General features: G+C 44.2%; 47 protein-coding genes. 24 read left to right on the top strand and 23 right to left on the bottom strand.

Features of this window, described 5'->3' with window-relative positions:
• Window positions 1-36 precede the first annotated feature (36 nt).
• From ilvB to ilvD, 3 genes are all read right to left on the bottom strand, one after another.
• Complete coding sequence (ilvB, locus tag RB622_RS18650; RefSeq protein WP_308048114.1) at window positions 37-1,797, bottom strand: biosynthetic-type acetolactate synthase large subunit; 1,761 nt, start codon at window positions 1,795-1,797, stop codon at window positions 37-39.
• A gap of 14 nt (window positions 1,798-1,811) precedes the next feature.
• Complete coding sequence (locus tag RB622_RS18645; RefSeq protein ID WP_308048113.1) at window positions 1,812-2,276, bottom strand: DUF6036 family nucleotidyltransferase; 465 nt, start codon at window positions 2,274-2,276, stop codon at window positions 1,812-1,814.
• 221 nt (window positions 2,277-2,497) lie between these two features.
• Window positions 2,498-4,183 (bottom strand): dihydroxy-acid dehydratase, encoded by a 1,686-nt coding sequence (gene ilvD / locus RB622_RS18640; RefSeq protein ID WP_308048112.1) that lies wholly within the window; start codon window positions 4,181-4,183, stop codon window positions 2,498-2,500.
• A 338-nt stretch (window positions 4,184-4,521) separates the two neighbouring features.
• Between ilvD and murQ the strand changes: the two genes are divergently transcribed.
• The gene (gene murQ, locus RB622_RS18635) at window positions 4,522-5,325 is read left to right on the top strand and encodes an N-acetylmuramic acid 6-phosphate etherase (protein WP_308048111.1); all 804 of its coding nucleotides are present in this window, start codon (window positions 4,522-4,524) and stop codon (window positions 5,323-5,325) included.
• Between the two features lie 38 nt (window positions 5,326-5,363).
• Here the strand turns inward: murQ and RB622_RS18630 are convergent, their stop codons facing one another.
• From RB622_RS18630 to RB622_RS18620, 3 genes are all read right to left on the bottom strand, one after another.
• A complete protein-coding gene (locus RB622_RS18630) occupies window positions 5,364-6,377 on the bottom strand; it encodes a zinc-binding dehydrogenase (RefSeq protein WP_308048110.1) in 1,014 nt (337 codons plus the stop codon).
• A 116-nt stretch (window positions 6,378-6,493) separates the two neighbouring features.
• Entirely contained in the window at window positions 6,494-7,282 is a 789-nt protein-coding gene (locus tag RB622_RS18625; protein WP_308048109.1) for an NIPSNAP family protein, read from the bottom strand.
• A 126-nt stretch (window positions 7,283-7,408) separates the two neighbouring features.
• Window positions 7,409-8,437, bottom strand: coding sequence for a type IX secretion system membrane protein PorP/SprF (locus tag RB622_RS18620; RefSeq protein WP_308048108.1), 1,029 nt, complete (start codon window positions 8,435-8,437; stop codon window positions 7,409-7,411).
• A gap of 275 nt (window positions 8,438-8,712) precedes the next feature.
• Here RB622_RS18620 and RB622_RS18615 point away from each other — a divergent pair, with 275 nt between their 5' ends.
• The 3 genes from RB622_RS18615 (at window position 8,713) to RB622_RS18605 (ending at window position 13,208) form a co-directional block, all read left to right on the top strand.
• On the top strand, window positions 8,713-11,529 hold the full coding sequence (locus RB622_RS18615) for a PKD domain-containing protein (RefSeq protein WP_308048107.1): 2,817 nt from the start codon (window positions 8,713-8,715) through the stop codon (window positions 11,527-11,529).
• Window positions 11,530-11,621: 92 nt separating this feature from the next.
• The gene (gene ruvB / locus RB622_RS18610; RefSeq protein WP_308048134.1) at window positions 11,622-12,647 is read left to right on the top strand and encodes a Holliday junction branch migration DNA helicase RuvB; all 1,026 of its coding nucleotides are present in this window, start codon (window positions 11,622-11,624) and stop codon (window positions 12,645-12,647) included.
• Window positions 12,648-12,785: 138 nt separating this feature from the next.
• Window positions 12,786-13,208, top strand: coding sequence for a (deoxy)nucleoside triphosphate pyrophosphohydrolase (locus tag RB622_RS18605; protein WP_308048106.1), 423 nt, complete (start codon window positions 12,786-12,788; stop codon window positions 13,206-13,208).
• Here the strand turns inward: RB622_RS18605 and RB622_RS18600 are convergent.
• Window positions 13,194-14,555 carry a dihydroorotase gene (locus RB622_RS18600; protein ID WP_308048105.1) on the bottom strand — a complete coding sequence of 454 codons (1,362 nt, stop codon included), beginning with the start codon at window positions 14,553-14,555 and terminating at the stop codon, window positions 13,194-13,196. The two genes, RB622_RS18605 and RB622_RS18600, sit on opposite strands and share 15 nt — an antisense overlap.
• 134 nt (window positions 14,556-14,689) lie before the next feature.
• Between RB622_RS18600 and RB622_RS18595 the strand changes: the two genes are divergently transcribed.
• The gene (locus tag RB622_RS18595; RefSeq protein WP_308048104.1) at window positions 14,690-15,382 is read left to right on the top strand and encodes a ComF family protein; all 693 of its coding nucleotides are present in this window, start codon (window positions 14,690-14,692) and stop codon (window positions 15,380-15,382) included.
• A gap of 80 nt (window positions 15,383-15,462) precedes the next feature.
• On the opposite strand, the gene gldJ is transcribed toward RB622_RS18595, so the two are convergent.
• Both gldJ and mfd read right to left on the bottom strand, forming a co-directional pair.
• Window positions 15,463-16,722 carry a gliding motility lipoprotein GldJ gene (gldJ, locus tag RB622_RS18590; protein ID WP_308048103.1) on the bottom strand — a complete coding sequence of 420 codons (1,260 nt, stop codon included), beginning with the start codon at window positions 16,720-16,722 and terminating at the stop codon, window positions 15,463-15,465.
• 99 nt (window positions 16,723-16,821) lie between these two features.
• Complete coding sequence (gene mfd, locus RB622_RS18585; RefSeq protein WP_308048102.1) at window positions 16,822-20,172, bottom strand: transcription-repair coupling factor; 3,351 nt, start codon at window positions 20,170-20,172, stop codon at window positions 16,822-16,824.
• A 194-nt stretch (window positions 20,173-20,366) separates the two neighbouring features.
• Between mfd and pnuC the strand changes: the two genes are divergently transcribed.
• On the top strand, window positions 20,367-20,987 hold the full coding sequence (gene pnuC, locus RB622_RS18580) for a nicotinamide riboside transporter PnuC (RefSeq protein ID WP_308048101.1): 621 nt from the start codon (window positions 20,367-20,369) through the stop codon (window positions 20,985-20,987).
• Here pnuC and RB622_RS18575 read toward each other — a convergent pair whose 3' ends face one another.
• The 3 genes from RB622_RS18575 to RB622_RS18565 form a co-directional block, all read right to left on the bottom strand.
• A complete protein-coding gene (locus RB622_RS18575) occupies window positions 20,988-21,428 on the bottom strand; it encodes a barstar family protein (protein WP_308048100.1) in 441 nt (146 codons plus the stop codon).
• Between the two features lie 72 nt (window positions 21,429-21,500).
• Complete coding sequence (locus RB622_RS18570) at window positions 21,501-21,977, bottom strand: ribonuclease domain-containing protein (protein WP_308048099.1); 477 nt, start codon at window positions 21,975-21,977, stop codon at window positions 21,501-21,503.
• Window positions 21,978-22,076: 99 nt separating this feature from the next.
• Complete coding sequence (locus tag RB622_RS18565) at window positions 22,077-22,373, bottom strand: muconolactone Delta-isomerase family protein (protein WP_254561500.1); 297 nt, start codon at window positions 22,371-22,373, stop codon at window positions 22,077-22,079.
• 345 nt (window positions 22,374-22,718) lie between these two features.
• Here RB622_RS18565 and RB622_RS18560 point away from each other — a divergent pair, with 345 nt between their 5' ends.
• The 7 genes from RB622_RS18560 to RB622_RS18530 all read left to right on the top strand — a co-directional run bounded on the left by RB622_RS18560 (window position 22,719) and on the right by RB622_RS18530 (window position 30,155).
• Window positions 22,719-23,282, top strand: a complete 564-nt coding sequence (locus RB622_RS18560; RefSeq protein ID WP_308048098.1) for an RNA polymerase sigma factor — start codon at window positions 22,719-22,721, stop codon at window positions 23,280-23,282.
• Window positions 23,257-24,801, top strand: coding sequence for a hypothetical protein (locus RB622_RS18555; RefSeq protein ID WP_308048097.1), 1,545 nt, complete (start codon window positions 23,257-23,259; stop codon window positions 24,799-24,801). Before RB622_RS18560 ends, RB622_RS18555 begins: the two co-directional genes overlap by 26 nt.
• Window positions 24,802-24,914: 113 nt before the next feature.
• Entirely contained in the window at window positions 24,915-26,150 is a 1,236-nt protein-coding gene (locus tag RB622_RS18550; RefSeq protein ID WP_308048096.1) for a serpin family protein, read from the top strand.
• A 219-nt stretch (window positions 26,151-26,369) separates the two neighbouring features.
• Window positions 26,370-27,614 (top strand): hypothetical protein, encoded by a 1,245-nt coding sequence (locus RB622_RS18545; RefSeq protein WP_308048095.1) that lies wholly within the window; start codon window positions 26,370-26,372, stop codon window positions 27,612-27,614.
• Window positions 27,615-27,733: 119 nt separating this feature from the next.
• The gene (locus tag RB622_RS18540) at window positions 27,734-29,038 is read left to right on the top strand and encodes a hypothetical protein (protein WP_308048094.1); all 1,305 of its coding nucleotides are present in this window, start codon (window positions 27,734-27,736) and stop codon (window positions 29,036-29,038) included.
• A 68-nt stretch (window positions 29,039-29,106) separates the two neighbouring features.
• The gene (locus RB622_RS18535; protein WP_308048093.1) at window positions 29,107-29,685 is read left to right on the top strand and encodes a hypothetical protein; all 579 of its coding nucleotides are present in this window, start codon (window positions 29,107-29,109) and stop codon (window positions 29,683-29,685) included.
• A gap of 11 nt (window positions 29,686-29,696) precedes the next feature.
• Window positions 29,697-30,155: a hypothetical protein gene (locus RB622_RS18530; RefSeq protein WP_308048092.1), complete on the top strand. Its 459-nt coding sequence runs from the start codon at window positions 29,697-29,699 to the stop codon at window positions 30,153-30,155.
• Here RB622_RS18530 and RB622_RS18525 read toward each other — a convergent pair.
• A complete protein-coding gene (locus tag RB622_RS18525) occupies window positions 30,142-31,263 on the bottom strand; it encodes a glycosyltransferase family protein (RefSeq protein WP_308048091.1) in 1,122 nt (373 codons plus the stop codon). The two genes, RB622_RS18530 and RB622_RS18525, sit on opposite strands and share 14 nt — an antisense overlap.
• Before the next feature lie 9 nt (window positions 31,264-31,272).
• Window positions 31,273-32,145, bottom strand: a complete 873-nt coding sequence (locus tag RB622_RS18520; RefSeq protein ID WP_308048090.1) for a UDP-2,3-diacylglucosamine diphosphatase — start codon at window positions 32,143-32,145, stop codon at window positions 31,273-31,275.
• Window positions 32,146-32,322: 177 nt separating this feature from the next.
• On the opposite strand from RB622_RS18520, the gene RB622_RS18515 reads away from it, so the two are divergent.
• From RB622_RS18515 to RB622_RS18495, 5 genes are all read left to right on the top strand, one after another.
• Window positions 32,323-33,765 carry a TonB family protein gene (locus RB622_RS18515; protein ID WP_308048089.1) on the top strand — a complete coding sequence of 481 codons (1,443 nt, stop codon included), beginning with the start codon at window positions 32,323-32,325 and terminating at the stop codon, window positions 33,763-33,765.
• Window positions 33,766-33,881: 116 nt separating this feature from the next.
• A complete protein-coding gene (locus RB622_RS18510; RefSeq protein ID WP_308048088.1) occupies window positions 33,882-35,270 on the top strand; it encodes an energy transducer TonB in 1,389 nt (462 codons plus the stop codon).
• A gap of 129 nt (window positions 35,271-35,399) precedes the next feature.
• On the top strand, window positions 35,400-36,263 hold the full coding sequence (locus RB622_RS18505; protein ID WP_308048087.1) for an SPFH domain-containing protein: 864 nt from the start codon (window positions 35,400-35,402) through the stop codon (window positions 36,261-36,263).
• A 1-nt stretch (window position 36,264) separates the two neighbouring features.
• Window positions 36,265-36,450, top strand: coding sequence for an Arc family DNA-binding protein (locus RB622_RS18500; protein WP_308048086.1), 186 nt, complete (start codon window positions 36,265-36,267; stop codon window positions 36,448-36,450).
• Between the two features lie 155 nt (window positions 36,451-36,605).
• Window positions 36,606-38,789 (top strand): DPP IV N-terminal domain-containing protein, encoded by a 2,184-nt coding sequence (locus RB622_RS18495; RefSeq protein WP_308048085.1) that lies wholly within the window; start codon window positions 36,606-36,608, stop codon window positions 38,787-38,789.
• A 100-nt stretch (window positions 38,790-38,889) separates the two neighbouring features.
• Here the strand turns inward: RB622_RS18495 and RB622_RS18490 are convergent, their stop codons facing one another.
• The 5 genes from RB622_RS18490 to RB622_RS18470 form a co-directional block, all read right to left on the bottom strand.
• Complete coding sequence (locus RB622_RS18490) at window positions 38,890-40,416, bottom strand: M20/M25/M40 family metallo-hydrolase (protein ID WP_308048084.1); 1,527 nt, start codon at window positions 40,414-40,416, stop codon at window positions 38,890-38,892.
• 48 nt (window positions 40,417-40,464) lie between these two features.
• On the bottom strand, window positions 40,465-41,316 hold the full coding sequence (dinD, locus tag RB622_RS18485; RefSeq protein WP_308048083.1) for a DNA damage-inducible protein D: 852 nt from the start codon (window positions 41,314-41,316) through the stop codon (window positions 40,465-40,467).
• Between the two features lie 214 nt (window positions 41,317-41,530).
• Entirely contained in the window at window positions 41,531-44,821 is a 3,291-nt protein-coding gene (locus tag RB622_RS18480; RefSeq protein ID WP_308048082.1) for a PDZ domain-containing protein, read from the bottom strand.
• Between the two features lie 91 nt (window positions 44,822-44,912).
• Window positions 44,913-45,893 (bottom strand): porphobilinogen synthase, encoded by a 981-nt coding sequence (gene hemB, locus RB622_RS18475; RefSeq protein WP_308048081.1) that lies wholly within the window; start codon window positions 45,891-45,893, stop codon window positions 44,913-44,915.
• A 145-nt stretch (window positions 45,894-46,038) separates the two neighbouring features.
• Window positions 46,039-46,725, bottom strand: coding sequence for a response regulator transcription factor (locus RB622_RS18470; protein ID WP_308048080.1), 687 nt, complete (start codon window positions 46,723-46,725; stop codon window positions 46,039-46,041).
• A gap of 169 nt (window positions 46,726-46,894) precedes the next feature.
• Between RB622_RS18470 and RB622_RS18465 the strand changes: the two genes are divergently transcribed.
• The 4 genes from RB622_RS18465 (at window position 46,895) to RB622_RS18450 (ending at window position 50,426) form a co-directional block, all read left to right on the top strand.
• Window positions 46,895-47,908 carry an alpha/beta hydrolase gene (locus RB622_RS18465; RefSeq protein ID WP_308048079.1) on the top strand — a complete coding sequence of 338 codons (1,014 nt, stop codon included), beginning with the start codon at window positions 46,895-46,897 and terminating at the stop codon, window positions 47,906-47,908.
• Window positions 47,909-48,026: 118 nt separating this feature from the next.
• Complete coding sequence (locus RB622_RS18460) at window positions 48,027-48,851, top strand: SDR family oxidoreductase (protein ID WP_308048078.1); 825 nt, start codon at window positions 48,027-48,029, stop codon at window positions 48,849-48,851.
• A 192-nt stretch (window positions 48,852-49,043) separates the two neighbouring features.
• The gene (locus tag RB622_RS18455; protein ID WP_409021655.1) at window positions 49,044-49,826 is read left to right on the top strand and encodes a hypothetical protein; all 783 of its coding nucleotides are present in this window, start codon (window positions 49,044-49,046) and stop codon (window positions 49,824-49,826) included.
• Between the two features lie 93 nt (window positions 49,827-49,919).
• Entirely contained in the window at window positions 49,920-50,426 is a 507-nt protein-coding gene (locus RB622_RS18450) for an N-acetyltransferase (RefSeq protein ID WP_308048076.1), read from the top strand.
• Window positions 50,427-50,648: 222 nt separating this feature from the next.
• On the opposite strand, the gene RB622_RS18445 is transcribed toward RB622_RS18450, so the two are convergent.
• The 3 genes from RB622_RS18445 to RB622_RS30355 all read right to left on the bottom strand — a co-directional run bounded on the left by RB622_RS18445 (window position 50,649) and on the right by RB622_RS30355 (window position 53,602).
• Entirely contained in the window at window positions 50,649-52,544 is a 1,896-nt protein-coding gene (locus tag RB622_RS18445; protein ID WP_308048075.1) for a T9SS type A sorting domain-containing protein, read from the bottom strand.
• 501 nt (window positions 52,545-53,045) lie between these two features.
• Entirely contained in the window at window positions 53,046-53,537 is a 492-nt protein-coding gene (locus RB622_RS18440) for a DUF4304 domain-containing protein (RefSeq protein ID WP_308048074.1), read from the bottom strand.
• The gene (locus RB622_RS30355; RefSeq protein ID WP_409021638.1) at window positions 53,510-53,602 is read right to left on the bottom strand and encodes a hypothetical protein; all 93 of its coding nucleotides are present in this window, start codon (window positions 53,600-53,602) and stop codon (window positions 53,510-53,512) included. The genes RB622_RS18440 and RB622_RS30355 overlap by 28 nt, the downstream gene beginning before the upstream one ends.
• A 545-nt stretch (window positions 53,603-54,147) precedes the next feature.
• Here RB622_RS30355 and RB622_RS18435 point away from each other — a divergent pair.
• Window positions 54,148-55,254, top strand: a complete 1,107-nt coding sequence (locus tag RB622_RS18435; RefSeq protein ID WP_308048073.1) for an acyltransferase — start codon at window positions 54,148-54,150, stop codon at window positions 55,252-55,254.
• 21 nt (window positions 55,255-55,275) lie between these two features.
• On the opposite strand, the gene RB622_RS18430 is transcribed toward RB622_RS18435, so the two are convergent.
• Window positions 55,276-56,817 (bottom strand): YifB family Mg chelatase-like AAA ATPase, encoded by a 1,542-nt coding sequence (locus RB622_RS18430; protein ID WP_308048072.1) that lies wholly within the window; start codon window positions 56,815-56,817, stop codon window positions 55,276-55,278.
• A 339-nt stretch (window positions 56,818-57,156) separates the two neighbouring features.
• Here RB622_RS18430 and RB622_RS18425 point away from each other — a divergent pair, with 339 nt between their 5' ends.
• Complete coding sequence (locus tag RB622_RS18425) at window positions 57,157-57,576, top strand: serine hydrolase (RefSeq protein WP_308048071.1); 420 nt, start codon at window positions 57,157-57,159, stop codon at window positions 57,574-57,576.
• Window positions 57,577-57,671: the final 95 nt, after the last annotated feature.

Genomic DNA, 57,671 nt, shown 5'->3' with positions numbered 1-57,671 from the left:
GAAAAAATGCAAGTGATTTTTGAAAATTCATTTACATTATTCCAGTCTGATATCCGCTACACAAGCTCCCGTTGGAACCATTGGAAATACATTTTCTTCTTTTTCAACCAATACTTCCAATAAATAGGGTTTGTCGGAAGCAAGCATTTGGTCAAGCGAATCGTTCAGGTTTTCTCTGGCGCCGCAGGTATGTCCGTCGATACCAAAACCTTTTGCAATCGTGATGAAATCAGGGTTTTGCAGCTCAACAAATGAATAACGTTTCTGGTGGAAAAGCTGCTGCCACTGGCGAACCATCCCTAAGAAGTTGTTATTCAGGATAATGATCTTAACCGGCAAGCCGCTTTGTGCAATGGTTCCTAATTCCTGGATCGTCATTTGGAAACAACCGTCACCGATAATGGTAACCACTTCGCGGTCAGGAGCTCCTACTTTTGCACCGAAGGCCGCTGGTAAAGCATAACCCATGGTCCCCAATCCACCGGAGGTAATGAAGGAGTTTGCCTTTTTGAACTGATAATAGCGGGCTGCCATCATCTGGTGCTGACCAACATCCGCTACGATTACCGCTTCACCCTTGGTTTTATCAGAAAGTGTACGGATAACCTCCGCCATTTTTATTTTTTCCGTGGTCGGCGCAAGTTCAGGCTGCGTGATTTTTTCGTCTTCAATGGCATCGAATTTCCTGAATTCTGCCCGCCATGTTTCGTGGTTATTTTCCTTCACGAGTGGCAAAAGCATTTCCAACGCTTTTTTTGCATCACCCACAACCGGAGCATCTGCCTTTTTGATCTTATCAATTTCGGCCGGATCAATTTCGATATGAACCACTTTGGCCTGTTTTGCATAACGGCTCAAATCACCGGTTACACGGTCGTCGAAACGCATACCGATTGCGATGATCAGGTCACACTGGTTCGTAAGCACGTTTGTTCCATAGTTTCCATGCATGCCTAACCAGCCCACATAATTCGGGTGATCAACAGAAACGGACGAAAGTCCTAGGAGTGTTGAAGCGGCAGGAACATCTGTTTTTTCAATAAATTTCAGCAATTCCTGTTCAGCACCGGCGATTTGCACGCCATGTCCGAAGAATAAAAACGGACGTTTAGCTTCATTGATAAGCTTTGCAGCTGCTTCAACCTGCTCTTCTTTGGGCGACAAACGGGGACGATAACTAAGTAATTTTTCACACTTTTTGTGTAGAAAAGGTTTCGTCATCAGTTTCTGCTGTGCATCTTTTGTGATATCAATCAATACCGGTCCCGGACGGCCCGACTTTGCTATATAAAATGCTTTGGCAATAATTTCGGGAATTTCATCAGCATTGGTAATCTGGTAGTTCCATTTCGTAATCGGAATGGTAACACCCATGATATCCGTTTCCTGGAAAGCATCCGTTCCCAACAAATGAGATCCAACCTGGCCCACAATACAGACCATTGGCGTAGAGTCAATGATGGCGTCTGCAATGCCTGTGACAAGATTGGTGGCACCCGGGCCTGATGTTGCCAAACATACCCCAACCTTACCGCTGATACGGGCAAATCCTTCTGCTGCGTGCGCGGCACCTTGTTCGTGGCGTACGAGAATATGATTGATTTGTTCCTGATAATCATAGATCGCATCGTAAACGGGCATAATAGCTCCGCCCGGATATCCAAAAATTGTTTCGACGCCTTCGGCAATCAATGACTGGATCAGTGCATGAGAACCGTTGATCAGTTCTGGCGTTGTTACCGAAACTGGCTGTTCAGCGATTTCGGTTGTTTGTGTTTGGTTTTCATTAAATTCCATGACCTCTTACTTATTTAGTCGGATGAATTTTCTAGATTTTCAATATCATTTATATCTCTTGGCCTTCCGGCAGCTTTTTTTGCTGTAATCAAGTCTCTATAATTGATCAGCCTGATTGTTAAATCATCTACAATATGGTCTGATGCGTTATTATAGGCATATTCAAATTCCAAGCCTTTTAACTTCGTTATTATATCAATGGATACCGGGGCTCTTCCAAATGTAAAAACGTCAAGGGCTGGATTCGATAAAAAGTTGGATTCTGTCATATCAAACAATGGCATTCCAAATCGTCTAAATGCCTTTCCAATTTTTAAATAATTTTCCTTCGTTTTTTTTACCCAAATGTCCATGTCGCCAGTCGTTCGGGAATAGCCGTGAAGAATTACAGAATAACCTCCAACCAAAATATATTCAACCTGACATTCATTTAATGCCTTCAAGAAGTCCTGAAAATCGTCGTTGAAAATATTTGCCATTATAACATGTGTTTTCGCATTGAGAAAACAGTCCTATCCATTTTTGGAGGATTGTTCAACTCAAACTGGAATGCGATGCTATTGAGATAATTAGCCGCCATCAGTCTTTCAATTGATGTTTCGGGCTGAGTTTTCGCATAGTATTTTTCAGTTTCTTCATGCGTTCCTGCATGAAAAGCTGTTCTATCCAATTTGAATTGACTTTTTTCCATGTTCTTTTACTATGCTTCGTCAGTTACACATCCTTCACTGGCAGATTTTACCGTGCGGATGTATCTTCCCAACATGCCTTTTGTAAACTTTGGCTCGGGTTGTACCCAGGCTGCTTTACGTGCGGCCATTTCTTCATCTGAAATGTGAACGATCAGCTGACGGGTATTTGCATCAATGGTAATTCTGTCGCCGTCTTTCACGAGTGCGATCGGCCCTCCGTCAAATGCTTCCGGCGTGATGTGCCCTACGACAAATCCGTGTGTGCCTCCTGAGAAACGACCATCTGTGATGAGTGCAATTTTGTCACCAAGCCCAGCTCCCATTACTGCAGATGTTGGTTTCAACATTTCTGACATGCCTGGTCCGCCTTTTGGTCCTGCGTTACGGATTACAACCACATGCCCCTCCCTGATTTCTCCTTTGGAAAGCATCGTAATAATTTCCGTTTCGTGCTCACAGATTTTTGCTTCGCCATCAAACGTCAAACCTTCCTTGCCCGTAATTTTTGCAACAGAACCCGTTGGGGCCAGGTTGCCATATAGTACCTGAATATGTCCTGAAGACTTAATCGGGGTTTCCAGCGGGAAAATAATTTTCTGTGTTTCAAAATCAAGATCCGGTGCTTCGGCTAAATCTTCTGCCAAAGTTCTTCCCGTTACAGTCATACAGTCACCGTGGATCAATCCTTTGGAATACAAATATTTCATTACAGCAGGCACACCACCGATTGCAAGGATATCTTCCATGAAGTATTTACCGCTTGGTTTAAGATCGGCGATAAAAGGAACTTTGTTAGAGATTTCCTGAATATCATCTAAGGTCAAAGGAAGATCTGCCGCACGTGCAATCGCAAGAAAGTGCAATGCTGCGTTGGTAGAACCACCCAAAGCCATAACCAATGTCAAAGCGTTTTCAAGCGATTTTTTAGTGATGATATCTCTTGGTGTAAGGTTCAGTTCAAGCAATTTTTTCATTGCTGCACCAATTTTCTTACATTCTTCCTGTTTTCCTTCGTGTGTTGCCGGGTAAGAGCTGCTGAATGGCAAACTTAATCCCATCGCTTCGATTGAAGCAGCCATCGTGTTTGCCGTGTACATACCACCACAGGCACCCTGGCCCGGAATAGAATTCTGGATTACGCCTTTATAGTCTTCATCGGAGATGTTGTTGGCGAATTTTTTACCTAAGGCTTCAAAAGCAGAAACGATATCCAGTTTTTGTCCTTTGTAATGTCCTGAACGGATTGTTCCCCCATAGACCATAATCGCCGGGCGGTCGATACGCGCCATGGCCATGATAGCGCCCGGCATATTTTTGTCACAACCTACAACGGCAATAACCCCATCGTACCATTGTGCAGAAACCACAGTTTCGATAGAATCTGCGATGATGTCACGGCTTGGCAGGGAGTAACGCATCCCGTCATTTCCGTTTGTCATACCATCGGAGACACCGATCGTGTTGAAGATCAGGCCGACCATGTCATTGGCAGTAATACCTTGTTTTACATACACAGAAAGTCCGTTTAAGTGCATATTACAAGGGTTTCCTTCGTAGCCGGTGCTGGCAATCCCGATTTGCGGTTTTGACATGTCAGCTTCTTTCAATCCAATGCCGTAAAGCATTGCCTGCGCTGCCGGATTTGTAACTTCCTGGGTGAGGGTTTTTGAAAATCTGTTTAGTTCTGTCGCCATGGTGAATGATTATAAAATAAAAACACCTCACTCATTTATTGAGTGAGGTGCAGGTTATATACCGTAACATCCCACTCACGCCTGGGGCGTGACTACAATCAGGAGGAGAATGAAACGGTTGGAAAACATAAATATCAGTTAAAAACGAAAATTTTGATTTTAGCGAAAATTCGCTGACTCTCGGATTCTGTTACAAATTAGGAGTGTATCTTTTTATTTTCCAAATTTTACGGCAAATTTTTGCAGATATACTTAGATTAATACCATAATATTTATTTGGTAAAGGTTCCTAAACAGAAAATAATTAATTTTGGATTTAAATTAATGCAACATCTATTATGCTAACGACCGAATCTTCGTCCCTATATAATGATCTCGACTTAATGGGCGTTCAGGAAATTCTGACCTCCATTAACCGTGAAGATCAGACCGTCCCTAATGCTGTTCAAAAGGTAATTCCTCAGATTGGAGCACTCATTGAGCAGATCGTTCCGCGTATGAAAAAAGGCGGACGTTTATTTTATATCGGTGCCGGAACGAGCGGCCGTTTGGGCGTAGTGGATGCTTCAGAATGCCCGCCAACGTTTGGTGTCCCTTTTGATCTGGTGGTTGGTATCATCGCAGGCGGTGATGTGGCGATCAGAAAGGCGGTAGAAAATGCGGAGGATGACTGGAATCAGGCTTGGATTGATCTGGCTCCGTATAACCTTACAGAAAATGATACTTTAATCGGACTCGCTGCTTCGGGGCGTACGCCTTATGTGATAGGCGGATTGAATGAGGCAAAAAAAGCGGGTTTGCTAACCGGCTGCGTGGTTTGTAACAGCGGATCGCCGGTGGCTCAGGCTTGCGAATATCCTGTGGAAGTGGTTGTTGGACCTGAATTCCTGACGGGAAGTACCAGAATGAAATCCGGAACGGCCCAAAAACTGGTGCTGAATATGATTTCCACGGCGGTAATGATCCGTCTTGGCAAGGTAAAAGGCAATAAAATGGTGGATATGCAGATGACAAATGAAAAGCTTGTCAACCGTGCTATTCACATGATCATAGATGAATTGGGAGTTTCGCCTGATGAGGCAGAATCGTTGCTGGAAGAACACGGCAGTGTCCGGGGCGCGATTGAAGCGGTAAGAAAATAACAAAAAATAGCGCGGAGCCAGCTCCGCGCTATTTTTTGTCAATCGATTTTTAAGACAATTTTTCCGAACTGTTTACCGGAATCCATTTTTCTGAATGCCTGCTCTGCCTGTTCAAGCGTTAACACTTCGTCGATCACGGGAACAACTTTGTGTTCTTTCACAAAATCGATCATATCCGAAAACTCTGCTTCAGTACCCATGGTGCTTCCGTAAATATTAAGCTGCTTAAAAAATACCTTGGCCGGAACCACGTCTGTGATATTTCCTGTGCCACCGCCATAAAAGCAAATTCGGGCTCCCGGCGCGGCAATGTCGATCAAACGCGCAAATCCAGGACCACCGGCACTGTCAATAATCACATCGAAGTAGCCGGTTTTTTTACCACGTACTTTTACAAGTAAATCGCGGAACCAGGTTGGATTTTTGTAGTTAATCCCTCCCTTTGCTCCCAGTGCGATAGCTTTCTGAATTTTATCGTCGGATCCGGATGTTACCCAGACTTCCGCACCCGCTGCAATGGCGAACTGTATGGCAAAAAGGGCAACGCCTCCCCCGGCACCGGTAATCAGTACCCGGTCGTTTTTGGTAAGATTCGCGCGCGTGATCAGGGACCTCCACGCCGTTAATCCGCCCATGGGCAAGGCAGCGGCTTCTTCAAAAGAAAGATGTTCAGGTTTTTCAACAAGATATTTTGCCTCAATTTTTACAAATTCAGCAAAGGTGCCGTTATCAGGCAAACCCAAAATTTTATGTTCCTCGGCATAAAAAGCCGGATTGTCGCCCCAGTTGTGGGAAGGATTGATGAGCACTTCCTTACCCAGCCAGGTTTTGTCAACCCCGGCGCCGGTTTGCGTGACAATTCCGGAACCATCGGAGCCCAGCACAATCGGTGTGGTGATTTTAGGGTATAGTCCTTTTTGGATCCAAACGTCCCTGTGATTAAGTGAGGCGGCTTTTAATTGAACAAGCACCTCTCCTTCGCCGGCTTCCGGTGTTTTTATTTGTTCAACAACGATGGGTTCATTTACACTTTTTAAAACAGCGGCTTTCATAAAAAATGATATTAAATGAAAAATAATGGAATATGGGTTTTGCTATATGACGAGAACGATCCCATGTTCCATCAATACAAAGTGCAGGAAATTTTAGTTGCCTGAAAAATCAGTTCTTAAATATCCGAGTATTCTGTTGGGTATAAGAAGAAACTTGTATTTTTTGATACGTTATTCTGGTACTCAGGATTTACCTTCAGCTTGTTCCATTCTGCGTCACTGCTGAATGCTTTCCAGTGCGCATCACGGGATGCTTTGTTTTCGAAAGTCGTCATGTACATCAGATTCGGCTGATGACTTCCGGCGATCACTTCGCCATAAAATACTGCGTTAAAACCCAATCTTACGAAAAGAGGCACTTCGCCGCCATCGTTAAACATTTTAACCTTATTCTGGTAAATTTTTTCGGTATACCCTTCGTAGCTGCGCAGTTCATATACGCGTTCGCTTTTTGGTCCGGTCAAATTTGGTTTTGCATGCACAGGCATGGTGGTGAAAGCCTGCAAAACCGTTGTTTCAATGCGGGCGTAAGGTGGATTTTTATACGGTGCATCGATATAGTCTTTTCCTGCCGCCAGATACTTGGCATCTTTTTCCAATACTTTAGGAAGGGAGAGCAATTGATCCAGCGAGTTAACCGGCGTCAGTACGTAGATTAACTTGCCGCTCATCGTGTCAGAAACCACGGGTTTGAAAACCCCTACATTTTTTATGCCGGCGCGGTGTAAAGCGGGTATATAGGCGTCTTTAAGGTAGTTTTCTACGGTTGCTTCCTGCGTTTTATCTTTCAGACGGTACATTTTTATCTCATAATACTCTCTTTTGGGAGGTGCTGCCACAGCGCCAATAGCCATCACCAGCATAAAAAGGCTGAAAAAGAGTTTTTGTTTCGGGGACTTGTTCATAAAATGTATTTGCTCTGGATGTATACGGTTAATTTAATCGAAAAGAAGTGGCTGGTCTTTTTATACTGTAACAAAAAATGCAGGCAAATTTCGCCTGCATTTGTGTATAAGATCACACGATTTATGCTAAAATTTTGGGCAGGAAAGCTGGTGTTTGCTGCTTCTGCTGCGCTTCGGTTTAGGGGTGAGCGGTTCAAAAATGTAGGATATAGAAATTTCATGCGCACCACCGCTGCCTGCACCCAGGGTTGAAATCGTTAAGTCGTAACTGTAACCAATCGAAAATTTGTCCTGTCGAAACCCGGCAAGAAAAACGAGTGATTCGTGGTTATTGATCGAAGGCTCATATTTTTTAAAAGGAATGCCGCGATACCACATCCCCAGCACGAGCGGTTCGATGGTTACATACAGGCCCATATCCAGCTGATCGTATTTACCTTGTTTTTTATACAAAATGGCCGGAGAAATTGTTTTTTCCTTGTCGATTTCATTGCCTAAAAATGTATATCCGGCAAAGGGAATGCGTAAACCAGCCTGTAAACTCGTTTTCATGGGCAGGCGGGCTTCTGTTCCGCTAAATGCCTGATTGGGGCGGTTCAGGTGATGCGCCGACAGTCCAAGCCAGTACCAGTCGGAGTAGACCATCATGCCGGAAGAGAAATCGGCGTAGGATACTTTGGGGCCGCCATTGGCAAAAGGATCCGAGGATGGGTTGCCGGTGAGGCCGCCGTTGTTATACTGGTCGCCAAAAGTTAATCCGAAATAATCCAGCGAGCGTGACGCAAAGCCGCCTTGTATACCCAGCCTTAATGACGTGACATCATTCAGAGAAATCTGGTAGGAATATTGGAGAGCGACGTCCGTTGCTTTTAAATTGCCAAGACCCTGGCTGTCGGTCGTTACCTGAATACCAACCCCGCTATTATAATTGGGCAGAAATACATCAGCACCGAAAGATGCTGTTACAAAATTGGCAGAAAGCGAAGGCCACTGGTTACGGTAATTTGCCGTAAGACGCGGCGCCAGTGCGCCACCAGCCAAGGCGGGATTCAGATACAACGGGTTAGCGTAAAACTGGGAAAATTGAGGATCCTGACTCCAACCTTTCAGGCAGAGCAGTGTCATGATCATAAGAGGAAGTAAACGCTTAATCATATATTTTCAGGCATTGTTCGTCATTTATGGCGAATTGGGTATACGGAGATGAAAATTACTAAAATATAATTCACAAATTGTCGCCACATTGCGTATTAATATTCAAATTAGCATGGTTTTTAAGACTTTACCACACAAAATTTTAACATAATATTTTCGTTAGAATGATCGGGTAACAAGAATATTAAATGGACGGGGTAGGGATGATGAATAAGTAACGAAACATGAGGCGATTTTATAATACATATCGGAAAATATTTTATTCTTTATGCTTTTTGCTGTTTCTGGGAGCGGGTTTCGCAAACGCGCAGCCATTTACGGTGAAAGAAACCTGTGTGCCAAGCCCGGCATGTGCGGAGGACGGAACGGTGTTTACGGAAGATGCCAATAGTAAGGCAACGGCCTGGGCCTGGGATTTTGGAGATGGCGGGAAAGATAATGTCCGTAATCCACTGCATTCCTATAAAACGGCAGGCCCCTATACCGTCACGGTAACCCGGACTTTTGTGGATGGCAGTACAACAACCGAGACACAGCAAGTAACCATTGGTGAACTTCCGCCGGCATTTCAGAAATGGAAATCAGATACCACCATTTGTCCAAACACAAGTTTAGTACTCAATCCATACCCTGAGGGTGCGCCTGAAGGTGCTACCTATATCTGGTATCCGAAAGGAGAGACGACACCCACGCTGGAAGTCGATAGTTCGGGTTGTTATTCTGTCGAAGTGATTATGCCTAACGGATGTAAAATTCAGGACCGTGTTAATGTTAAAATTTGTATGCAGCCTGAAAATCAGGAGGGAGCAAAATGGTTTTTCGGCGGAAATGCCGGGCTTGATTTTTCAAACAGCCCTCCCACGCCTATTACCGATGGTAAGGTCAATACACCTGAAGGAACTTCTTCGATTGCCAATTCCAAGGGAATTTTGCTGTTTTATTCAGACGGGATCACGATTTGGGACAAGGATGGCGGTGTGATGCCTTGTATCGATCCGGCGAATTGCAAACCGCTTTTGGGTAATAAAAACTCCACACAATCGGTCCTTATTGTACCGCAGCCAACATGCCGGGGATGTGAATATTTGTTCAACGTTTTCACGACATCAGATATTAACGGCGAAAAACTCTTGACCGTGAGTGTGGTAGATATGCGGCGGAATGGAGGGAAAGGGGCTATTGTTGAGCAAAACACGACCTTGCAGCAACCAACCACGGAACGTCTTGCCGCTGTTCAAAACAAGAGAGACAGTACTTACTGGGTTATTTCTCATGATTACGGTACCAATAAGTTTCACATTTTTCATGCAACAACGGGAGGGCTCACAGAAACCAGTGCGCCTGAGTTAGGTATGGCGCATGATTCCCTCAATAAAGGCGAAGGCTATATGAAGTTTTCGGCTGCGGATAGTACCAGCGGAGACAGACGTCTGGCCGTGGTTATTCCCGGCCCCCCTACCAATTACGTTGAGTTGTTTAAGTTCAATGATTCGACGGGCGTTTTAACTTATGACAAAACAATCAAGCTTGGCCCGGCCCCGCCCAAGGCTTATGGGATTGAGTTTTCTCCCAGCGGGGAAAAAATGTATGTTTCATTTCAGGGAGAAAACGGTACAAAATCTTATTTGAAACAATACGATCTAACTTTCAGCGATAGTTTGATTGTGGAATCGGCTATCGTGATCGATAGTTCGGCAACCCAGAAATTCGGCGCTTTACAGATTGCCCCGGATGGAAAAATATATATGGCCATTGATGGCAGCGATTATCTCGCATCAATTGGTGAGCCGGAAAGAAATTCAGTATCAGCGATTGAATACAAACGGAATGGCGTCAATCTTGGAGGAAAGAAAAGCCAGCTTGGTTTGCCTAGTATGGTGCAGGATTTTACACAGGAAGCCTCAGGACCGGGTTTCTCGGCGGATGGATTCTGTACAGGTGAGCCGACTAACTTTGAAGCCGGGCCGATTTGCGATCCTTTGAAGGATAATATGTATGTATGGGATTTTGGGGATAAAAGTGGGGGAACTTCCAAAGAGCCTAAAATTTCGCATACTTATACGCAGCCTGGTAGGTATTTGGTGTCATTGTCGCAGTCCAATGCCTGTACGAGTATCGTGACCAAGGACACAGTTGTCATTTATGAAACGCCTCCGGCAATGAATCTTCGTCCCAACATTGATACTTGCGGTGCATACGTGCAGCTGGATATGGGTATTCCTGCGGAAATCTACGAATGGTATAACCGGGGAAGAATTATCGGAAGAGGAAAAACGATTAGGGTTACAACGACGGGAAGATATATCGCTGTTGCATACAACGGGCCCGACCGGGATTGTTTTTCAATAGATACGACGGAGGTTACGCTTCGAAAGCCACCACCGTTCGAGATGCGGGATACAACCATGTGCCGGGATAGTTCTGTTGTGTTATTAGCCACGGGCCTTTCCTGGAACGAATGGTTATGGAATACCGGGGAAACCACACAAAGTATTACGGTTAAGCAACCCGGGACCTATTTCGTACAAGTTAAGAACAGGCTTAACTGCTACAACGCTGATACGATCCAGGTTAAGGAGCTGCCTTCTCCCATTTTGAGACTGGCTCCGGAATATTACATCTGTATTCCGGATGGAGGCCAAATTACGCTGGATCCCAAAGGCATTGGCGTGGTGCATTATGAATGGCCGCAGTCAGGAGATACAACGGCTACGATCACGGTCGATAAGGAAGGCGTTTATACCGTTCTTGCGACCAACAAAGAAGGCTGCGTGGCGCAGCAGTCCACCAAAGTTGTGGATCAATGTGAACCGAGATTTTTTATACCGGACGCATTTACGCCAGACGGCGATGGGAAAAATGAATCTCTGGATGTCTTTGGCGCCTATTACACCAATTATTCCATTAAGATCTATAACCGCTGGGGAGAGGTTATTTATGCGACCAATACCATAGAAGGCCGTTGGGATGGAACCTACAAAGGTGCGAAAGTACAGCCCGGCGTTTATCCATACATCGTTTCGTATGAGGCCCAGTATTTTCCTGAACGGAATCCTGTCGTGCTGCGTGGCTCTGTCATGGTGATCCGGTAGAAGTTCGGTTTTGCCAATAAAAACGGCTATTTTTGATTGAAAAAATCCGTACGTTTTTTAGTAAAAACGTAACTACTATTGTCAAAGAGCTTATGCGCCAGGATTATCTGTCCGGAGATAAAGAAAATCTTTCCAACCCGGAAAAAGAGATCGACCGGGCATTACGTCCGTTGTCCTTCGATGATTTTACGGGACAGGATAAAATTCTTGAGAACCTTAAAATATTTGTTCAGGCGGCGAAACATCGTGGCGACGCGCTGGACCATGTTTTGCTGCATGGTCCGCCTGGTTTGGGAAAAACTACATTATCCCATATCATCGCGAACGAACTCGCGTCGGGTATTAAAATTACGTCCGGGCCGGTACTGGACAAACCCAGCGATCTGGCGGGTTTGTTGACCAATTTGCAGGAACATGACGTACTTTTTATCGATGAGATTCACCGTTTGAATCCGATTGTGGAGGAATATCTTTATTCGGCCATGGAGGATTATAAAATTGATATCATGCTGGACAGCGGTCCGAATGCGCGCAGCATCCAGATCGGTCTGAACCCTTTTACGCTGATTGGTGCGACAACGCGGGCGGGTATGCTTACCTCACCGCTGCGTGCCCGTTTTGGTATCAATGCGAGACTGGAATATTACGATGCGGCGCTACTGGCTTCGATCTTGAAACGGTCGGCCGTTATTCTGGGTACGCCGCTGGAAGATGACGCGGCTTTCGAGATTGCCCGACGCAGCCGGGGAACACCGCGTATTGCCAATAACCTGCTGCGCCGTACACGTGATTTTGCACAGGTGAAGGGCAATGGCAAGATCACCGTAGCCATCGCGGAAATGGCGCTGCTGGCACTGGACGTCGATCAGAATGGTCTGGATGAAATGGATAACCGTATTTTAAGTACCATTATTGAGAAATTCAAAGGAGGCCCGGTGGGGCTTTCCACCATTGCCACGGCTTGCGGAGAAGAAGCCGAAACGATAGAAGAAGTTTACGAGCCATTTCTGATTCAGGAGGGATATCTCAAAAGAACTTCAAGAGGAAGAGAAGTAACCGAGAAAGCGTTTCGTCACCTCGGAATTTTGCCAAGACACCGGTCCGGAGAGCTGTTTTAAAACAGGGCAGCACATCCCGAAAATTTCATATTTACCGTAAAATAAAACCAGCGAGTTATTGAAAATCAATTCAATAACTCGCTGGTTTTTATAGAATATAATCTATACTTTTGCGGTAAATTTTGTGTCACCGTTGGTATGGTAGAAAGTATTGTTGCTGTTAAATTAGTTGTACGGGTTCCTTGCGCTATTATTGAACATAATGGCAAGGTATTGGCCGGTCAGCGCAGTGCTGCATTATCTTTTCCGCTTCAGTGGGAATTTCCCGGAGGAAAGCAGGAAGAAAACGAAACGGACGAAGAAACGCTGGTACGCGAAATACTGGAAGAACTGAATGTTGAAATTGATATAATTCAAAAACTTCCCGTTACGACAAAGGATCAGGGATGGAGAGAAATCATACTGGTGCCTTTCGTCTGCAAACTGCGCACCCATGATATTGTCCTTTCCGAACATGAGCAAATCTCATGGCTTGAACCACAAGATTTGCCTACACTTGACTGGACAGAAGCCGATTTGGGTGTTATCCAGAGTTATTACGCCTATCTAGCGGGAAAATAACAACCGTTTCCCTTTTACAGACTCGTCAAAATTCCCATTTTCATAAGCCAGGTGGCCTGAAACAAATGTATGTGTCACCACAGACTGGAAATTTGTGCCTTCAAAAGGTGACCAGCCACATTTTGAATAGATATTGGATGGCTGCACCGACGTTGTACCGTCAAGATCAACCAATACCAGATCGGCCCAGTAGCCCTCCCGGATATAACCCCTCTCTTTGATCTGAAAACAGTCGGCCACAGCGTGACTCATTTTTTCTACTACCCTTTCCAGCGGTATTTTTCCTTTTTTACTGAATTCTAGCATCACATGAAGTGTATGCTGAACAAGCGGTAAACCCGAAGGTGCCTGCCAGTAGGGCTGTGCTTTTTCTTCAATCGTATGCGGCGCGTGGTCGGTGGCAATGACATCGATACGGTTGTCTAAAAGCGCCTGTAAGATGGCTTCCTTGTGATGAGGAGCCTTAATCGCCGGATTGCACTTTATTTTATTGCCAAGGGTGTGATAATCTTCGGCATCAAACCATAAATGATGCACACAGGCTTCTGCCGTGACCAGTTTAGGGGCGCCGTTTGCGAGCAGGATCTGCCCGTTTACCCGCTCTCCGATCTCGAAAAGAGATACCTCGTCTCCCGTTGAAATGTGGAGAATGTGCAGTCTGGTTTTGTGTTGATGCGCCAGGGCACTGGCAAATGAAGAGGATTTCAGGCAGGCTTCTTCATTTCTTATCAGCGCGTGAATATCGTAAGGGACATTCTCACCATATTTCTCTTTATAAAACTCCATCCGCTGGCGTACCGTCGGTTCATCTTCGCAGTGTGTGGCGATGATGCAGGGCGCGTTTGCAAACAACTTTTCAAGAACGTCAGGAGAATCCACCAGCATGTTCCCTGTAGAGGATCCCATGAATATTTTAATACCGCAAACCTGGGTTGGATCGGTACGCATGACTTCATCATAATTGCTGTTTGAAGCGCCCATGAAGAAGGAATAATTAGCGAGCGATGACTTTGCAGCAATGTCATATTTATCCTGCAATAACGGCTGCGTAAGCGTGTTGGGAACCGTATTGGGCATTTCCATAAACGAGGTAACACCACCGGCTACACCAGCTCGGGCTTCCGAATGAATATCAGCCTTGTACGTTAATCCTGGCTCACGAAAGTGAACCTGGTCATCAATGACACCGGGGAGCAAATAGGTCCCTTTCGCATCGATAATCCTTTCAGCAGGAAGATGTTGTAAATTTTTACCGATACGTTCGATGTGACCATTGCTAATATACACGTCAGATTCCTGGATCGTGTTTTCATTCACGATGCGGGCATTCAGGATAAGGGTGTTCATTTCGTAATTGAAAATAGGTTACTGAAAATTCGAAATCAATGACAAATTCATGAAGTCGTAAAGTTAACAATGTCTTTGCTGACCAGCTAACGATTCTGTTATTCTCTCATTTTATCATCCAAAATTATCCGTTCATGAACCTGAAATCGGTATGGTTTGATTTTGTTGATCTTATTTTTCCGCGTTGTTGTGCAGCCTGTGACAAAGGGCTTGTCGGCAATGAAGCTATTATTTGCACCTCCTGCCGTATCGCTTTGCCTAGAATTGAGCAGGACAGTGTTTATGATGAAACCATCCGGCATAAATTTGTCAATGTGCATGAGGTGATGGAAACACATGCCTATCTGTTATTTACGAAAAAAGGGAAAGTGCAGAAGTTGCTGCATGCGCTTAAATATAAGGGACAGGCTGAGGTGGGCATTTTGCTGGGCTTTATGTTTGGTCAGGAAATGATTTCAAACGGTATTTTACCGGAGGCAGATCTGATTGTCAGCGTTCCTCTGCACAAGAAAAAACTGAAAGCCAGAGGTTATAACCAGAGTGACAAACTCGTTGAGGGATTTTCCAGAGCCACAGATATTCCATGGTCGGGTAATGTGCTGGAACGAATTAAATACACGGAAACACAAACCGGAAAGACGAGGAATGAACGCTGGGAAAATGTGAAAGGCGTATTTTCTGTAAAAGAAAATGTAACGGGCAAACGGATCATCATCATGGATGATGTATTGACTACGGGTGCAACGCTGGAAGCCTGCATGGAAGCGTTGAAAGATGCCGGTTGCGACCAGTTTTATATCCTGACAATCGCTTCGGCGCAACATTGAGGAAAACGGCTGTAAATGAAAAAGAGCCGCTACCAGTGAAGGCAACGGCTCTTTTTACTATATTTTTAAAACTGTCCGGCTTATTTGCGGCTACCCGTTGCGATCATTGCACAACGGAAACCAACCATAGCAGTTGCAGAATCCTGATCCATGTAACGACGTGTTCCGGGAGACAACCAGTAGGCTACGTCAGACCATGAACCGCCTTTGTAAACACGAAGGTTATCGTTTACCAGCGAGTTTCCGTTTTTACTGTCATAATTTTTGGCCTCATCCTGGTATCCGTCACGACGGAAAGAGTTCAAATCGTTTACGTCATTGTTGGAAAGCGGGCGGTAAACGTCATATACCCATTCGCTAACGTTTCCAGCCATATCGTAAAGACCGTTGTCATTAGCAGGATATGAACGAATTTCCTGTGTGATGATCGCTCCATCGTTTGATCTTCCTGCAATACCTGCATAATCCCCAGGACCGCGTTTGAAGTTGGCAAGCATGGTTCCTTGCTTACGTCCGCGTGGCTGGCGCATGGTAGAGCCATCCCATGGATAAATACGCTGGTTTGACTGGTTTTCATCCGCATACTGTGTACCGATCATCGCGATCGCAGCGTATTCAAACTCAGCTTCGGTTGGAAGGCGATAAGGAGGCATTACGTAGCCACTTTCGATTCCAAGTTTAGCAGGTTCGGAAGATGCAACACTTTCTGCTTCGGCGGCAGCGGCTGCTTTTTTCTTCTTACCGATAGAAAATCCTTTTTTAGGCTGACCAGCTTTGGCACCGGCAGCATTATTGCTTTTACTTACAGCATCCGTTCTCCATGCGCAGTAATCGTTGGCCTGAACCCACGATACACCCACGACCGGATACAAACGGAAGCCCGGGTGACGCAGGTACATGGTTACGTAAGAGTCATTGAAAGACAATTCGTTGAACCAAACGGCTGTGTCAGGTAAGGCTTTGCTGTAAAATTCTTCTGATGAATCTTTCTGAACGGCATTAAGATATTCAAGATAGTGAACGTTGGCAACTTCCGTCTGGTCCATATAGAACGACTGGATACTCACCGTACGTTTCGGGTTGTCACGTCTGTTCATGACATCTTCTTCCAGAGAACCCATCGTAAAACGTCCGCCTTCGATATAAACCAAGTCAGGACCAGCCGGTAAAGCTTTGTATTGTTTTACCTTATATCCATCCTTGCCATTATACGCCAAGCCTGTTTTTGAACTGGTTTTTCCAGGCTTTAAACTCGTTGGTCTTTTTTTCTTACTACAGGAAGTGGCCGCTAATAACACAATCAGTATCAACGCGATCGACCGGATACCCATCTTATGCATGCAAATCATTGCTTTAAAGTGACTTAGAGTGTTTGGTATTTAATAGTATGCGAAACTGCAAATGTATGAAATCAATCCAACTTATTTGCTACAAATCTTTCATTGGCACATTTCTGTCAAAATCTTTTGCGCCTGGTCGATACTGTGTACATCCTGACATATCAGGATTAACTTCCCTTTTTGATCTTTCAATGCGATCTGTCTTGGATGCATTTTTATATAATCAATCACTTTTCCGAATCTCGGCGACTGAAAAAATTCATCGTTCTGCGAAGTAACGAAGTATCCTTTCAATGTATTGCTTTTCAGTGTTAATTTTTCGAAATACAGACCTTCCGCTTCCCAGCGCAGACGAACCGTTTTCAGCAAATCTTCGACTTCTTTCGGCAACGGTCCGAAACGATCCATCACTTCTTTTTCAAAGCCGATCAGCTCCTCATCCGTCTTCATATCGTCGAGGCGCGTATATAACGAAAGTCTTTCCGAAATATTTTTTACATAAGTTTCCGGAATTAAAGTAGCAAAATCGGTCTCGATCTGACAATCCGGCAATAACTTCTTGGGAAGGCCAAGTGCCGATGAAAACAGGTCTTTAAATTCATTATTTTTTAGTTCAGAAACCGCTTCATCCAGCATTTTGTGATACAATTCATAACCAAGATCGTTCACAAAACCGCTTTGCTCGGCGCCTAACAAGTTTCCGGCGCCGCGAATGTCAAGATCCCGCATCGCCACTTTGAAACCGTCCCCAAGCTCGGAAAATTCTTCAAGCGTCTGAAGACGTTTTCTTGAATCACTCGCCAGGGTGGACGCGTTTGGCGTCAGCAGGTAACAGAAGGCTTTTCGGTTGGAACGCCCTACCCGGCCGCGCATCTGGTGCAGATCGGATAAACCGAACATGTGTGCCGAGTTGATAATGATCGTATTGGCATTGGCAATATCAATGCCGGACTCAATAATATTGGTCGAGACCAGGATATCGTATTCGCCCTCAATAAAGTCGACCATCACTTTTTCAAGTTTATCGCCATCCATTTGTCCGTGTGCCACACCAATCCGGACTTCCGGCACCAGACGCATAATGATGTTGGCGATCGACTCAATGTCATTGACCCGGTTATGGACAAAAAACACCTGACCACCGCGCTGCACTTCAAAACTGATTGCATCGCGTATAAATTCTTCACTGAAAGAATGAATTTCCGTCGTTACGGGCTGGCGGTTTGGCGGCGGCGTAGCAATAACCGAAAGGTCACGGGCACCCATCAGCGAGAAATGCAGCGTTCTTGGGATGGGTGTTGCGGTTAACGTCAAAACATCCACATTGACACGCATTTCTTTCAACCGGTCCTTTGCTTTTACACCGAATTTTTGTTCTTCATCGACGATCAACAGACCCAGATCTTTGAATTTTACATCTTTATTCAAGATGCGGTGGGTGCCGATCAGAATATCTATTTTCCCCTCTTCGGCTAGTTTCAGCGTATCTTTAATCTGTTTTGGTGATTTAAAGCGGTTGATATAACCCACTTTCGCTGGGAAATCTCCAAGACGTTCGCTGAAAGTTTTGAAATGCTGCATCGCCAGAATGGTCGTAGGCACGAGCACCGCAACTTGTTTACTGTCACAAACCGCCTTAAAAGCGGCCCGGATGGCTATTTCTGTTTTTCCAAAACCCACATCACCACAAACCAGCCGGTCCATCGGATGGCCTTTTTCCATGTCTTCCTTGACATTGGCCGTGGCAGTAGCCTGGTCGGGCGTGTCTTCATAGATAAAGGAAGATTCAAGCTCGGCCTGCATATAGTTATCAGGAGAAAACTGGAATCCGGGTGCCTGGCGGCGTTTCGCATACAGGGCGATCAACTCATGGGCAATATCTTTAAGCTGTTTTTTAACTCTCGATTTTTTTGCTTCCCATTCACCAGACCCAAGCTTGCTCATGGCAGGCGGTGCGCCTTCCTTACCGGTGTATTTGGCAATTTTATGCAGGTTGTGGACACTTACATAAAGTAAATCATTGTCGCGGTAAATCAGGCGTATCGCTTCCTGTTGCTGGCCGTTAACGTCTTTGCGTTCCATACCGGCGAATCGGCCGATGCCATAATCGACGTGCGTGACAAAGTCTCCTGGATGAAGCGATTTCAGTTCTTTCAGCGTGATCGCTTTGGATTTGCTGAACTTTTCCTTTAACCGGTATTTATGAAAACGGGCAAAAATCTGGTGATCGGTATAACATGCGACTTTCAGGTTTTCATCGACAAAACCCTCGCGCAAGGAAATACTGGGCAGTGGCTGGAATTTGACAAACGGATCCAGGTCCTCAAAAATCCTTTCCAGACGGTCAAGCTGTTTGGGCTGTTCCGCAACGATAACGTTGACAAAACCTTTGGACTGATTTTCTGAAAGATCGTCCAGTAATCTTTTAAAATCCTTATTAAAGGAAGGTTGAGGTTTGGAAGCATAGGGGAGTTTAATCTCGGTTTTAAAATAAAACCTGCGTCCGAACTCAACGGTTTTGAATTTTTTAACCTGATTTAAAAAACCACGGCGGGTTTCAAACAGATCCTGCGGATTCGAAACGATCTGTACGCCGCCACCGGTAACTTCTTCCAACGCTTTTTCGGCCTTCTCGAAACATTTTTCAATGGTTTCAAGGGTAAGTTCTGCATCCTTAAACCACATCACTGTTTCCTCGTCAAGAAAATCTAAAAACGACTCTCTTGTTTCGTGGACCAGTTTTTGCTGGATGTCCGGCACAATATTGATTTGTTTGGCGGTTTCAATAGAAAGCTGTGTATCGGGATCAAAAGACCGAATACTTTCTACCTCATCACCAAAAAGTTCGATACGGAAAGGGTGTTCGCTTGCATAGGAGAATACGTCCAGAATACCTCCTCGGACGGAAAACTGCCCTGCTTCAAAAACAAAATCGGTGATTTCAAAATCATAACTGTTCAGGAATTCTGTCAGAAATGCCGGATCCAGCTTCTCGCCTACCTTCACAGAAAATGTGTTGGCAATCAGCGAGCGTTTGTTGATTACTTTCTCAAAAAGCGCTTCGGGGTACGTTACAATCTGAAACGGACCGGGTTTGGCTACATTCAGTTTGTTCAGGATTTCCCCGCGCATCAAAACGTTGGCATTATCCACCTCTTCGTAGTGATACGGGCGTTTGTAAGACGTTGGATAATACAATACCTCCGTCTTGCCCAGCAGATTCTGCAGGTCATTCTGGAAATAGGCAGCCTCTTCCCGATCGCTCAAAATGTATAAAGCCGGACTTTTCTTCTTTTGCTGGACAGCCGCAGCCACCACCGCATCCAGACTCCCCACCAGTCCTTTGATCTGAATGTGCGCAGCGTCGGCTTTTTTAGAGGCAATTTGAGAGATGAACAGATCCAGATAACTGTCAGCCCCGTATAGCGTCAATAAATCTTTAACTTCCAAAAGTATCTCGTAATTATTTTAAGGAAAGACTCCAATTTTATGCACTTAATCAAACGCAAAAAGCCGTCTCGGGAAATTTCCCGGTCGGCTTAATAGGTAACAACAGTTTTTCTACTTTTGTTGATACCGGTAATTATTTTACAAAAATACAGGTAAATAGATAGCATTTGTAATGAATATGTTAATTTGATAAAATGATCGACTGGCTTAATCAATCCATAACTTTTGCGGGCATAGCCACAACGGTTCTTGAAGTACTGGGTTTTCTGACGGGGGCTATTTGTGTTTATCTCAACACGCGGCAAAATGTACTGGGATGGTTTTTTGGGATTATTAATGCAGTCCTTTATTTCATCGTTTTCTGGCAGGTAAGGTTATATGCCGATATGAGCCTTCAGGGGTATTACTTTTTTACCAGTATTTACGGCTGGTGGATGTGGTTGTATGGAGGCAAAACCCATGATGGGATCACGGTAAGCCGCACGCCAACAAAATTATACGGCATTTTTGCACTGATTTTTATCGGCGCAACCCTTTGCTGGGGTTTTCTTTTAGGCCATTTTACCAATGCCAGCCTCACTTACGCGGACTCGGCATTGACGATCGCCAGCCTGATCGGTCAATGGATGATGGTGCGTAAATACCTGGAAAACTGGATCGTGTGGATTGTAGCGGACGTCTGTTATACGGTGATGTATTTTTATAAAGACCTATACCTCACAGCGATTTTGTATGCTGTGTTTCTGGGGTTAGCTGTGATGGGTTATGTGCAGTGGAAACGAGATTTGAAAAAACTTTCGGGCGCCGACATCTGATCAGCAATCGCCAAACGGAATTTCCTGCTCTTCCAATATCCTCCGGATTCTTGGGGTATCTTCAAAAATAATCCTGAGTTCCTTTTTCGCGATATCTTCCTCCTCGTCCATCCATTTCCAGTCCTCCGCGGTTGCGTCAAAAATATCAAGAATGGAAAGAATTTTATCGTCTGTTTTTTCTTTTGAAAGCCAGTCGCCGGAATTGGTGATGTAGATAATGACCTTTTCTTCTTCGATCCATTCCAGATCGTTCAGCATTTCATCCAGTGCATCAAGGTTTTTACCGGAATAGTCAGGGAAGTTTAGTGCGGCACCAATTTGCTCATGAAAATCCTTCATCGACGTGGCTTTTTGCCCGTCAATGATCCCGATAAACGCTCCCAGAAAAGATTTTCGAAGATCTGTTCCTTTTTTTGCAATAAGAAAATGTGTGTTTTTCATGATTGGAAAACTGAATAAATCAGATGTAAAAGTAAATGATGAACAAAGATAAAAAGCTGCAATCGAAAAAACTTATTCTACTTCGGTAAAAGAATTATAGTGGTCACGCGTGTACCAGGCGTGTTTGTCGCTGGTGATCAAGCGCTCGGCACCCCGGTTTTTGCCATTCTTTTTGGGATTAACGTCCCATTCCCGGTATTTCATGGCGCTTCCCCGTTCGTCTTTTAGCGGCAGGTGTTTCTCATAATTGCCAAATTTCCTGCCTCCCTGATACCCTTCCGGCGCGCGGTCATTGGCCCGGATGTATGCCAGAACCTTGTAAACTTTTTGCGGTACGTCCCGGTTTCCATTATTTTTTGAGAGCGAATGGGCTGATTTTTCCGGCAGTTTCAGATTTTTCCTAAGCGGGGCACTTTCGGTTTGTCCCTGTTTCGGTGCATTTTCCTGCACATGACTTCCATTGCCTGAACAGGCCATAGTCAGTAAAGCGGCAAAAACAAAAAGGGTACGTTTCAGCCAGGCCGAAATTGGCAAATGATTATTTTTCAAAAGCATCAGATCAATAAAAAGCTTGTAAAAATTCAGAACGTCTTAAAAGTAAAGAACCTCATCGTGTCGACAATGAGGTTCCTGAAAAATAATTATTTGTTAATTCAATGAAAACATGGGCAATCGGAGTGCAACGACGTTGTTAAACATCAGTTTACAAATTGTCGGGTCCATGAAATCGATCAGCGGAAATTCTGAAACAAGCGACATCACTTCAAACTCACTTTCCGCTCTTACCACGCACCAGAGTTTTAAACGATCTTCTGAAAGGGCATAGGACATTAAACGCCCCTGCTCCATCATTTCATTTATTTTTTTTCTCTGCGCCGGTATTTTTTCGGTGTATTCCTCCGTCATAACAGCCGGAAGTTGGATTTCAACCATATATTGACTCATGAGCGAAAGAGATTAGGTTACAAATAAGTTCGGTTTATTTTAACTACTATAAAAGGATATGTGCCAGGTAATAGTTCCTGCTGCGTCATCCTGTACGATTTAGGATACTATTTTGTGATAATGGGCACCATAGCTGAACTTAGGTAAGGTAAAAAAAGTTTTCATTTTTTAAAGCGCTGTTACAACCTATTCGCGGATAATCGTGTCAATACATTATGAAGTGAAAATTGGGCTGGTCGCAGACGAACGGATGGTGAAGATTTAATGCAGGAAACAGGCTTTTATTGCTTGCGGTAAAAGAAAAAAAATAATAGTAAACCGAAAGTAGCACCCCTTAAGCTTCGGATGACCTTTAACGAACATGAATTGGTGATTGGCTGTCAACAGCGCAACCGTGTCGCCCAGAAACAGCTATATGATGTTTTTGGGGGGAAGTTGTTTGCTATATGCCTGCGCTACACCAAAAATCGCACGGATGCGGAAGATGTTTTACAAGATGCCTTTATAAAAATTTATGAAAACATAAGTACGTTCCGAAATGACAGTCCGCTTGAATACTGGCTGCGTTCCATCGTGGTCAATACGGCCCTGAATCATTTAAGGCAGCAGAAATATCTGAAACAGCTTGATGATATCGACGGTTATGAGAACGGACTTGCAGGAAAGGAATTGATTTTGGCGGATTTTCAATGGCAGCAGCTGCTGGGATTTATAAAAGAACTCCCTATCGGTTGTCAGACCATTTTTAATCTATACGCCATTGAAGGATACCAGCATAATGAAATAGCCCAGAAATTAGGTATATCTGAAGGAACCTCCAAGTCGCAGTATTCGCGTGCCAGGATGCTTCTTCAGGAAAAATTGAACAAAGAAACAAGATTCGATGATGGATCCGTCCGAAACAAATAGCTTTGAAGAGCAATGGAAAAAGGCGTTTCAGGAAGCCTCTGAAACACCTCCTCTGTCTGCCTGGGAAGGCATAGAGGCTCGCCTTGACGAAGAGGAGAGAAAAGTGGTGCCGCTGTGGTGGCAGACACCACGGCTTTGGTATGCAGCTGCATCGGTGGCCGCCTTGTTAGCGGTGGGTGTGGCGTTGTGGAATGGTTCTGGTGATGTAACAGATGTAAATCAGCCAATCGCAGCAAACAAAACACAAATAGAAGGTCAGCAATCGGATAGCAAAAAAACAGAGATACAGCCAACAGAAAAGAATATTCAGGATAAGGAGAATGTTATAAAAATACCGGACAACGCATCTGAAACGGTGATTGCAAAGGTTGAGCCTAATCATAATAAAATTACACCGACCGGAAAGTTACCGGAAGCAAAACCTGAACAGCTTGCCTCAGTGCGACACAGCAAAGAATCGGGGATATCTGCGGAAACGGATAATCCGAAAGTTTTGCCGGCAGAAAATAATATCGCCGCCGCCGATGTTGCAGCAGAGAACAAGATTTTACCTTCAGTAGGCAACAACAAAAACGAAGAAATTGCCGTGCTTTCTAAAAGTAACAATGCGGCACCGGACGTGCGTGTATCGCCCATGGATGCTGCCAGTCAGATTTTAGCGGAAGCACTTACACCGATCGGCTATAAGGATCTGGATGTGTACGTGCAGAAACGGTATGTGTTTTTCAAACCGGATGCGCTGCAAAACATAGCTGAAAAAGCACCGAAAAAGAACAGAGAGTATTATGCGGGTGTGGGTGTGATGCCCGCCAGTTTTAATCCCAATGTAAAAGTTACCTCGGCTCCGTCGGCTTTTGCTTTTGCCAATGCGTCGAGCCGATCCAAGGTTGGGGAAAGTCACGCGGGCACTTCCTATGCGTTGCAGACGCAGGGCGGAAAGCGCATTTCCAAACACTGGTCTGTGGAAACGGGCGTGAGTTATTTACAGGGGAATTCCAGCTATGAGGGAGGTGGTTATCTGATTGATGCTGCGACCAACCGCTCTCAAAATGTTTTGGAAAGCGCGCTTGTTGATAAGAATGCTGCCAACCAGGGATATCAGGGAATGGTTGGTGGCCCTCCTTTGTCGAATGCGCTGTACGTAGATTTAAACAAGGAAGTCCGGAACGATTACCGTTATCTTCAGGTACCGCTGCAGGCTGGTTTTACGCTGAATCCGGATAAGAAATTAAGCTATTCCCTGCTGGGTGGCATGATGGCGAATTTTTTCATGAGCAATGAAATTGAGTCGGCCTCAGGCAATGTGATCACAACGAAAGCAAGTGATGATGTGTACCGCAGCCTCAATTGGGCAGCCACAACAGGCCTTCGTTTTAATTACCGGTTGTCTTCGCAATGGAGGGCCATGCTTACGGGTTCATACCAGCAGTCACTGACATCAGGATTTAAGAATAACGAAACCCTGGAAGCGCATCCGTATCTGTACGGAATTTCATGGGGGGTACGATATTCTTTTTAAAAAAAATCTGAATTGCTTACAACCATTTCGCAGCTAAATCACTCTTACTATAAGAGACAGTTACAAGCTGGCTTGTGATATTGAATATCATGCACACATTTTATTTATTAGCCATGAATAAAATATTTAAAATCAGCAAATTAGCTGTTGTTGTTATAGCCGGAATTGTTTTCGGCTGTAACGATGATGCTGTGGATTCAAAGCCTGATGCCATTCGTCCGGTGGTCATTCCGGAGCGGATTGCAGCCGGTACAAATGATTTTGCTTTCGATTTTTTTAAAAATTTACAGGAGGCGGAAAGTCCTGTTGAAAATTTATTTGTCTCTCCGCTAAGCCTTCACATGGCACTTGGCATGCTGTTGAACGGCGCCGAAAATGAAACAGCCGCCGAAATTTTGAAGGCGCTCAAAATGGAAGGTGTTTCCCTGGCAGATCTCAACAAAGCCTATCAGACGCTTTTAAATGATATGCCGGTGGCCGATTCCAAAGTGAGCCTGGGCCTGGCCAATTCGGTTTGGTATAAAAATACTTTCCAGGTTGAAACCGATTTTACAAACGTCCTGAAACAATCCTTCAATGCCGAGGTAACGGGCCTTGAATTTAATAGTGCAGCCGTGGCGAAGATCAACCAATGGGCAAGTGACAAAACCAATGGCAAGATCAAGCAGGTGCTGGATAAGATCGACGCTGATGCCGTCATGTTTTTGCTGAATGCGTTGTATTTCAAAGGAGACTGGACGACAAAATTCGATTCAAAAAATACACTCGATAAACCATTTCATCTCCAGACAGGAACCGATAGGAATGTAAAAATGATGTTTGCCAAATCAGATTTTGCACTATCAGGTTCCGAAAAATTTACGGCGGTTAAATTGCCTTACGGCAATAAACAGTTTGAAATGACCCTGATACTCCCGCAAAACGGGATTACCATTACGGAGGTTATGGATGCAATGACCGCTTCGCAGTGGAGTAAGATCAAGTCTGATACGGCTCGGACAGGCATTAACCTCGGTTTGCCCCGGTTTACGCTGGAATACTCGAAGAAATTAAACGGTATCCTGGAAAAGATGGGAATGAACAAAGCTTTTGTGAATTCCGCCCAATTCGGTAAAATCAGCAAAGCGACAGCTGTGAAGGTAGATTTTGTGAAACAAGATACCTATCTGGGAATTGACGAAAAAGGCACGGAAGCTGCTGCTGTAACATCGATTGGAATGATTGCTACCTCCGCAGGACCAGAACCCAGAGACGTTATTTTCGACCGCCCGTTTGGCTTGATCATCAGTGAAAAAACATCCAATACCATTCTCTTTATGGGAAGAATAATGAATCCGGAAAGTAAGTAATCGCGATAAAGCCGAAAGCCATCTGTTAGCCATGAAATAAAGACATTAAAGAAAATAAACGTTGGTGTCAATCGACGTTTTCGGGGTGCGTTATCGTCCGTAGGCTTTGCTCTCGGACGATTTTGTTTTTGGACGGTTACAACCTTTTGTGTTTAAATTGGTTCTATCACTTAAGAGAGAAAAAGTTTGACTTAAATATTAACCTTAACCCTCGACATTATGAAAAAACTTTTGCTTTTTTTGACCATTTTAGTGTTGTTCGGCAGCTTATCGTCATGCAGGGATAAGTGTAAAGAAACAAGGCTTGTTCTGCGTCAGATCCCGATCTACCATCCATTTTCTGAGATAAGGGGCGGTGTGGATGTTGCACCGGCCAGGGAAATTCAGGATCCGGGTAAAGTTTTTGTTCAGGGTAATTATCTTTTTATCAATGAAATAAAACAAGGGGTGCATGTCATCGATAACAGTGATCCGGCAAACCCCAGATTTATCTCTTTTATAAAAATTCCGGGCAATGGAGATATTGTTGTCCGTGACAATATTCTGTATGCCGACAGCTATACGGACATTGTAGCCATAGATATCAGGGATCCGGCTCATGCGATGGAGGTAGGGCGTGTTCATGACGTGTTTTATTCCGGGTCGTTCAACAGCGTGCAATGGTCAGCAGGTCAAGAGGGACTGTTTATCGGAGAATATAACGAGAAGTATGAAACGGAAACATTTGAGGTTGACTGTGAGGACAACACGCCGGTTCCGGTAAGGGACATGGTTTATACGTCAACTGTGTCTGAGGGTATGAAATCAGTCACCCGTTTTGCGTTTGAGGATAAATTCCTGTATAGCATTGTTAACTGGGGAAGTTTTGGGGTGTTTGATTTAGGGATCCCGGCAAAACCCGTTTCCAAGAATAGAATCAACACCGAGTCCACTCTTTTTTCCATTGTTGCTTACCGGAATAAACTTTTTTTAGGTTCGCAGAGCGGAACGGTCCTTTATGATAATACAGATCCGGCAATGCCGAAAAAGATATCCAACTTCCCTCAGGGTGCTCCCTGTGATCAGGTTACCATTCAGGACGACATCGCCTATGTTACCACGAGGACCAGCTCATTCTGCGGAAGCATTGCAAATAAGCTTGATGTGATCGATATCAGCGATAGCAAAGTTCCTAAACGGGTTAAGTCCTACCGCATGGAAAATCCGCGCGCTACGCTTGTTGATTTCCCCACTTTATACCTGTGCGAGGGAGAAAGTGGGCTCAAAGTTTTTGATGTACGTGATCCGATGGAGATTGACAAACATCTGTTATCGGTTAAAAAGGACATCGTTGCTTATGGTGTTGTTTCCCTTGGTAAAACGATATTGGTTACCGGCAAGGATTGTTTTTATCAGTTTGATACGACGAATCCGGCTGCGCTGCGCGAAATCAGTAAAATTCCAATCAAAAAAGCGACGCGCTGATAGTTTCCTAAGGGTCAGCTGATTTTGTTTGAGAGAGTTACAACCTTTATGCTTATCTGTGTGTCTGGTATTAAACAGAGAAATAATATAAAGAAGCATGCCTAACAAACCCCCTGGTCATGAAAACACAACTACTTCCTTTTATCGTTTTGGTCTTTTCGATTGGATTATTTTCGTGCAATGATCAATGCAAAGAGACGCGCATTACACGCCGGCTAACGCCTCTGACCCGTTCACTCACGGATCTTCGCAATAGTGTTAAGTCAGAAACAAAACATGAACTCGTTCGTCCGGGGAAAATTTATACCAAGGGTAATTATCTATTTATCAATGAAATAAAGGAAGGGATTCATGTTGTGGACAACAGCGATCCGGCAAACCCCAGATTTGTCTCGTTTATTGTGATTCCCGGAAACGGAGATATTGCGGTCCGCAACAACATCCTGTATGCGGACAGTTTTTCCGACCTGGTTGCCCTTGATATCAGTGATCCTGAAAATGCCAAGGAAGTCAGCCGGGTTGAAAATGTTTTCAGGTCTGGCCAGTTTGACGGCGTTGGCTGGGCATTGTTAAACAATACCGGAGGGCCGGTCATTTCTATTCAGGATTATACCGTTGACTATGTAACCGAGACGGTCACGACAAATTGTGAGGAGAACTGGGCTGGGAATGGGGGCTGGTTTTGGAACGACATGTTGTCATCTAAGGCGTCTTTTAGCTCTTCGGGCTCTGCATCTTCTTCTGCCCAGACCAATGGCCAGGCGGGTTCCATGGCTCGTTTTGCTTTGTATGACAAGTACTTATACACGGTTGAACAAAATAATATGCACCTGTTTAATATCTCAAATCCTGCCCAGCCAGGTGATTTCAAAACGGTGACTACCAATTTCAATATCGAGACGATTTTCCCTTATCAAAACAAACTTTTCCTGGGAACAACTACGGGCATGCTCATTTTTGATAACGCCAATCCGGCTGAGCCCAAACAACTTTCGGCGTTTCAACATGGCCGCGCCTGCGATCCGGTGGTGGTGCATAACGACATTGCTTACGTGACACTGCGTACAGGATCAGCTTGTCCGGGGACAGCCAATCAAATGGATCTGGTGGATGTCAGCGACGCAACCGCTCCTAAACTGATTAAAACCTATCAGATGGAAAATCCGCACGGACTCAGCATCAACTTCCCGACCTTGTTTCTGTGTGAAGGCGATAAGGGTTTAAAGGTTTTTGATGTAAAAGATAAAATGACGATTGACCAGCATTTGTTGTCTTTTTATAAGGATATGGATGCCTATGACGTGATCTCACTTGGTAGCAATCTGATGCTGATCGGCAAAGATGGTTTTTATCAGTATGATGCCAGCGACCCCAAAAACCTTCGTTTGCTGAGTAAGATTCCTGTGAAAAAGGCAGTTCCATGAGCATCCGTTGTCGGATCAGCTTGTTGCCAACTTTTGAATTTACCTGTCCAGCTTTTAATGTTAAGATCATGAAGATATTTTTGACGTTGCTGTTGATAATGCTGTCTTTGAGCTTTGTAATGGCTCAGGAGACGCCATTTAAGAAGAAATATATCAATCATACCGAATTAGGTGCTTTGGTTGGCCGGGTTAAATATGCACAGGGCGGGCCAGATGATAGGGTTGAGAGTAAGGTGTCAATAACGGCGCAGACATTTAACGGGATTCAGATGAGCCCCCGTTTGGGTGTCGGGGTTACGGTGGGTGCCGACTGGTATAAAACGGCGCTGATAACACCGATCGCAGCCGGTATCCGCTATGATTTGCCTTCACGGGGAACCGCACGTTTTTTTGCACTGGCCGACGCCGGATACGGTTTTACCTGGCTTCATCAGGATTCGGATGGATTTGATACCAAGGGAGGGCTGATGATTAATCCGGGAATCGGATTGCGCGCAGGAAAGCCTGGGGCGTCGTCTGTTACAATTTCCTTAACCTATAAAAGACAGGAAGCATTTGTAAAAAAACCAGCGTATTACACTCAGATTAAGCGGGACGAAGACCGTGTCTACAATCGTATTGCGATAAGACTGGGCATTAGCTTTTAACAAAATCAGCCATGAAAAAGATTCTGTTTGTTTTAATAATTCCGTTTGTTCTGAGCCTTTCTGCTTCAAAATGTGCCAGAACGGAATGTTGTGTTATACCTCCGTGCAGTGACACACCGACGCTCACCGGGACCTGGAAACTCGAAGCTTATCAGCATGTATCGACCGGCGTTTTGGAGACTAAGCCGGCGGAGGCTGATAAGGATGTGATATTTACCTTTAAGGATAATGAAAAGACCGGTACGATTGCAGGAAATACTTTCGTAAACACCGTTGAAGGTAGTTATGAATTGCTGGAATATTGCAGAATCCGGGTATCGGCCTTTGGGGGGACAAAAGTAGGTGAGCCTGACTGGAGTGAAAAAGCCTGGCTTGTTTCAGGAACCGAATATCATTACACAAAATCTGAAGGTCAGCTGAAAATTCATAGAAATCAGGGAACCGAGACGATGATTTTTAAGAAAATGTAGCCGAGGTTACCCGGTTTTTTATGGGGTTAGATTTATCAAAAGCTTCGATGTTGTTGATAAACATGGCATTTCCGCGGTGATACCAGTTTCTGAATTTTGCCGACTGATCGACATGATGGGGAAGATAATCCAGTAAAACGGAGAGATCGAAAGTTTTGGATGTAACCCCGGCACCGGAAATCACGCCGTCGAGCGCGTTACATTCCTGCTCAAAATGATTCGGAACAGGAACCATCATCACGGGTTTACCCAGGTACATCGCCTCGCAAACCGATTCAAACCCGGCTGTTGTAACCAAAGCACGGCAGGTGCCCAGCATTTTGAGGTATTTCGGGCTGTTGATACGATGAAAAGAGAGCGTGTCGTCATAAACAAGCTCGTCAGGTTCGTCGGCTTTGTCCCAAAAACAATGCAAACGAACCTCCGGGTGAGCAAGGTGCCATGCGATTATCTGCGCGCTCAGGCTATGGTGCGTCATGTACACCAGGAAGAAATCGTTTTTTACGGGAAAAATATCCTGTATTTCCTGCCTTAACAGCGGTGGCACAACAATCAGTTTTTCATCAGGCAGCGATGCCATTTCCCGGAAGGATAAGGCAAGTTTCTGGCTCGCTTTCCAGGAGGCCGCTTTGGAATTGAGGTTGATGAGTGTCCGGCTGAGCCAGCTGTTTTTGGGAGAAGTGAAATCCGGGTGGAGGATCAGATACTGGTGCGCCACACAAATCATGGGTATTTGTGTCCGGTAAAGAATGTTGTAAAGCCCGCTGTATGTTTCGTAAAAACTGATGATAAGATCCGGTTGAATTTCCCGGATTGTCTTGTGTATATAGTGTAAACTTTTAATGTAGGTCGGAAGATGCGTAACCAGGCCCAGCAAAGTCCTTTTCGTGTTCATTCCGCCGCCGTTGTAAACGATGCTTGGCGCGTTAAAATAATGAACCGGCGCTTGGATCTGATCGGTAAAAAAAGAAGGAATTTGTCGCCCGACGGCACTGCCAACCATCGCGCCCACAACTTCGTGACCGGCAGTTCTTAGAATCTGCCCCATGGAAATCGCCTGTGTGAGGTGTCCCCTGCCTTCTCCCTGTACCAAAAACAATATTCTCATGATACGCTACTAAATGATCCGTCTTTTATCCTGACCCAGAATAAGTCCCGTAAAAGCTACTTGTTTGTCCACAGTCGGGAAGTTGTCTATTACCGTGGTTTTGGCTTGTTTCTGGTCTGTCGCTTTATCTTCAAATTCCTGCTGATTGTAGTAGAGCAGGTTCCAGTTTCCGTCAAAGTCTTCTACCAGCGCACTTAATGTTTCCACCCAGTCACCTGAATTCATGTACATGATCCCATCGATTTCACGAATCGAAGGATGGTGGATATGTCCGCAGATCACCCCGTCACAGTCGCGCGAGCGGGCCAGTTCTGTCAGTTTTTCTTCAAAATCCGACATATAATTGACCGCCATCTTCACCGATTGTTTGATTTTCTGCGACAAAGAATAATACGGCAAACCCTTCCAGGCCCTGTACTTATTGTAAAGCTTGTTTACCCAAAGCAAAAAAGTATAGCCGATATCGCCCAGGTAAGCCAGCCATTTCATGTTGGTGGTAATGGAATCAAATACATCACCATGCGTGACATAAAAGCGCTGGGAACCGGAATTGAGGATATAGTCCTTCCGGATCTGAAAATGTTTTCCTAAACGCAGCGGAATGATCTGATCAAGGAAGTCGTCATGATTTCCGCGTATATAGACCACCTTGGTCTTGTTTTCCTCAATCATCTTCAGGACTCTTTTGAAAAACAGGGTATGCTTCCGTTTCCAGACACCATATTTTTTCAACTGCCAGGCGTCAATAATATCACCATTCAGAATAAGCTTTTTGCAGGAATAGCTTTTCAGGAAATTGGTAACTTCTTCCGCCTTCGAACCACCTGCGCCGAGGTGTAAGTCAGAAATGATAATCGTTCGAAAATGAGTTGTTTCTCCCATGTTACAAATATTATTATTTCATGTTACCTGGATGTTACTGACAGGTTATCAGTAGGTTAAGTTTTATGGCGTGACCCGTGCTGCGAAGACTTAAAATTTACCCGATATTATAATATTAGTATAATGATGGTAAATAACGGATTCGGTATATTTGGGATCAGCAAACATACCTACCCTATGAAAAGAATGTTATTGGTCTTTATTTTATTGAGCTATCAGGCTATCAGTCAGACTGTTTATCAGCCGCATGAAGTGGAAATTCAGGCCGTTCCGAGCGGTGGAGCTGCTATGCTCAATCAATTTTTAGCATCAAATGTTCAGATTCCTTTCAAATCGGGGATTCAGGGTCTTAATAAAAAAGTATTTGTCAAAGGCGTTGTTGAACCCGACGGATCGGTGACGGGCCTGGAGATCGTAAAAGGCCAGGATTCCCTGTCCAACATCGAAGCCCTGCGTGCCTTTGGGTTGTATACATCATGGCAACCGGCAACGATAAAAGATCAGAAAGTAAGACAAGCAGTCATTTATCAGATCCATTTTAACGCTGCCGCTCTTGAAAATTTTGACAGTACGTCTTGGAGCTTTGTAAATTATTATGATAAAAAATACCAGCCGACCAACATTCCCAAAGATTACGAATACCGCAGCGTCATGCCTGTCAATGAGCAGGGATACATCAGGGGAGATATTGTCTATGAAGAGCTTAGGGCGGGCCATTGGAGAAAGGTCAATACGGTTCCATTTCAACGGAAAGAATTATGGCACAAAGTATATGGCGAGCCAGGTGTTGATTCGGTTAAAGTGTACCAGCTATTGGCGGAGGATCGCAATGAGAATAATTTCGTACCCGTGCTGACTTTTCAGGACAACGGAAAACTCATTTCCTACAAGGAATACAATGCATCGAACAGGCTAGGTTTGAAAAAGGAATACTATCTGAGTGGGATGTTGCGAGAAGTGGAAACGACACAGGATACCACCGTCACCAAAGTGAGCTGGTATAAAAACGGTCAGGTCCGCAGTGCTGTGGAATATCCGGTTAATAAACCTTTGGCAGTTTTTGATGGTAAAGTATTGGGTGCATGGGAATTTAACGGAAAGCAAACCGTGAAGGATGGAAACGGCTGGTGGAAGTATAGCGTAAATGACGCAAATAGACTTTTACACGAAGAGGGTGCCGTAAATCAGGGTGCAAAAACGGGAAAATGGATTGGGAAATGGTCTGACAGTACTCTTTACTATGTGGAATCCTATGATAATGGCGTGTTAAAGGACGCGCATTGTTTTGTGAACGGAGAAAAAATAACATACAGCGTCAAAGGGACTCAAGCCCAGTTCAAAGGTGGATTGAACGGGTTGTATCAGTTTCTTGGCCAAAACTTAAGGTACCCGGCTGATGCTGCCAGAAAAGGGATAACGGGAAGAGTGAGGCTCTCGTTTACGGTTTGTGAGGACGGAAGTCTTTGTGATTATAAAGTGGAAAAAGGATTGGTCCCGGATATGGACGAAGAGGCGCTCCGGGTCGTAAAAAAAATGAGTGGCAAATGGGAGCCCGGTCAATTGCGCGGTCAGAAAGTGAGGATACTGTATAATTTGCCGATTAATTTTATGCAGCAATAGTATTTCGATCACCCAAAGCGTCAGCATGAAATGATGTGGTGGGAAATCATAGCAACAATATTTTATAATCATGAAAAACATTACCCTCTTCCTTATTTTCCTGACATCAACGTGTTTTGCAACAAAAAGTTTATCAAGGCAATGAGGTTGAAAAAGTAGCCGAGCCTTCGGGTGGAAGGGACATGCTTGACTATTATTTGTCCTCTAACCTGCGGATACCCATAAAGTCAGCTGCGAAAGGCTTGGATAGGAATGTGGTAGTTAAGGCTGTTATTGAAACGGATGGGCGTGCTTCTCAACTGGAAATTGTCTCGGGAATAGATTCATTATGTGATGTTGAGGCCAAGCGTGTGGTCAGCTTATTTAGAGCGTGGAAACCTGCTGAAATTAAAAATGAAAAAGTACGTCAGGCCGTGGAAATTGTTGTGAAATTCAAATCAGAGCCTTTATTGAACTATGATGAGGAGAAAAAGTGCCTGAATGTTTATTACGACAAGCGGGGCAAACAATTATCGGGCAACAAGACGAGCAAGTACAGAATGAATATTCCTGTCGATGACTTTGGTTTTGTCAACGGCAATATTTTATCTCAGGAGCAGACATCAGATGGATGGAATATCAAACATTCAATGATCCTGAAAGAGGAAAAATACTGGCGGAAAACCGAAATTACCGACTCGGTACAGGCAGTACGTACTTTTTCTAGTGAAGGTTGGTATGATGTGCCTGTTTTTCAGGTTGTAGATCGTAAACTGAATGGCGAAATACTTTACATAAATCAATTCAGCTATGCGGGTAAACCAGACATCCAGAAAGAATATAATCTGGATGGGATGGTTAAATCAATGAAAATTACTGCAAATGGTGTTTGTGAGGAGACTAAATGGTATGAGAGCGGCCAGCTTACCAGTATTACTGAGAATTCGGAAGTGTTCAGTAGCTCATCCGTGTCGTTACTTAAAGACTTTAGAGACAGAACGGGTAATCAACTGGTCAAAGATGGAAATGGTCACGGAGAATTTGCGACAGAAACCTATCATGATCAAACAATTTATGATCGTGGGACCGTCAAAGCAGGTTTGAAAGAAGGTATTTGGATAGGTCAGTTAAAAGACGGCACCCGGTTATTTGAGGAGTTATATGAAGGTGGAAAACTTATTAAGGGAATGTCTTACATGGACGGTGAGACGATCGAGTATACGGAGCTGGTAATCCAGCCTCAATATCATGGGGGAATTCCTGAGATGTATAAATTTTTGCAACAAAACATGAAATATCCCAATGACGCCGCCAGAGCAGGCATTTCGGGAAGGGTTTTCACATCGTTCGTGGTTTGTCAGGATGGTACTTTATGCGATTATAAGGTTATTAAGGGTGTGCACAAAAGCATTGATGAGGAAGCTCTTCGTGTTGTTGGCGAAATGAGCGGAAAATGGGACCCTGGCTGGTTAAGGGGTAAGAGGGTTCGGGTTAAATATAACCTTCCGATTAATTTTCGTTTTTAGTTACAATTACCACTTATCCAATCCCAAAGCCAGTCAGCGGCTTTGGGATTTTTTTTATCCTTTTTTGTAAAAATAAATGAACAATTTTTGATAACATTGTGATATCATTTTACTATCATATTTAAAGCTATGAATGAAAAAGAATTACGTTCGATATCAGGCTTTTTGTTGTTTGCGATTGGCCTGATCATGTTGTTTGGTGGTGTCATTTTTTCGGTTGCGGATGGCCGTCCGAATATTGGTATTCTGGTTTCGATAGTCGGTTTTATTATCCTGATCGGATTGACGGTTATCAATCCCAATGAAGCCGTTGTCACGACTTTTTTTGGTGATTACATGGGAACCATGAAGCAAAGTGGTTTACGTTGGGTCAATCCGTTTTTTCGCCGGAAGAAAATAAGCCTGCGGGCAAGAAACCTGAACGGACAAAAATTGAAGGTGAATGACAAACTTGGAAACCCGATCGAAATCGCTGCGGTTGTTGTATGGCGCGTGGGAGACACCGCAAAAGCTTCTTTCGAGGTGGATGATTATACCAAATATGTGGAAATTCAGTCAGAAGCGGCGGTGCGTCATTTGGCCGGGGTGTATGCGTACGATACCATGGAGGCTGAGGAAGTGGAAATTCCTGAATTTACCTTACGCGACGGCAGCGGAAAAATAAACGAAATGCTTGAAGCTGAGCTGACTGAGCGGTTGAGTAGGGCTGGAGTGGATGTTCTCGAGGCGCGTATCAGTCACTTGGCTTATGCGCCAGAAATTGCCGGAGCAATGTTGCAGCGTCAACAGGCTTCTGCGGTTGTGGCAGCGCGGCGTCAGATTGTCAACGGAGCGGTGGGTATGGTGGATATGGCGTTGGCCATGCTTTCAGAAAAAGGAATTGTTACGCTGGATGAGGAACGAAAAGCGGCAATGGTTTGTAATCTGCTGGTTGTTTTATGTGGTGAAAAATCGGTTACTCCTGTGTTGAACGCAGGTACCTTGTATCCTTGATATGGCAGAAAAAAAAGCGTTCGTTTTACGTATCAATCCCGACATGCTGAAAGAACTCGAGGCATGGGCACAACAGGATTTCAGAAGCGTAAACGGACAGATAGAATACTTGTTGAGCGAAGCCCTGCGAAAGCAGCGGCGGTCGCGTGTGAAGGATATCAAACCGGATCCCGGGGAGGAAAAATAATGTCTGGTGGGCAGGAGCCATTTTTGGTAAGGAAACTTTACCAAAAATGGCTTATTGTCATGCGATTATGACCTGTGCATGGGATTTTGCAAATCAAAGTGTTAAAATTGCATTAGCAATTGTTCGTATAATATTTAATTCATATCCATTCACAAATGAAGCATTTGATCAAAGCAGTAGTCTTTGTTATCCTTTCCTCTCCTTTATTTGCGCAAATACCCGATAATTTCCAGTGGTTAGCCGATGGCAGTGGTTACACAGATCTGGCGCAGGGCGAGATTGTAGAAATTAAATTGCCCGGCGAACAGTCCAGGGTAGTTGTTTCCAGGCAGCAGCTCACACCGAAAGGCTCGGATAAATCGCTGGAAATACGCAGTTATTCTTTCAGCCAGGCCGGGAATAAGGTGCTGATTTATACGAATGCGAAAAGAGTCTGGCGTTATGATACCAAAGGCGATTACTGGTTGCTGGACTTAACGACTAATACCCTGAAACAACTGGGAAAAGGGCGTCCGGCATCGTCGCTGATGTTTGCAAAGTTTTCTCCCGATGGAAAAAAAGTAGCTTATGTCAGTAAGCATAATATTTATTCGGAAGATCTTCTGTCGGGTCAGATCAAGCAGGTTACAGCCGATGGAACGGACCGCGTGATCAACGGTACTTTTGACTGGGTTTATGAAGAAGAATTCGATTGCCGTGATGGTTTCCGTTGGAGCCCGGATAGCAAAACCATTGCATACTGGCAGTTGGATGCGCGAAAAATCCGTAATTTTCTGATGATCAATACCACGGATTCGATCTATTCCTATACCATTCCGGTTGAATATCCGAAAGTGGGACAAACGCCTTCACCGTATAAAATCGGTGTTGTTGACGTGGTTTCTGCCAAAACAAAATGGATGAATATACCGGGTGATCCGCAGAATACGTATGTGCCGCGTATGGAATGGTCGGGCAGTGCCAATGAGCTGGTTATTCAGCAGCTGAACCGTAAACAAAATGCGAGCACGCTGATGTATATCGATGCTAAAACAGGTGTTTCAAAAGGGTTTTATTCTGAAACGGACGAGGCCTGGATCGATATAAAAAGCCGCTGGGAAGATAGTCCGGTTGGATGGGACTGGCTTAGTGATGGTAAGGAATTTGTGTGGGTGAGTGAAAAGGACGGCTGGAGACATGCCTACCGGGTTAGTCGCGACGGGAAAAAAGAAACGCTGATTACTACTGGAAAATACGACCTAATCCGTCCTGTTTTAATCGATGAGAAAAACAACGCTTATTACTTCACCGCATCGCCGGACAACGCGACACAGGAGTATTTGTACCGCGCACCCTTGGATGGAAAGGGAGAAGCCCAGCGTTTATCCCCGGCTGACCAGAACGGAACGCATCGTTATGAAATTTCTCCTCTTGCAAAATTTGCGACGCATGGTTTCTCAAATGCACGTATGGCGCCGATGATGGAATGGATCACGCTTCCGGATCATAAATCAATAGATCCCAACAATTCGATCAGCCAGACGATGATGCGCATCAGACCGGCCGGTATTGATATCGAATTTTTCAAAATTAAAACGGAGGAAGGTGTAGAAGTCGATGGCTGGATGGTAAAACCTAACAATTTTGATCCTGCAAAAAAATACCCGATTGTATTTTCAGTCTATGGCGAGCCTGCTTCGAGTACCGTTCATGACAGTTATGGAACGGGCCGTAACCGCCTTTACACCGGAAGTATGGCTCAGGACGGATATATTTATGCTTCGATTGATAACCGGGGAACACCTGCGCCGAAAGGCCGTGCCTGGCGTAAATCGATTTATCGTAATATTGGTACGATCAACATTAAAGACATGGCTGGGGCGGCAACTTCCATGTTTAAAGAATATCCGTTTATTGATACTAGCCGTGTAGCAGTTCATGGATGGAGCGGCGGTGGTTCTTCAACGCTGAACCTTTTGTTTAAATATCCAAAAATATTTAAAACAGGTATTGCTGTGGCTGCTGTGGGCAATCAGCTTACTTATGATAACATTTATCAGGAACGTTACATGGGTATTCCTCAGGAAAACCTGGATGATTTTGTAAAGGGTTCACCGATTACGAATGCAAAAAATCTGGAAGGGAATTTGTTGTATGTCCATGGAACCGGCGATGATAATGTGCATTACCAGAATGCCGAAATGCTGGTAAATGAGCTGATCAAATACAACAAAGTGTTCCAGTTTATGCCTTATCCCAACCGTTCTCACGGTATTTATGAAGGTGAAGGAACATCTTTGCACTTAAAAACATTATTTACCGATTATTTGAAAAAGAACTGCCCTCCGGGTGCGCGGTAAGGAATTGAAGCCAAAATCTTTGCGAATTGATTAGTGGCAAAACAAGAGAAGCCTGGTAGCGACTACCGGGCTTCTCTTGTTTATAAAGTAAAAACAACTTTTACTTCCCATAAAGCTTTTTAGCCGCAGCCTCGTATTTGTCCCCTGCAATCCATTGCGGAGCTGTTTTACGATCGGCGATGAGACGAACGGTGTAGGCATAGGCCTGACAGAATTTTAATAAATAACCGAAATCAACCGTTTCGGGATTATCTGAAACCTGGTGGTAATTCTTCATGATATCACCATTAAATTCTTTGAAGCCTGGTGTGAAAGTGGGCGCAGGAATTCCTTCCTTTGCAAAATTGACGTTATCAGACCGGTCGAATAACCCTTGTTCAGGAGACGGATCGGCGAACACACCCAAGCCAAAAGCCTTGCTGGCTGTTTCAATTTCTGTCTTTACGCCGGTCCTGTTCAAACCCATGACGGATACAATGGTGGTGTCGTTATAACCTGCGCCATCGGAATTCAGGTTCAGGATACATTTGTTCAAAGGCAATAGTGGGTGAGCGGCATAATAACGGCTTCCCAAAAGACCCACTTCTTCTGCCGTTAGAGCGACGATTAAAACGGAGCGTTTGGGTGGATTTTTGGCCAAAGCTTCGGCAGCGGTCAATACGGCAACCGTTCCAAAGGCATTGTCGCGTGCCCCGTTGAAAATACTGTCTTCCGGTGTGAACGGCTGTCCGCCTTGTTTCCCAACACCCACGTGATCATAGTGAGCGGTCAGTAACACGTATTCACTTTTCAAAACAGGATCAGATCCTGGGATGTAACCTGCGACGTTGTAACTGTTTACAATCTGACTTTTACGTCCGGTTGTTTTAAATGTTACCGTTTGTACCCCACGAAGTGCACGTGTAATTTTTGCTTCCTTTCCATTAACCCAGGCATGGGGAATTGATTTGGTGGTAGTGGCTGACTCCGCCAAAGAAATACGCTCGCCCGCAAAATAGCGGTTGACCATATTCCAGGGCATGGGTGCATTAAACAATTCGATGACTGCCAGAGCTCCTTTTTCCGCCGCCAGCCTTCTTTTTTCGGCCGACGAAGCGATAATCTCGGAAGGTGTCTGTACATCGGGTGTACCGCTTTGCACGAGAACAATTTTTCCTTTTACGTCCAGGCCTTTGTAGTCGTCCCAGCCCTTTTCTATATTTTCAAGACCATAACTCGCGTAGACTAAAGGTGCTGTGATATCGGTTGCGTCGCCGTTCATGAGGATCCAGTCCTCCCCGCTTTTCAATTTTTCTGCGTCGGCAATGATTTCTCCGCTGCCGTTGGATCCCATTTTTTCAAAAGGGACATTCTGATAATAACCAGAGGTACCCGGAGAAGTATTGCCCGGAACCGGAATTACGCCAAGTTTCCGGAATTGCTCTGCGATGTATCTTGCCGCGATCAAATTACCCTGTTCACCGGTCCGTCTTCCCAGAAGTTCGTCAGCGGCCAGGAAACGCATATGTGCTTCGGTTTCTGATTGTTTGATACGGAATTCAGGCGGAAGGGCGGTTTTCTTTTGGGCGGATGCCGGGAGGTTGCAAAGGAGCAATCCGGAAAGGAAAGCCAAATGGATTTTTTTCATAGCGTAATGGATGGTTGATATATTTTTTAGAATTAAGATTGGGAAAATTTATTTTTTTCGGGAGCCAGGTTTTTTAGCTTCCTTGACGACTTTTTTTTCATCACTTTCAAGTTTACGTTTTAGCTTACTTGTATCCTCTGCGGCGGGGAGATCTTCTGGTTTCACACCTCTTTCACCAAGCATCTTTCTCACCGCCAAATTATTGTCGATATGCTCTTTTGCTATCGGTTTTTCTCCTTTCAGATCTTTCTCAACCACATTATGGCTGGTTAGTTCTGTGGCGAAATCCTTTGCCTTAATTGTAAGCGTCGGCAGAAAATCAGCTAATGGTTTCCCATCCGGAATCAACAACTTTTTCTTCATATCCTGTGTTGAAAATCTTCCAAATAAAGCTTTGTCGCCTTGTGATCGGATGATGGCAAAACTTTTATCATCAACACCCCTTTCGTAAATAATACCGGAGAGTTTTTTTTCAGACTTAGATAGTTTTTCTCTGGCAGTAACACGCGCCACATCCAGTAAACGTTGTTCTATAATTTCATGTTTGCGGGTTTGGACTGCAAAATAGGTTTGTGCGAAGGCGATAGCGGGTTTTGATGCGTCGCCGTTTTGGGCAACAAGATAACATGCATAACGGGTAAGTGCCATATCCTCAATCTCCCGTTGGGAGCCACTCCCTAATCCGACCATTTTCCCGACCTCGGCAAAATGATCTGAAACGCTAATTTGGCTGGTTTCACAGGCAACCCTGGCCTTGTTGATCACTTTTACAAAATTATCCCATTTTGCATACCCGAGAATTTCTTGGAGGTCACGGGCGCTCCAGCATTCGACACCCTTGTAATTATAACACGCCTTTTCGAATTGCTGTAATAGTTCCTTAATCTGTTCTGTTTTCATATGTTATCAATTTTACCGATTGTAAGTACCGGCAATAGTGTGTGATTGTCTGAGTTAAATTTTATAACTATTCGTGATTTTATCAAACAGTTTTTAAATGTCTGAATATAGTTTAAGCCCCAACAATTTCCCCAAAACAACAAAAAAATCAGGCAGAGCCCGTAAACTCTGCCTGATTTAATGTTAAATGGTATGAAATAATTCCTGAAAAGGATCAGTTGCCGGATTTATTCGGGAATTTTGGAATATTGGGCACACCTTTCTGACCTTGTCCGGCTATTTTTTTCTTCATTTCGTCGATAGCCCGGTCAAGCTGAACGTCATTTCCAAGATATTCCTGGTGCGGATCGTTGACCACCTCGATATCAGGTGAAACCCCTTCGCCTTCAATGATAAATTTAGAACCGTCCGCTGCGAAATGGGCGAATTCAGGCTTCCGTAAATCGCTTCCGTCAATAAACGGCAGAGAGCCACGAATACCGACAACGCCACCCCAGGTGCGCTGTCCCACCAATTGTCCGATGTTATAGAATCTGAACTGATAAGGGAAAAGATCTCCGTCAGAAGCAGAATATTGATCAATCAGACAGATTTTTGGTCCGATCTGTGCGTCCGGTTTCACAACGGCCGACTTGCTGTTACGCATCATCGCACCCAGACCCGGCTGACGGCGCAAGCGTTCAATGGTCATCGGCGAAACATTTCCACCGCCATTGCCACGGTCGTCGATAATCAAAGCTTCTTTGTCGAGCTGCGGGTAGAAATAGCGCGCAAACTGGTTAAGGCCATCGGGACCCATATCCGGGATATGCACGTAACCCACTTTCCCGCGGGAAGCCTTTTCAACCCTGGCGATATTGTTTTGTACCCATTGATGGTAATACAAATCAGCCTCATCAGCAATCGGTTTTACGATAATCTTGTGGCGGCCTTTATCAGAAGCAACATTGTTCACCTCCATTTCAATGGTCTGTCCGGCCTTGCCGATCAATCCCTGATAAAGGTTGGTGAAGTTTTTCACATTGTTTCCGTTGATGCTGATGATGTAATCACCGGTTTTCACTTTTACACCCGGTGCCCGCAGCGGAGATACCAGCGATTTGTTCCAGCTTTGACCGGATAAAATGGTTTCAATTTTGTAATAACCACTTTTGTCGCGACTGAATGTTGCGCCAAGCAGACCCATTTTAACACGCTCAATTTCAGGTCTGTCGCCCGGGTTGGTGTAGGCGTGGCCGATATTCAACTCACCAATAAGCTCACCAATCAGGTAAGTAAGGTCGTTGCGGTGGTTTACATAAGGCAGCAAAGCGGCATATTTATCATGCATTGCTTTCCAGTTTACGCCATGCATGTTCGGATCGTAAAAGTAATCACGCATCTGTCGCCAGCTCTCGTCATAGATCTGTTTCCACTCGGCACGTACATCGGTATTGAACTTCAAACCATCCAGGGTCAGCTTGTTTTTTGGTTCAATCTTGGATGTACCAAGATCTTCAATATACCAATCGGCCATTTTACGGAAAAGGATTTTTTTAGTGTCCGCGCTAATGACATAGCCGCCGATATCGCCGATTTCATTTTCCTTTTTGTCTTTCAGACCAAAATATTTTAAGGAACGGTCCTTCCCTGCTGTACTTGAAGTGTAATATACACCCTCGTTGGCCGCTGATAGATTGTTGTAATTCCCGGCTGCTACCGGCAAACTTTCGATTCTGTCTGCCAGATTTTCCTCGTCGACTTTTACAACAATTTCATCCGCTTTTGGAGCATCTTTTTTAGCAACTTCCTTTTTGTTTTTACTATCTTTTATTTCCGGTTTGCTCACTGCGGCACTATCTGTTTTTACAGTTACCTCATCATTTTCAAGCTGGAAAGAAGATTTCGCATCCGCAGCCAACCGCACGTAATAGGGTTTTTCCATGTTGCTGTAGGCATGGTTCCATTCGGTGTTGCTGTAAGTCGGATTAAAATCGCGCGCTGAAACGAAATAAAGGAGTTTTCCGTCAGGGCTGAATTTGGGCTGATTGCTGTTATACCAGCCGTCGGTTACCTGCACCATTTTTTTGCTGCCAATCTGATATAATTTTATCACATCGAAGGCTCTGGCTTTTCCGGGCTCGGTGTAGGCGATCCATTTGCTGTCGGGTGCAAAGGTATACTCGTCAATTTCCCGGCTGTCGCTATGGGTGATCAGGGTTTTGTTTCCCGTCGCTGTTTCCACATAGTACAAATCCTGACTTCTGTCCGCCAGCAACAAATACTTGCTGTCGGGGCTCCAAACCGGATTGAATTTATAACTCCCGCCGCCTTTGGTGAGCTGTTTTGCAGGCTCTGAACCATCCTGTTTCTGGATGTACAATTCATCCTCCCCGCTCCTGTCCGATAAATAGCTCAGCCATTTCCCGTCCGGGCTCCATTCTACATTTCTGTCATGGGCGCTGCTGCTTTGCGTAAGATTTCGGGTCACGCCGTTTTTGGCAGGAACCGAAAACACATCGCCTCTCGCACCCAGCGCTGCCCGTTTCCCATCCGGTGAAATGGCATAAGAGTCAATCATTTTAGCGGCATCAACCTGTTTGTTGCGGCCTGATGAAAAATCTTCGGAAACCGTTATCGAAAGCTTTTCCGTTTTGCCTGTTATCAGGTCATACAAATAAATATAACCGGCATTTTCGAAGGCTATGGCGTTGTCTCCCAGTGACGGAAATTTACAGTCAAACTCCTTAAAATCAGTTATTTTTTTGGTTTGTTTGCTTTGAGTATCGTATTCAAACAGGTTCATCGTACGATCTCTGTCGCTCAGGAAATAAACCTTGTTTTTATAATACATCGGAAAAATGTCCTGTGCAGGATTGTTGGTGACATTTTCCGTTTTTCCTGTTTTTACGTCAAAAATCCAGATTTCATCGGCCATTCCGCCTTTGTAATATTTCCAGGTACGGAATTCACGGAAGACACGGTTCATGGCTAGTTTTGATCCGTCTTCATTGTAGCTGCTCCATCCGGCTACTGAAAATGGCAGTTCTTCACTCAAATCTCCACTGATGGGCGCTTTGTACAGTTTTCCTTTAAAAGCATTGAATGAAGTTCCGCGGCTGCGGTAAACAACATTTTTGTCATCCGGAGTCCAGCCCATGACGACGTTATTAGGCCCCATTCTATCGGCGACGTCATCCCTTCCCAAAGTTGCCGTGTACGTTATCCTTTTGGGTTCACCTCCCGTAGCAGGAATGACAAAAACTTCGGTATTGCCATCGTACTGGCCCGTAAATGCAATTTGTTTCCCATCGTGACTAAATCTCGGGAAAGTCTCATAGCCTGGGTGGTTGGTGATTTTCCGGCTTACACCGCCACTTTTGGGAACGGTATAAAGATCCCCGGCATAAGAAAATACCACCTGATTGCCGTGGACAGCCGGAAACCTCAATAATCGGGTTTCCTGTGCGTTTGCACCGGTTTGCAGTAGTCCTAAAAGGAATAAAAATGAGTACCTTTTTTTCATAGCTGATTTTTGTTGGAAAATAAGAATCACACTACGGGAAGTTGGCTTTCCGTAGCGTGATTTAAAGTTACAGTATAATTGCTTTCGAAGTCTATCGGTTCAGAATCACAGCGGCTTCCTTGGCGAAATAAGTTAAAATACATTTGGCGCCGGCGCGGCGGATGCTTATCAATACTTCCATCATGGCACGGTCGCCGTCAAGCCAGCCGTTCATAGCCGCCGCTTTCAACATCGCGTATTCACCCGAAACGTTATAGGCAGCGATTGGAATGTCGAAATTTTCGTCCAGCTGGCGGATGATATCAAGATAAGACAAGGCAGGTTTAACCATCAGCATATCAGCTCCTTCTGAGAAATCAAGCTGTGCTTCCAGAAGCGCTTCGCGCTTGTTGGCCGGGTTCATCTGATAGGTTTTTTTATCCCCAAACTTTGGCGCAGATTCCAAAGCGTCGCGGAATGGACCGTAAAATGCGCTGGCATATTTCGCCGAATAAGACATGATGCTGATATTCGTATGTCCGTCCCGATCCAGAACGTCACGTAAATAACCGATACGGCCATCCATCATATCACTTGGGCCGAGAATATCGGCACCGGCTCTTGCCTGCGCCAGACCCATTTTTCCTAATATTTCAATGGTTGCATCGTTAAGGATTTCTCCATTTTCAACGAGTCCGTCATGTCCATCCGAACTGTAAGGGTCCATGGCGATGTCCGTCATGATCACCAGTTCAGGAAATTTTTCCTTGATGGCTGTGATGGCTTTCAGGTAAAAAGTGTCCTCCTTATAACTTTCGGAAGCATATTTATCCTTTTTGTTTTCCGCATAATTCGGGAAAAGATCAATCGCACGAATGCCCAGATCTGTTACCTCTTTGAGTTCTTCCAGCAGTGTATCCAGTGAAAAACGGTAAATACCAGGCATGGATTTAATCTCAACTTTCTGGTTGGTACCTTCCTGGATAAACATCGGGAAAATAAAATCTGAAACCTGAAGCGTGGTTTCCTGTACCATATCCCTTATTGCTGAGGATTTTCGGTTGCGTCTTGGGCGACGGGTTAAGTAGATCATTTTATTATTTGGCGATCAGCTATGCGCTGTCGGCTTTATTGTAAATAATTTCTTACACAGAGAACCACGGAGAAATAGTTAGAGTTTCACAGAGGTTATTTTTATGTATATCCCGGATCTGTTTATCTCAAACTGTTCCCTACCATTAGCCCACCATCAATTTGAAACCTTCTCCATGCAGATTCATGATCTGGATGGCAGGATCTTCCTTGAAATGCTTGCGCAGCTTGGTGATGTAAACATCCATGCTTCTCGCATTAAAATAGGAATCATCGCCCCAGATCGTTTTCAAGGCAAAGCTGCGGCTGATAGGCTGGTTAAGGTTCTGGCAAAAGAGTTTCAGCAGTTCAGACTCTTTACTGGTCAGTTTTGTACTCTTTTGGTCGGCCGTCAGCTGGTGATGGTGGTAATCAAAAGTGTAATTTCCTACCTGAAAAACGGCACTTTCTTCGGGCAGGTCCGCCTGTTTGCGGTATCTGCGTAAAATGGCTTCAATGCGCAGGATAAGCTCTTCCCGGTCAAACGGTTTGGTTACATAATCATCCGCACCCACGCGAAATCCCTGCATCGTATCCTCCTTCATGGATTTGGCCGTCAGGAAAATGATCGGCACGTCACGCCCGCTCATGCGGACTTCCTTGGCCAGTGAAAACCCATCTTTTTTCGGCATCATGACGTCAAAAATGCAAAGATCATATTGGTTATCCACAAAACATTGCCAGCCTTTTTGCCCATCGGTAGCAAGGTCCGTTGGAAATCCTTTATCGATCAGATATTCCTGAAGCAAAAGTCCTAAATTGGCGTCGTCCTCGACAAGTAAGAGGTTGGGCATTTTTTCCTGGCTAAATTAATATGGATTTAAAAATCGTATTCCTTTTTGAAACAAGTATAAAAAACGGATTGTCTTTTTTTAGATAAAACCCGACTTTATAACCACAATTGGAATGCAGTATAAAACTAACGAACTTTCGGAGCAAAGAAACCTTCAAAAATCATAATATATGTTAAAAATTATTGCTTGGCTCATTGCCGTACTGGCAGTTCTTGCCGTCGTGTATTTTGCTGGTCCGAAAGTAACTGCCACAGCGCCAGATGCTACGTTGCCAACGGTTACCCAGAATTTACCTGAATTAGAGAAGGAAATTAACAGTTCAGAAGCCGCAGTAAAAGACCTGAAAAGAGATAATCAGGCGCGTATTGTCTGGGCAGATACATCCAAAAAGGAAAAAACACCTTACAGCATTGTGTACATTCATGGCTTTGGAGCCAGTTGGGCAGAGGGAGATCCTATCCATAAAGATCTTGCCAAAAGATACGGCGCGAACCTTTACCTATCGCGTATGCATGATGCCGGTATCAGCGACCCGAATGCTTTTGACGATCTTACACCCGAAAACTTTATTGCCGGCGCCAAACGTGCTTTATCCATCGGAAAAGCTTTGGGCGACAGTGTTATCGTTGTGGGGACATCGGCCGGAGGGTTATTGACCGTTTTTTTGGCCTCTACGAATCCTGAAATCAAAGGAGTGGTTCTTTATTCTCCGTGCATCGCCGTAGCCAGTCCTGCCATCAAACTGATCACCGGTCCCTGGGGAAAACAAATATTGCACGGGTTTATGGGCGATCTCCGGAAATCAGCGGATGCGGAGCCGGAACGGGCGAATTTCTGGCTGCAAAGTTATAGCACCAATGGCTTGATGGCCCTTCAGCAAACCATCGACCTGGTAGCGAGGCCGGAAGTTTTCGAGAAAATCAAAATGCCTGTTTTTATGGGTTACTACTATAAAAATGAGAAGGAACAGGATCAGGTTGTATCGGTAAAAGCGATGCTGGATATGTTTCCAAAGCTGGGAACACCGGAAAATCTTAAAGTAGAACAGGCATTTCCAAACAGCGGCGACCATGTCATTGGTTCTTATTTGCGGTCGAAGGATGTGCAGGGCGTTTATGCGGCTACGGAGAAATTCCTGGAAGAAAAACTCCTGCTAAAACCAATAGGACCGGTAAAAAAATAGCCTTGATCGATGAAAATCGCGTACTTTTCACCAAAAAAGGATATGGTTTAACCAACCAAAATTTTGTTACTTTGTCGGCCAAAAAAGGCGTTAACTCGTAATTAGCAATAAAGAAATCATGGCATACGGATTACTAAAAGGAAAAAGAGGAATAATATCGGGCGCTTTGGATGAAAATTCAATAGCCTGGAAAGTTGCATTGAAAGCAAAGGAAGAAGGCGCTACATTCACGTTGACGAATGCACCAATCGCGATGCGTATGGGGGCAATCAACGAATTGGCGAAAGCTTGTGATGCGCAAATTATTCCTGCTGATGCCACGTCTGTTGAAGATATTGAAAAATTATATACCCAGTCAATCGATGTATTGGGCGGAAAAGTGGATTTCGTTCTGCACTCGATTGGTATGAGCGCAAACATCCGCAAAGGCAAAGAATATGGCGACCTTAATTATGACTGGTATCTGAAAAGTCTTGATGTTTCGTCACTTTCGCTGCATAAATTTTTACAGGTTGCCGAAAAACTGGATGCCATCAACGAATGGGGATCTGTTGTGGCATTATCCTACATTGCCGCTCAGCGCACCTATCCTTTCTACACGGATATGGCAGAGGCAAAAGCGATGTTGGAAAGTATTGCACGCAGCTTTGGCTACCGTTATGGAAAGGCGAAAAATGTTCGTGTCAACACCATTTCCCAGTCTCCGACGAAAACGACAGCCGGTTCAGGAATCGGTGGGTTTGACGCATTCTATGAATTTGCAGACAAAATGAGCCCGCTTGGAAACGCTACGGCTGACGATTGTGCAAACTATACAGTCTCTTTGTTCTCAGACCTGACACGCATGGTTACGATGCAAAATCTTTTCCACGACGGCGGATATTCTTCGACCGGAATCTCGGAAGAGTTGGTGCAGATGATTCAGGATCAGCATAAGGGTTGAGGAGATTCTCAACACAGTTTTTAGTTAAAACTGATAAATCCCTCCAAAACGATTTGTTCTGGAGGGATTTTTGTGTGTTAATAAAATAAATAAACCGTCCATCCCGTTTGGCGTTGTATGGTTATAACGAACTGCGTAGTTTCGTTACGAAAATCCAGAGCTATGAATTCTCTTAAAAATCCCGTGTTTCTCATGCATCCTTCTTCAAAAATTAAATATGCTGTTCTTTCAGGACTTGTTTTTTTGCTTGCTGCCTGTGGCGCTGAAAAAGAAAAAGCGGCCGCCATGCCGGACACGCCTATTTACACCCTGATCTTTTTGGACAAAACCCAAAGCGTTAACGTCAACAAGGCCTATGTTAATGATAAATACCGGCAGACGCTGACGGATATCATGGAGAACAATATGAAAAATAAAGGCGATAAGCTGGAAGTATATTTTATCCACGAAAATACATCCAAAGCGAGAGCCTTATCGCTGACAATCCGTAGCGAAAAAGAGGTAAATGACGGCGCCAATGCAACCGATCGTGAAGCGATTGAAACCGCATTCCAGCTTTCTTTGCAGCGCGAAAAGAGTATTTTTCTTAGACAATTGCTGTTAAAATTAAATCAGCAGAATACGGGCTCGTCCAATCAGTCAACCGATATCTGGGCCAGTTTGCCGGTTATTGCCAAAGCGGGCGAGAGTGGCGCGCAGGTCAGTGTGTTTTATTTCAGTGATATGATTGAAAGTGTAAAAGGCGCGGACCGCCGTGATTTCCATAAACAACCACCAGTTTCAGATGCTCAGGCGGAAGAGGAGGCGAAGTCGGATGTTAAAAAGCTTGAAAAATATGCCATTGGTTCGCCGCAGGTGACCATTGTCTCTCCATTTGAGGCCACGGCTTCATCCAAAGAAAATAATCCGCACGTAACGCATTATTGGCAAACCCTTTTTCAGGAATTGGGTGGGGTTAGTGTGGATGAGTTGTAGGATAACCCTCCGTTCTGAACAACTTAAATAGAAAAGTTAAGTTGTCAAAATTATAGTAGTTTCGGTGTGGGCAGCAACCTAATTATGCAAATAATGAATACTTACATTCGCAGGGAACAACCTCAGGATGAATACCCTATTGAAAAGCTAACGCAGTCAGCATTTTTATCAGCACCTCATTCCAATCGTAACGAGCAATTTATTGTTAATGCCCTGCGACGAGTCGGACAATTGACGATCTCCTTAATCGCTGAACAAGATGATGAGATCCAGGGTCATGTAGCCATTTCTCCAGTTACTATTTCTTCCGGAGATAAAGGGTGGTACGGTTTAGGCCCAATCTCGGTATTGCCTGGCCATCAAAAACAAGGTATTGGTACTCAACTCATGAAGGCTGCATTGCATGACCTTCAAGCATTGGGAGCACTTGGTTGTGTTGTGCTGGGTGATCCAAAATATTATGAGAGATTCGGATTTAAAGTAAATGCTTCTCTCGTATTGCCGAATGTTCCCGCGGAATATTTTCTGGTTCTACCCTTTAAACATGACGTTCCGGTAGGAACGGTGTGTTATCAAGAGGCGTTTGAGGCAAAGGAATAATCTTGTCTTCGAGGCAAGTCCCGATTGTAACGAGGAGCTATACAAGATTCTGTTCATCATAGTAAAGTCAATTAGGTGATACAATTCTATGTTTTGACATTGCAAACGCGGGAAGGAAATCCTGATTGCTAATTGGATTATCCGGGGAAATGAAAAACTGCCCGAAAACAAAAAAGCACCAATCTCCTCAAATTGGTGCTTTTTAAAATATATGACTTGCTGTTATGGGAAAATTATTTTTTTAGAAATAACCTTTCCGTTGTATAACATCCTAAGTATATACAAACCAGATGGCTGGCCTTTGACTTTCATCGTATAGGTCTGGTCGGCGGGCTCTCCACTGTGTTTTACCTCCACTTTACCTCCTAAACTATTATAGAGCTCAAAGCTCGGGGCCGACGCATTGGTGATGACCTGAAACTGTCCACCCTTTGTCGGGTTTTCTACGAGTAAATAGGTTGGATTGGCTTCATAATTCACGTGCAGTACCCTGGATATCGCCGAAGAACCATCCAGGTCTACCATTTTCAAGCGATAGTAGTTGTTGCCTTCCGCTGGTGCGCTGTCATTAAAATGATAGAGTCCCTGATCAGCACCTGCCACCGTACCGATTTTTCTAAATTGACGTGCATCTGCACTTTTCTCAACTTCGAAATGGCTGAAATCCTTTTCCTGTGCCGTTTTCCAGGTTAGGCCGATGCCTTCCGTGCTCTTGCCCGCCGTTAAACGGATCAGTGTAACAGGTAGTGGCGTGGACACCAATGCAATCTTATAATCTTCGATTTCGCCGTTAATAAATGCACCGCCTATGTCTGCCGTCGTAATGGCTTCCGTGGTTATCCTGAACCGCGCATACGTTTGGTTTCCCGTTGCTATCGTAAAACCTGTCCACTCGAAGGGCACTGACCCGCTCGTTTGGTTGGCAGGAAGACTCTTCTTAATGCCCTCGGATGCATCAAATTTCCCATTATTATTGATATCCAGCCAGGCTACGATGAAAGCAGGTAAACCCGTATCGTTCGTGAAACTTGTGGTAAGCGTATAAGAAACTACGGTTTGTGCCAATGTGATATTCGGTAAGCTTGCAACCCCGTCATCATCTGTCGCACGATCCGCCCCCGTTCCCGGTTGGCCATCCGCTTCTGAATTAACGGTAGCGCCTAACCTCAAAGTAGGTACGATACCATGAGAAGGGCCATTCAACAGCGCATCAACATCATACAAGGTTTTATAAGACTGCGGCGCATCACCGAAATCCGGAGAAAGCTCGACACTAATGGGGCTGATAGCCGAATTTTGAACGTTGTCATCCGCATTCCCAGCATCCCTAAATGATTGTACAATCCCCCAGAGCACAAAAAAGTCAGTTACCGGTTCATTAAAGCTGGCCAGATACTGGTTCTTAATTTCGTCCGGGTCTTTCGAATCCTGTTGGTTTTGCTGACTAACAATCCGCATGCCAGCAGGAAGATTAAGGGCCGCAGCCGGGCTGATGATACCGCTAACCAAGTCTCTCCATCCATGATTAGGTCCAACGGGTTTTGGGCCTCTCTCCTGATCCAGATTGGTACCAGGGCTTAATGTGATCGTAGGTGCTATGTACGCATCTCCATTAAAACCAAAAGCGACACTCCATTCCTGATTACTAAAAGGAACATCCACTTCCCCGTCAATATCCAGAAACAAAAAATTGGAGTAGACGGTTGGCTTGCTAAATCTGATATGATAACCGACTGCTTTATTATATGAAGCGCTGAAGCCATCCTCAATCTCCAAGGTGGGCGCGGAGATATTGGTAAATAAGCCTGGATCTTTGCTACCCAGATACTCGCTAATGGTCAGTGCGTCACCATTGGGTATTACTTCAGGCGCATTAGCATTATTGAGACCATCCAGAAAACCGCCATGGGGTTTCGCCTTTCCCATATTCACACCAAAAGTGGGGTTGGATCTTTTAATCTTTGTAACGGTTACCAGCGTACCATCAGGCAACTTTGCAGAGCCTGCATCGCTCCCATTGAGAATTTTCCATATTGGAAGGTTAAACCGGGATTGAGCGAAAGTCACCTCACTGGAAAGCACTAGTAAAAGGATCAACAAATAGAGTTGTTTTTTCATAAACGTTCTGTAATTAGAGAGTTTCAAATAATAATCTGAGACTGAGGAGGGACACAGATCCAAACAATTACTACAAATATATCAACAAATTTCTATTACGTATAATAGAAATAAATTGAGTATAAATCCTTCTTATGAAAGCTTAACTTCTATAATTCACAACTTTTACAAGTCAAAGTTATTAGCAGATTCTTCCAACTGAACTTTTATGTTTTTGAGTGTCAGCCAAGGTAAATTCTACCGGCGGCTTTTTAAATGTTAAAATCACTGAAACGATATCATTCCGTGTTTTGGCACTGCGGGCGCTTGGCGATATACGTTGGTTTTACGGACTGTTAAAAGATCTCAAATTTCCCAACACTGGAAAAACGGAAACTCAGAAGGTACTTATCAAGCATTAACCCTTGATGCACTTTAAAGATATTAACTCTTGTTGGGCATACCCACTTGAAAACTTAAAAAAGACGGCTAAAAATAGCAGTTTCCAGAAAATATAAATATTCATAACTCCGGTCCAATAGGAATATTAAAGTATTCTTTGACAACGAATGGAATCATATCTAAATCTGGTAAATCATTAATTATATGTTTTTTTAGATCATCCGTTGTATTTATTTTATTTAAATAATAAATTAAATTTCTATTTAAATAATCTTCAAAAAAATCAATGTCCTTTGAATTTTTTGATTCTAAATCCAAAAATTCTTTAACAAATGCCTTCTCTTGTGTAGTACTTCCGCCTAATTGATTGAATACATGTCTACTTTTCGAGTCTACATTGATTTCTTTAATTATAAAACCATAATTTAAATAGTACAAGTTTGAATAATTTGATTTCTGTAACTCGACATTCTTAATTAATTCCAGATTTTCAAAGAACCAATTTTTATTTTTCCTTTTGAACCCAATTGGTGACAAATCCTTGTCAATAATTCCTATAAGCTCCTTAATATCCATAATATAATTTAATAAGTGTCCAAAACCGTTTTCCAATCAAATCCTGTTTTTCTGTCTAAAACTTCTTTATATCTATTTAACTGTTTCCACCCGGCTTTCATTGCTCTTGGATTATATGGCTTTAGCTAGTAGATGGTTTTCGTATTAAAATCCACAAAATCTGGTTGAATGCCATCTGATGTTTTGTATTCTGTAAATTCTTTCCTACGAGGGTCGTTATCACCTTGTTCATCCCGATTGCAAATAATAAATTGACTCCCTCTAAATACACTAAATAACAGCTGATTAGGGAAGTGTTCCTAAGTTGAAAATCTTGTAACTCCTTATTGATTCGTAATTAAACTTTCGTATTATTGTACTTCATAGCCATGCATATTGATCCTGCCTTTGTCTTAACGTATAGCCTTGGCACGGTACGCACGGTTTTTGAAGATTCTACGATCCATAATAACACACTATTTTTATGAAAACGAAATTCTTTCCCCTCATTTTAGCCCCTATCTGCTGTTTTTCCATGGCAGTAGCCGGGCAGCAAGTAAACATCCAGCTGGAAGCAATCAGCCCCAAAACGGGTCACTAGCCTTATTTTAATCTTATTGGAAATCTACCGTGATCGTATATGGGTCACGATCAAATCTTTGTATAGATGGAACAAATCTCCTCGTATTTTAAGAATGGGTATGTGCACGCCGGCAGGTTACAAGAGCTTGATGCACTGCGCGGTCTGGCAGCTTTGGGTGTCGTGTTTTTTCATTATACTCATAACCAGCCGCACTTGAGTCCGGATTTTACATTCAGGTATGGTATCACCGGCGTGGATCTGTTTTTTATGATCAGCGGATTTACAATCAGCCTGAGTCTGAATAAAATAACGCACTGGAAAAGTTTTATTCTTAACCGTTTTGGCAGGCTTTATCCGGCATTTTGGGTTTGTGCGCTGATCACCTCTGCCTTTATTCTTGTGTATGATTTTCAACACTTCAACCTGGTTGATGTACTCATCAATATGACCATGGTCCCGGCCTATTTCGGAATCGAAGATCTGGATGGCTCTTACTGGACGCTGGCTATCGAGTTTGCATTTTACCTTTGGATTCTCAGTGTTTACATGGCGGGTAAAATTAATAACATTGAAACTTCCGGACTGCTGACGCTGGTTGGGATATTGGCTTTTCACTTTTTTAGGCCATTTTATCCCGCTCTCTATGCGCTGGTTGTAACCAAAATTCAGCTCATCAACCATTTTCCATTGTTTTTCTCCGGGATACTTTTTTATCAGCTCTCGTCCAGGGGTTTCTGGGTAAAAAATATGCTGCTGATGATAATCTCTGTTTTGGCGTCATTATACCTATATGACAAGGGAGGTCGGTCTATGTATCTGATTTCAGACCGGGAGCACATGCTGATCATTCTTTTTTATCATGTTTTATTTGCCCTGTTGATTTGCGGGAAAATGAAATTTATGGCCAGGCCTCAGCTTGTTTTTTTAGGAACCATTTCTTACAGCCTCTACCTTCTCCATCAGAATATGGGGCGTAAAATTATCGATTCGCTGATGATGCAAACCAATGCAAATATTTACGTGGTGATTTCGCTGGTCATTTTACTGGATATTTTTTTAGCATACCTGGTAACAAGATTCATTGAAATTCCTGCAAATAACTATATACGTAATGGGCGACAAAGAACGGTTGCGCAGGTTGCCGTTACCCGTGCAGCAGATAGCTCAAATACCTTGCATTCTCAAGCATGACTGGACAGTATTCGAGGGTGCTTATCCCGCCCAATTCTCCCGATCCAGGCTCCGGTATTGAATGGCTTCGGCCAAATGTTCTACTTTGATATCTTCGCTGCCAGCCAGATCGGCGATCGTACGGGAAACTTTTAGTATCCGGTCGTATGCTCTGGCCGATAATCCCAACCGATCCATGGCTGTGCGTAGCAGCGCAGTGCCTGCTGTCTCGATGATACATATTTCCTTAACCATTTCGGGCGGCATCATGGCGTTGGAATAAATTTCTTTTTTATCTTTAAACCGCTCTGACTGTATTTCCCGTGCTTTGATAACCCGCTCGCGGATCTGCTCGCTACTTTCGGATTTTCGTGTTGAAGCAATCTGATCGAAGGAAACCGGCGTTACTTCCACATGCAGGTCAATACGGTCGAGCAAAGGCCCGCTGATCTTGTTTAAATATTTCTGAACGACACCGGGTCCGCAAACACATTCTTTGTCCGGATGGTTATAATATCCGCAGGGACAGGGGTTCATACTGGCGATGAGCATGAAATTAGCGGGGAATTCCACAGCCATTTTCGCTCTTGAAATGCATACTTTTCTTTCTTCCAGCGGCTGTCGCATCACTTCCAGGACCGTTCTTTTAAATTCGGGAAGTTCGTCCAGGAAAAGAACGCCGTTATGGGCCAGTGAAATTTCTCCGGGTTGTGGAAAACTTCCGCCTCCAACGAGCGCGGCGTCGCTGATGCTGTGATGCGGGGCACGATAAGGCCTGCGGGAAACCAGTGCCGCGTTGGAACCTAACTTACCGGCGACCGAGTGAATCTTGGTTGTTTCCAGCGCTTCGGGTAGACTTAACGGTGGAAGTATGCTCGGAATCCGTTTCGCCAGCATTGTTTTGCCTGCGCCGGGTGGGCCGATCATGATCGCGTTATGTCCGCCTGCCGCTGCAATTTCCAAGGCCCGTTTTATATTTTCCTGACCCTGAACATGTTCAAAATCAGCAGTGTATTCATTTTGTGTCGTGAAAAACAGATCGCGGGTATCAACAACCAGCGGTTCGATTGTATTTTTTCCTTCAAAAAAAGCAATGGCATCTTCCAGTGTTTCTACGGGAATAACATCAATATTGTTAACAATTGCCGCTTCACGGGCATTTTCTGACGGCAACACAAAACCTTTGAAGCCTTGTTTTCTCACTTCAATCGCTATGGGCAAAACGCCTTTAATGGGGCGTAATTTTCCATCCAGTGAAAGCTCTCCCATGATCACATAATCGCCGAGCTGATGCACGGTACTGATTTGCTCGGAAGATTGCAGAATACAAAGTGCTATGGGAAGGTCGTACGCGGATCCCTCCTTGCGGATGTCGGCGGGCGCCAGATTCACAACGACTTTTTGTCGCGGCATCTTGTAATTGAAATATTTCAAAGATGCTTCCACGCGGTGTTCGCTTTCCTTCACGGCGCTGTCGGCAAGCCCGACGATGTGGAAATGCATGCCTTGCCCTACTGTTACTTCAATGGTGATCATTTTGGCATTGACACCGTAAACGGCACTTCCGAAAGTTTTTGCAAGCATAATAATGGATGTTAATGAAAAGTGTGTGCTGTGATTAATAAGTTCTAAGCAGCTGGTGGCAATGAGCTATATGCGATTAGCTCAGTAACCGGATGATTAATAACTTATTATAAAAATCAATAATATAAACTAATTTTTCACTACTACTTGTCAAAATTAACAGGATTTTGGATAATCACTTGCAATTGAAAAAACAGAAGTACCAGGAATAAAAGGGAATTGTCCCAATTGGAATAAAATTGCCGGGAAATACACGCCAAAATGCCTGAACGGAGGAATAAGTACTAAATTTAGCGGTTCAACGCATTAGCGGTCAAAACGGTTGTTAAATCAATATTTATGAAGAAAAATGCAAGCCTGGTTTTTTTTCTGTTTGCTGCCATGTCCATGGGCTTTGCGCAAACAAAACCACAAGCGTTAATCCGTCAAAATGTGGAGAAACAGATCAGAGAAACAATCGAAAAGTCATCGGCTTTGACAGGTTTTTCAGCCATTGATCTGACCAGCGGTGAAACACTTACTTTCAACGAAAATATGATTTTTCCCCAGGCAAGTGCCATTAAAATTCCCATTTTAATGGAGGTTTATAAGCAGGCCAATGAAGGAAAATTTGCTTTGACAGACTTGAAAACCATTGAAACCTCGGGTTTTGTTGGTGGCTCCGGGATTATCCAAGCGATGGCGGATCCCGTTTCGCTCAGCATCAGAAACCTTTGTATTTTAATGATGACGTTAAGAGTATGTTTTGGATTGTATTAAACTAATAATGAGAGCCAGTCGTTAAACTTGTTGAATCTCACCTCAAACAAGTTTATGAAATCGAATTTCAAAGAAATGACTGACTCTCAATGGCA

Origin of the sequence: Dyadobacter sp. LHD-138 (genome assembly GCF_030929615.1) — a bacterium.
Taxonomy (GTDB): Bacteria; Bacteroidota; Bacteroidia; order Cytophagales; family Spirosomataceae; genus Dyadobacter.
This window is presented reverse-complemented; position numbering and strand designations above follow the sequence as displayed.

Coding starts and splice junctions, on each gene's coding strand:
- ilvD (WP_308048112.1), bottom strand. CDS start 4,183: ATGGCGACAGAACTAAACAGATTTTCAAAAACCCTCACCCAGGAAGTT.
- RB622_RS18555 (WP_308048097.1), top strand. CDS start 23,257: ATGATGGATCCGTCCGAAACAAATAGCTTTGAAGAGCAATGGAAAAAG.
- murQ (WP_308048111.1), top strand. CDS start 4,522: ATGCTAACGACCGAATCTTCGTCCCTATATAATGATCTCGACTTAATG.
- RB622_RS18445 (WP_308048075.1), bottom strand. CDS start 52,544: ATGAAAAAACAACTCTATTTGTTGATCCTTTTACTAGTGCTTTCCAGT.
- RB622_RS18480 (WP_308048082.1), bottom strand. CDS start 44,821: ATGAAAAAAAGGTACTCATTTTTATTCCTTTTAGGACTACTGCAAACC.
- RB622_RS18425 (WP_308048071.1), top strand. CDS start 57,157: ATGAAGAAAAATGCAAGCCTGGTTTTTTTTCTGTTTGCTGCCATGTCC.
- RB622_RS18625 (WP_308048109.1), bottom strand. CDS start 7,282: ATGAACAAGTCCCCGAAACAAAAACTCTTTTTCAGCCTTTTTATGCTG.
- RB622_RS18520 (WP_308048090.1), bottom strand. CDS start 32,145: ATGGGAGAAACAACTCATTTTCGAACGATTATCATTTCTGACTTACAC.
- RB622_RS18505 (WP_308048087.1), top strand. CDS start 35,400: ATGAATGAAAAAGAATTACGTTCGATATCAGGCTTTTTGTTGTTTGCG.
- RB622_RS18565 (WP_254561500.1), bottom strand. CDS start 22,373: ATGAGTCAATATATGGTTGAAATCCAACTTCCGGCTGTTATGACGGAG.
- hemB (WP_308048081.1), bottom strand. CDS start 45,893: ATGATCTACTTAACCCGTCGCCCAAGACGCAACCGAAAATCCTCAGCA.
- RB622_RS18450 (WP_308048076.1), top strand. CDS start 49,920: ATGAATACTTACATTCGCAGGGAACAACCTCAGGATGAATACCCTATT.
- RB622_RS18560 (WP_308048098.1), top strand. CDS start 22,719: ATGACCTTTAACGAACATGAATTGGTGATTGGCTGTCAACAGCGCAAC.
- ruvB (WP_308048134.1), top strand. CDS start 11,622: ATGCGCCAGGATTATCTGTCCGGAGATAAAGAAAATCTTTCCAACCCG.
- RB622_RS18500 (WP_308048086.1), top strand. CDS start 36,265: ATGGCAGAAAAAAAAGCGTTCGTTTTACGTATCAATCCCGACATGCTG.
- RB622_RS18495 (WP_308048085.1), top strand. CDS start 36,606: ATGAAGCATTTGATCAAAGCAGTAGTCTTTGTTATCCTTTCCTCTCCT.
- RB622_RS18535 (WP_308048093.1), top strand. CDS start 29,107: ATGAAGATATTTTTGACGTTGCTGTTGATAATGCTGTCTTTGAGCTTT.
- RB622_RS18645 (WP_308048113.1), bottom strand. CDS start 2,276: ATGGCAAATATTTTCAACGACGATTTTCAGGACTTCTTGAAGGCATTA.
- RB622_RS18630 (WP_308048110.1), bottom strand. CDS start 6,377: ATGAAAGCCGCTGTTTTAAAAAGTGTAAATGAACCCATCGTTGTTGAA.
- RB622_RS30355 (WP_409021638.1), bottom strand. CDS start 53,602: ATGAAAGCCGGGTGGAAACAGTTAAATAGATATAAAGAAGTTTTAGAC.
- RB622_RS18545 (WP_308048095.1), top strand. CDS start 26,370: ATGAAAAAACTTTTGCTTTTTTTGACCATTTTAGTGTTGTTCGGCAGC.
- RB622_RS18515 (WP_308048089.1), top strand. CDS start 32,323: ATGAAAAGAATGTTATTGGTCTTTATTTTATTGAGCTATCAGGCTATC.
- RB622_RS18460 (WP_308048078.1), top strand. CDS start 48,027: ATGGCATACGGATTACTAAAAGGAAAAAGAGGAATAATATCGGGCGCT.
- RB622_RS18435 (WP_308048073.1), top strand. CDS start 54,148: ATGGAACAAATCTCCTCGTATTTTAAGAATGGGTATGTGCACGCCGGC.
- dinD (WP_308048083.1), bottom strand. CDS start 41,316: ATGAAAACAGAACAGATTAAGGAACTATTACAGCAATTCGAAAAGGCG.
- pnuC (WP_308048101.1), top strand. CDS start 20,367: ATGATCGACTGGCTTAATCAATCCATAACTTTTGCGGGCATAGCCACA.
- RB622_RS18455 (WP_409021655.1), top strand. CDS start 49,044: ATGCATCCTTCTTCAAAAATTAAATATGCTGTTCTTTCAGGACTTGTT.
- RB622_RS18620 (WP_308048108.1), bottom strand. CDS start 8,437: ATGATTAAGCGTTTACTTCCTCTTATGATCATGACACTGCTCTGCCTG.
- RB622_RS18600 (WP_308048105.1), bottom strand. CDS start 14,555: ATGAACACCCTTATCCTGAATGCCCGCATCGTGAATGAAAACACGATC.
- RB622_RS18530 (WP_308048092.1), top strand. CDS start 29,697: ATGAAAAAGATTCTGTTTGTTTTAATAATTCCGTTTGTTCTGAGCCTT.
- RB622_RS18470 (WP_308048080.1), bottom strand. CDS start 46,725: ATGCCCAACCTCTTACTTGTCGAGGACGACGCCAATTTAGGACTTTTG.
- RB622_RS18525 (WP_308048091.1), bottom strand. CDS start 31,263: ATGAGAATATTGTTTTTGGTACAGGGAGAAGGCAGGGGACACCTCACA.
- RB622_RS18595 (WP_308048104.1), top strand. CDS start 14,690: ATGAACCTGAAATCGGTATGGTTTGATTTTGTTGATCTTATTTTTCCG.
- RB622_RS18540 (WP_308048094.1), top strand. CDS start 27,734: ATGAAAACACAACTACTTCCTTTTATCGTTTTGGTCTTTTCGATTGGA.
- RB622_RS18430 (WP_308048072.1), bottom strand. CDS start 56,817: ATGCTTGCAAAAACTTTCGGAAGTGCCGTTTACGGTGTCAATGCCAAA.
- RB622_RS18490 (WP_308048084.1), bottom strand. CDS start 40,416: ATGAAAAAAATCCATTTGGCTTTCCTTTCCGGATTGCTCCTTTGCAAC.
- RB622_RS18605 (WP_308048106.1), top strand. CDS start 12,786: ATGGTAGAAAGTATTGTTGCTGTTAAATTAGTTGTACGGGTTCCTTGC.
- RB622_RS18465 (WP_308048079.1), top strand. CDS start 46,895: ATGTTAAAAATTATTGCTTGGCTCATTGCCGTACTGGCAGTTCTTGCC.
- RB622_RS18550 (WP_308048096.1), top strand. CDS start 24,915: ATGAATAAAATATTTAAAATCAGCAAATTAGCTGTTGTTGTTATAGCC.
- RB622_RS18575 (WP_308048100.1), bottom strand. CDS start 21,428: ATGAAAAACACACATTTTCTTATTGCAAAAAAAGGAACAGATCTTCGA.
- gldJ (WP_308048103.1), bottom strand. CDS start 16,722: ATGCATAAGATGGGTATCCGGTCGATCGCGTTGATACTGATTGTGTTA.
- ilvB (WP_308048114.1), bottom strand. CDS start 1,797: ATGGAATTTAATGAAAACCAAACACAAACAACCGAAATCGCTGAACAG.